Source organism: Kitasatospora sp. NPDC029367, from assembly GCF_055569135.1.
This window is the reverse complement of sequence record NZ_JBVHYH010000001.1, coordinates 1-53610: the sequence shown is the minus strand read 5'-3', so window position 1 is coordinate 53610 and position 53610 is coordinate 1. Positions and strand designations below refer to the sequence as shown.

The 53610-nt window shown below is 73.6% G+C and carries 60 protein-coding genes and 1 pseudogene (1 of these 61 only partly in view); 27 read left to right on the top strand and 34 right to left on the bottom strand.

What is annotated here, in order from left to right; translation table 11 throughout:
• Positions 1-244 carry the end of an amidohydrolase gene (locus ACZ4W5_RS00305; RefSeq protein ID WP_465651677.1) on the top strand. The gene continues 962 nt to the left of window position 1, outside the view, so 244 of the gene's 1206 nt are visible here — the last part of the coding sequence; its start codon lies off the left edge, out of view; the stop codon is at positions 242-244.
• Positions 245-359: 115 nt separating this feature from the next.
• Here the strand turns inward: ACZ4W5_RS00305 and ACZ4W5_RS00300 are convergent, their stop codons facing one another.
• From ACZ4W5_RS00300 to ACZ4W5_RS00270, 7 genes are all read right to left on the bottom strand, one after another.
• Positions 360-1118: an AMP-binding protein gene (locus tag ACZ4W5_RS00300; RefSeq protein WP_465651675.1), complete on the bottom strand. Its 759-nt coding sequence runs from the start codon at positions 1116-1118 to the stop codon at positions 360-362.
• Positions 1118-1381 carry a phosphopantetheine-binding protein gene (locus ACZ4W5_RS00295; protein WP_465651673.1) on the bottom strand — a complete coding sequence of 88 codons (264 nt, stop codon included), beginning with the start codon at positions 1379-1381 and terminating at the stop codon, positions 1118-1120. The genes ACZ4W5_RS00300 and ACZ4W5_RS00295 overlap by 1 nt, the downstream gene beginning before the upstream one ends.
• Positions 1382-1386: 5 nt before the next feature.
• Positions 1387-2037 (bottom strand): isochorismatase family protein, encoded by a 651-nt coding sequence (locus ACZ4W5_RS00290; protein WP_465651671.1) that lies wholly within the window; start codon positions 2035-2037, stop codon positions 1387-1389.
• A gap of 50 nt (positions 2038-2087) precedes the next feature.
• Entirely contained in the window at positions 2088-3758 is a 1671-nt protein-coding gene (locus ACZ4W5_RS00285) for a (2,3-dihydroxybenzoyl)adenylate synthase (protein WP_465651669.1), read from the bottom strand.
• Positions 3755-4957, bottom strand: coding sequence for an isochorismate synthase DhbC (dhbC, locus tag ACZ4W5_RS00280; RefSeq protein WP_465652181.1), 1203 nt, complete (start codon positions 4955-4957; stop codon positions 3755-3757). The genes ACZ4W5_RS00285 and dhbC overlap by 4 nt, the downstream gene beginning before the upstream one ends.
• An 85-nt stretch (positions 4958-5042) precedes the next feature.
• The gene (locus tag ACZ4W5_RS00275) at positions 5043-5822 is read right to left on the bottom strand and encodes a 2,3-dihydro-2,3-dihydroxybenzoate dehydrogenase (protein WP_465651667.1); all 780 of its coding nucleotides are present in this window, start codon (positions 5820-5822) and stop codon (positions 5043-5045) included.
• A 259-nt stretch (positions 5823-6081) separates the two neighbouring features.
• Positions 6082-7221 carry a CapA family protein gene (locus tag ACZ4W5_RS00270; protein WP_465651665.1) on the bottom strand — a complete coding sequence of 380 codons (1140 nt, stop codon included), beginning with the start codon at positions 7219-7221 and terminating at the stop codon, positions 6082-6084.
• A 281-nt stretch (positions 7222-7502) separates the two neighbouring features.
• Here ACZ4W5_RS00270 and ACZ4W5_RS00265 point away from each other — a divergent pair, with 281 nt between their 5' ends.
• The 4 genes from ACZ4W5_RS00265 to ACZ4W5_RS00250 all read left to right on the top strand — a co-directional run bounded on the left by ACZ4W5_RS00265 (position 7503) and on the right by ACZ4W5_RS00250 (position 11447).
• Positions 7503-8294 carry a universal stress protein gene (locus ACZ4W5_RS00265; RefSeq protein WP_465651663.1) on the top strand — a complete coding sequence of 264 codons (792 nt, stop codon included), beginning with the start codon at positions 7503-7505 and terminating at the stop codon, positions 8292-8294.
• Between the two features lie 96 nt (positions 8295-8390).
• Positions 8391-9692, top strand: coding sequence for a M48 family metalloprotease (locus ACZ4W5_RS00260; RefSeq protein WP_465651661.1), 1302 nt, complete (start codon positions 8391-8393; stop codon positions 9690-9692).
• 43 nt (positions 9693-9735) lie between these two features.
• Positions 9736-10158: a MarR family winged helix-turn-helix transcriptional regulator gene (locus ACZ4W5_RS00255; RefSeq protein ID WP_360240243.1), complete on the top strand. Its 423-nt coding sequence runs from the start codon at positions 9736-9738 to the stop codon at positions 10156-10158.
• Positions 10159-10349: 191 nt separating this feature from the next.
• Positions 10350-11447, top strand: a complete 1098-nt coding sequence (locus ACZ4W5_RS00250) for a PP2C family protein-serine/threonine phosphatase (protein WP_465652179.1) — start codon at positions 10350-10352, stop codon at positions 11445-11447.
• 54 nt (positions 11448-11501) lie between these two features.
• On the opposite strand, the gene ACZ4W5_RS00245 is transcribed toward ACZ4W5_RS00250, so the two are convergent.
• The 3 genes from ACZ4W5_RS00245 to ACZ4W5_RS00235 all read right to left on the bottom strand — a co-directional run bounded on the left by ACZ4W5_RS00245 (position 11502) and on the right by ACZ4W5_RS00235 (position 14303).
• Positions 11502-12278 carry a GNAT family N-acetyltransferase gene (locus tag ACZ4W5_RS00245; protein ID WP_360240237.1) on the bottom strand — a complete coding sequence of 259 codons (777 nt, stop codon included), beginning with the start codon at positions 12276-12278 and terminating at the stop codon, positions 11502-11504.
• Positions 12279-12447: 169 nt separating this feature from the next.
• Complete coding sequence (locus ACZ4W5_RS00240; RefSeq protein ID WP_360240234.1) at positions 12448-13224, bottom strand: SDR family NAD(P)-dependent oxidoreductase; 777 nt, start codon at positions 13222-13224, stop codon at positions 12448-12450.
• A gap of 152 nt (positions 13225-13376) precedes the next feature.
• Positions 13377-14303 carry an NADP-dependent oxidoreductase gene (locus ACZ4W5_RS00235; RefSeq protein WP_465651658.1) on the bottom strand — a complete coding sequence of 309 codons (927 nt, stop codon included), beginning with the start codon at positions 14301-14303 and terminating at the stop codon, positions 13377-13379.
• A gap of 217 nt (positions 14304-14520) precedes the next feature.
• On the opposite strand from ACZ4W5_RS00235, the gene ACZ4W5_RS00230 reads away from it, so the two are divergent.
• Genes ACZ4W5_RS00230 through ACZ4W5_RS00220 form a run of 3 tightly spaced genes read left to right on the top strand, consistent with a single transcriptional unit; the run spans position 14521 to position 17269 of the window.
• The gene (locus tag ACZ4W5_RS00230) at positions 14521-15885 is read left to right on the top strand and encodes a LuxR C-terminal-related transcriptional regulator (RefSeq protein ID WP_465651656.1); all 1365 of its coding nucleotides are present in this window, start codon (positions 14521-14523) and stop codon (positions 15883-15885) included.
• Positions 15886-15922: 37 nt separating this feature from the next.
• Complete coding sequence (locus ACZ4W5_RS00225; RefSeq protein WP_465651654.1) at positions 15923-16762, top strand: SDR family NAD(P)-dependent oxidoreductase; 840 nt, start codon at positions 15923-15925, stop codon at positions 16760-16762.
• Positions 16763-16804: 42 nt separating this feature from the next.
• Positions 16805-17269 (top strand): protein-tyrosine phosphatase family protein, encoded by a 465-nt coding sequence (locus tag ACZ4W5_RS00220; protein ID WP_465651652.1) that lies wholly within the window; start codon positions 16805-16807, stop codon positions 17267-17269.
• 60 nt (positions 17270-17329) lie between these two features.
• Here ACZ4W5_RS00220 and ACZ4W5_RS00215 read toward each other — a convergent pair whose 3' ends face one another.
• The 10 genes from ACZ4W5_RS00215 to ACZ4W5_RS00170 form a co-directional block, all read right to left on the bottom strand.
• A complete protein-coding gene (locus ACZ4W5_RS00215; protein WP_465651650.1) occupies positions 17330-18295 on the bottom strand; it encodes an urease accessory protein UreD in 966 nt (321 codons plus the stop codon).
• Positions 18292-18912: an urease accessory protein UreG gene (ureG, locus tag ACZ4W5_RS00210; RefSeq protein WP_360240217.1), complete on the bottom strand. Its 621-nt coding sequence runs from the start codon at positions 18910-18912 to the stop codon at positions 18292-18294. Before ureG ends, ACZ4W5_RS00215 begins: the two co-directional genes overlap by 4 nt.
• Before the next feature lie 25 nt (positions 18913-18937).
• Positions 18938-19654: an urease accessory protein UreF gene (locus ACZ4W5_RS00205; protein WP_465651647.1), complete on the bottom strand. Its 717-nt coding sequence runs from the start codon at positions 19652-19654 to the stop codon at positions 18938-18940.
• Complete coding sequence (ureC, locus tag ACZ4W5_RS00200) at positions 19651-21375, bottom strand: urease subunit alpha (RefSeq protein WP_360240211.1); 1725 nt, start codon at positions 21373-21375, stop codon at positions 19651-19653. The genes ACZ4W5_RS00205 and ureC overlap by 4 nt, the downstream gene beginning before the upstream one ends.
• Complete coding sequence (locus ACZ4W5_RS00195; RefSeq protein ID WP_465651645.1) at positions 21375-21818, bottom strand: urease subunit beta; 444 nt, start codon at positions 21816-21818, stop codon at positions 21375-21377. Before ACZ4W5_RS00195 ends, ureC begins: the two co-directional genes overlap by 1 nt.
• A gap of 23 nt (positions 21819-21841) precedes the next feature.
• Complete coding sequence (locus tag ACZ4W5_RS00190; RefSeq protein WP_360240205.1) at positions 21842-22744, bottom strand: sirohydrochlorin chelatase; 903 nt, start codon at positions 22742-22744, stop codon at positions 21842-21844.
• Between the two features lie 3 nt (positions 22745-22747).
• A complete protein-coding gene (locus ACZ4W5_RS00185) occupies positions 22748-23053 on the bottom strand; it encodes an urease subunit gamma (protein WP_188310190.1) in 306 nt (101 codons plus the stop codon).
• A gap of 98 nt (positions 23054-23151) precedes the next feature.
• A complete protein-coding gene (locus ACZ4W5_RS00180; RefSeq protein ID WP_465651642.1) occupies positions 23152-24063 on the bottom strand; it encodes an urea transporter in 912 nt (303 codons plus the stop codon).
• 462 nt (positions 24064-24525) lie between these two features.
• The gene (locus tag ACZ4W5_RS00175; RefSeq protein ID WP_465651639.1) at positions 24526-25338 is read right to left on the bottom strand and encodes a dienelactone hydrolase family protein; all 813 of its coding nucleotides are present in this window, start codon (positions 25336-25338) and stop codon (positions 24526-24528) included.
• 109 nt (positions 25339-25447) lie between these two features.
• Entirely contained in the window at positions 25448-26215 is a 768-nt protein-coding gene (locus tag ACZ4W5_RS00170; RefSeq protein ID WP_465651637.1) for an alpha/beta fold hydrolase, read from the bottom strand.
• 149 nt (positions 26216-26364) lie between these two features.
• Between ACZ4W5_RS00170 and ACZ4W5_RS00165 the strand changes: the two genes are divergently transcribed.
• Positions 26365-26898: a SigE family RNA polymerase sigma factor gene (locus ACZ4W5_RS00165; protein WP_465651635.1), complete on the top strand. Its 534-nt coding sequence runs from the start codon at positions 26365-26367 to the stop codon at positions 26896-26898.
• The gene (locus ACZ4W5_RS00160; protein WP_465651633.1) at positions 26895-27809 is read left to right on the top strand and encodes a hypothetical protein; all 915 of its coding nucleotides are present in this window, start codon (positions 26895-26897) and stop codon (positions 27807-27809) included. Before ACZ4W5_RS00165 ends, ACZ4W5_RS00160 begins: the two co-directional genes overlap by 4 nt.
• A gap of 86 nt (positions 27810-27895) precedes the next feature.
• Here ACZ4W5_RS00160 and ACZ4W5_RS00155 read toward each other — a convergent pair whose 3' ends face one another.
• The 3 genes from ACZ4W5_RS00155 to ACZ4W5_RS00145 form a co-directional block, all read right to left on the bottom strand.
• Entirely contained in the window at positions 27896-29101 is a 1206-nt protein-coding gene (locus ACZ4W5_RS00155; protein WP_465651631.1) for a glycosyltransferase, read from the bottom strand.
• A gap of 125 nt (positions 29102-29226) precedes the next feature.
• A complete protein-coding gene (locus tag ACZ4W5_RS00150) occupies positions 29227-30039 on the bottom strand; it encodes a DUF4037 domain-containing protein (protein ID WP_465651629.1) in 813 nt (270 codons plus the stop codon).
• Between the two features lie 75 nt (positions 30040-30114).
• Positions 30115-30834: an NAD(P)-dependent oxidoreductase gene (locus tag ACZ4W5_RS00145; protein WP_465651627.1), complete on the bottom strand. Its 720-nt coding sequence runs from the start codon at positions 30832-30834 to the stop codon at positions 30115-30117.
• 129 nt (positions 30835-30963) lie between these two features.
• Here ACZ4W5_RS00145 and ACZ4W5_RS00140 point away from each other — a divergent pair, with 129 nt between their 5' ends.
• Together ACZ4W5_RS00140 and ACZ4W5_RS00135 are read left to right on the top strand one after the other, a co-directional pair.
• On the top strand, positions 30964-31674 hold the full coding sequence (locus ACZ4W5_RS00140) for a TetR/AcrR family transcriptional regulator (protein WP_465651625.1): 711 nt from the start codon (positions 30964-30966) through the stop codon (positions 31672-31674).
• Positions 31675-31731: 57 nt separating this feature from the next.
• Positions 31732-31929: a hypothetical protein gene (locus ACZ4W5_RS00135; RefSeq protein WP_465651623.1), complete on the top strand. Its 198-nt coding sequence runs from the start codon at positions 31732-31734 to the stop codon at positions 31927-31929.
• 49 nt (positions 31930-31978) lie between these two features.
• Here the strand turns inward: ACZ4W5_RS00135 and ACZ4W5_RS00130 are convergent, their stop codons facing one another.
• The 5 genes and pseudogenes from ACZ4W5_RS00130 to ACZ4W5_RS00110 all read right to left on the bottom strand — a co-directional run bounded on the left by ACZ4W5_RS00130 (position 31979) and on the right by ACZ4W5_RS00110 (position 34501).
• A complete protein-coding gene (locus ACZ4W5_RS00130; RefSeq protein WP_465651621.1) occupies positions 31979-32299 on the bottom strand; it encodes a hypothetical protein in 321 nt (106 codons plus the stop codon).
• Positions 32300-32433: 134 nt separating this feature from the next.
• Positions 32434-32757, bottom strand: coding sequence for a DUF6191 domain-containing protein (locus ACZ4W5_RS00125; protein ID WP_465651619.1), 324 nt, complete (start codon positions 32755-32757; stop codon positions 32434-32436).
• A gap of 62 nt (positions 32758-32819) precedes the next feature.
• Positions 32820-33047: pseudogene (locus tag ACZ4W5_RS00120) on the bottom strand (transposase); the annotation flags it as partial.
• Positions 33048-33151: 104 nt separating this feature from the next.
• Positions 33152-33541: a cupin domain-containing protein gene (locus ACZ4W5_RS00115; protein WP_465651617.1), complete on the bottom strand. Its 390-nt coding sequence runs from the start codon at positions 33539-33541 to the stop codon at positions 33152-33154.
• A 54-nt stretch (positions 33542-33595) separates the two neighbouring features.
• Positions 33596-34501, bottom strand: a complete 906-nt coding sequence (locus ACZ4W5_RS00110) for an alpha/beta hydrolase (protein WP_465652177.1) — start codon at positions 34499-34501, stop codon at positions 33596-33598.
• A gap of 241 nt (positions 34502-34742) precedes the next feature.
• Here ACZ4W5_RS00110 and ACZ4W5_RS00105 point away from each other — a divergent pair, with 241 nt between their 5' ends.
• Positions 34743-35405: a TetR/AcrR family transcriptional regulator C-terminal domain-containing protein gene (locus ACZ4W5_RS00105; protein ID WP_465652175.1), complete on the top strand. Its 663-nt coding sequence runs from the start codon at positions 34743-34745 to the stop codon at positions 35403-35405.
• A 692-nt stretch (positions 35406-36097) separates the two neighbouring features.
• Here ACZ4W5_RS00105 and ACZ4W5_RS00100 read toward each other — a convergent pair.
• The gene (locus tag ACZ4W5_RS00100; protein WP_465651615.1) at positions 36098-37045 is read right to left on the bottom strand and encodes a LysR family transcriptional regulator; all 948 of its coding nucleotides are present in this window, start codon (positions 37043-37045) and stop codon (positions 36098-36100) included.
• A 175-nt stretch (positions 37046-37220) separates the two neighbouring features.
• Here ACZ4W5_RS00100 and ACZ4W5_RS00095 point away from each other — a divergent pair, with 175 nt between their 5' ends.
• From ACZ4W5_RS00095 to ACZ4W5_RS00085, 3 genes are all read left to right on the top strand, one after another.
• Positions 37221-38114: an NAD-dependent epimerase/dehydratase family protein gene (locus ACZ4W5_RS00095; protein ID WP_465651613.1), complete on the top strand. Its 894-nt coding sequence runs from the start codon at positions 37221-37223 to the stop codon at positions 38112-38114.
• Positions 38111-39007, top strand: a complete 897-nt coding sequence (locus tag ACZ4W5_RS00090) for an aldo/keto reductase (RefSeq protein ID WP_465651611.1) — start codon at positions 38111-38113, stop codon at positions 39005-39007. The genes ACZ4W5_RS00095 and ACZ4W5_RS00090 overlap by 4 nt, the downstream gene beginning before the upstream one ends.
• A 95-nt stretch (positions 39008-39102) precedes the next feature.
• Positions 39103-39666: a hypothetical protein gene (locus ACZ4W5_RS00085; RefSeq protein ID WP_465651609.1), complete on the top strand. Its 564-nt coding sequence runs from the start codon at positions 39103-39105 to the stop codon at positions 39664-39666.
• 44 nt (positions 39667-39710) lie between these two features.
• Here ACZ4W5_RS00085 and ACZ4W5_RS00080 read toward each other — a convergent pair whose 3' ends face one another.
• Entirely contained in the window at positions 39711-40100 is a 390-nt protein-coding gene (locus ACZ4W5_RS00080; RefSeq protein WP_465651607.1) for a VOC family protein, read from the bottom strand.
• 146 nt (positions 40101-40246) lie between these two features.
• On the opposite strand from ACZ4W5_RS00080, the gene ACZ4W5_RS00075 reads away from it, so the two are divergent.
• Positions 40247-41443 (top strand): outer membrane protein assembly factor BamB family protein, encoded by a 1197-nt coding sequence (locus ACZ4W5_RS00075; protein WP_465651605.1) that lies wholly within the window; start codon positions 40247-40249, stop codon positions 41441-41443.
• Positions 41444-41550: 107 nt separating this feature from the next.
• On the opposite strand, the gene ACZ4W5_RS00070 is transcribed toward ACZ4W5_RS00075, so the two are convergent.
• On the bottom strand, positions 41551-42726 hold the full coding sequence (locus ACZ4W5_RS00070) for a S8 family peptidase (protein ID WP_465652173.1): 1176 nt from the start codon (positions 42724-42726) through the stop codon (positions 41551-41553).
• Between the two features lie 880 nt (positions 42727-43606).
• Between ACZ4W5_RS00070 and ACZ4W5_RS00065 the strand changes: the two genes are divergently transcribed.
• The gene (locus tag ACZ4W5_RS00065) at positions 43607-43783 is read left to right on the top strand and encodes a DUF1918 domain-containing protein (RefSeq protein ID WP_465651603.1); all 177 of its coding nucleotides are present in this window, start codon (positions 43607-43609) and stop codon (positions 43781-43783) included.
• 424 nt (positions 43784-44207) lie between these two features.
• Positions 44208-44897, top strand: a complete 690-nt coding sequence (locus ACZ4W5_RS00060; RefSeq protein WP_465651601.1) for an alpha/beta fold hydrolase — start codon at positions 44208-44210, stop codon at positions 44895-44897.
• Positions 44898-44997: 100 nt separating this feature from the next.
• Here ACZ4W5_RS00060 and ACZ4W5_RS00055 read toward each other — a convergent pair whose 3' ends face one another.
• Positions 44998-45468 (bottom strand): ATP-binding protein, encoded by a 471-nt coding sequence (locus ACZ4W5_RS00055; protein ID WP_465651599.1) that lies wholly within the window; start codon positions 45466-45468, stop codon positions 44998-45000.
• A gap of 101 nt (positions 45469-45569) precedes the next feature.
• Between ACZ4W5_RS00055 and ACZ4W5_RS00050 the strand changes: the two genes are divergently transcribed.
• From ACZ4W5_RS00050 to ACZ4W5_RS00035, 4 genes are all read left to right on the top strand, one after another.
• On the top strand, positions 45570-46451 hold the full coding sequence (locus ACZ4W5_RS00050) for a helix-turn-helix domain-containing protein (RefSeq protein ID WP_360243596.1): 882 nt from the start codon (positions 45570-45572) through the stop codon (positions 46449-46451).
• The gene (locus ACZ4W5_RS00045; protein WP_465651597.1) at positions 46448-46636 is read left to right on the top strand and encodes a DUF397 domain-containing protein; all 189 of its coding nucleotides are present in this window, start codon (positions 46448-46450) and stop codon (positions 46634-46636) included. Before ACZ4W5_RS00050 ends, ACZ4W5_RS00045 begins: the two co-directional genes overlap by 4 nt.
• A gap of 63 nt (positions 46637-46699) precedes the next feature.
• Positions 46700-46900: a DUF397 domain-containing protein gene (locus ACZ4W5_RS00040; RefSeq protein WP_465651595.1), complete on the top strand. Its 201-nt coding sequence runs from the start codon at positions 46700-46702 to the stop codon at positions 46898-46900.
• A gap of 112 nt (positions 46901-47012) precedes the next feature.
• On the top strand, positions 47013-47492 hold the full coding sequence (locus tag ACZ4W5_RS00035) for an RICIN domain-containing protein (protein WP_465651593.1): 480 nt from the start codon (positions 47013-47015) through the stop codon (positions 47490-47492).
• Positions 47493-47577: 85 nt separating this feature from the next.
• On the opposite strand, the gene ACZ4W5_RS00030 is transcribed toward ACZ4W5_RS00035, so the two are convergent.
• Entirely contained in the window at positions 47578-48570 is a 993-nt protein-coding gene (locus ACZ4W5_RS00030; RefSeq protein ID WP_465651591.1) for an Lrp/AsnC family transcriptional regulator, read from the bottom strand.
• Positions 48571-48855: 285 nt separating this feature from the next.
• Between ACZ4W5_RS00030 and ACZ4W5_RS00025 the strand changes: the two genes are divergently transcribed.
• The 3 genes from ACZ4W5_RS00025 (at position 48856) to ACZ4W5_RS00015 (ending at position 52136) form a co-directional block, all read left to right on the top strand.
• Positions 48856-50427 (top strand): MFS transporter, encoded by a 1572-nt coding sequence (locus tag ACZ4W5_RS00025; RefSeq protein WP_465652171.1) that lies wholly within the window; start codon positions 48856-48858, stop codon positions 50425-50427.
• A 185-nt stretch (positions 50428-50612) separates the two neighbouring features.
• Positions 50613-51632 (top strand): hypothetical protein, encoded by a 1020-nt coding sequence (locus ACZ4W5_RS00020; protein ID WP_465651589.1) that lies wholly within the window; start codon positions 50613-50615, stop codon positions 51630-51632.
• Positions 51633-51782: 150 nt separating this feature from the next.
• Complete coding sequence (locus tag ACZ4W5_RS00015; RefSeq protein WP_465651588.1) at positions 51783-52136, top strand: hypothetical protein; 354 nt, start codon at positions 51783-51785, stop codon at positions 52134-52136.
• Here ACZ4W5_RS00015 and ACZ4W5_RS00010 read toward each other — a convergent pair.
• Positions 52064-52360 carry a DUF1330 domain-containing protein gene (locus ACZ4W5_RS00010; RefSeq protein WP_360243617.1) on the bottom strand — a complete coding sequence of 99 codons (297 nt, stop codon included), beginning with the start codon at positions 52358-52360 and terminating at the stop codon, positions 52064-52066. The two genes, ACZ4W5_RS00015 and ACZ4W5_RS00010, sit on opposite strands and share 73 nt — an antisense overlap.
• Before the next feature lie 264 nt (positions 52361-52624).
• Here ACZ4W5_RS00010 and ACZ4W5_RS00005 point away from each other — a divergent pair, with 264 nt between their 5' ends.
• Positions 52625-53359, top strand: coding sequence for a hypothetical protein (locus tag ACZ4W5_RS00005; protein ID WP_465651586.1), 735 nt, complete (start codon positions 52625-52627; stop codon positions 53357-53359).
• The last annotated feature ends 251 nt before the right edge of the window (positions 53360-53610 follow it).

Sequence of the window (53610 nt, the reverse complement as noted above, 5' to 3'; positions counted from 1 at the left end):
CGCGGCGGCGCTGGGCCGGCCGGAGCCGGTCGAGCGCGGGCCGTTCGCCTGCACGGACATGGGGAACGTCTCGCACGTGGTGCCCGCCATCCATCCGGTCCTGGACATCACCGGGGGCTCCTGCGCGCCGCACGAGGCGGCCTTCGCGGAGGCGGCGGTCGGGGCGGCGGCCGAACGGGCCCTGCTGGACGGCGCGGTGGCGATGGCGTGGACGGCGATGGACCTGGCGGGGGGCGGGGGCTGACGGAGGGCCAGCTGGCAGGTGACGGGTGGCGGCTGACAGATAACAGATGACAACTTTCAGCGAACAGATTTCAACTTTCATCATCTGTTCGCTGAAAGTTGTTCGCTGTCAGCTGTCAGCCGTCAGCCGCCGCCCCCAGCACCACCGCTGCGCCCGTCCGCAGCGGCCAGAGGAAGCCCCAGTGCGGCAGCCGCAGTTGCAGCACCCGGTCGCCCGGGCCGATCGGGTGGGCGGCCTGGAGCTCGCGGATCCGCCGGTCCGCCTCGGCGTGGGTCAGCCGGACGGCGGCCGGGCGCCCGCCCGGGCCGTACCCGACGCTGAACAGGTGCTGCGGGGTGAGCGCGCGCGGCGGGTCGGTGTCCAGCTCGCCGGTGGTGTCGAGGCAGCCCGGAGCACCCGGCGTCCCCTCCCCCAGCACGCAGACCAGCTCGTTCTCGGCGCGCAGCCAGTCCCGCCGCCCGGGCGGGTCCGCCGGGTCCAGCGACAGCCACGCCGCACCGGACTTGGCCACCGCGAGCACCGCCGTCAGCCGCTCCTCCGGACGGCCGGCGGGCGCCAGCCCGACCACCGTGCCCGGCCGGGCACCGCGCCGGGCCAGGGCCCGGGCCAGCCGGTTGGCCGAGGCGTTCAACTCCCGGTAGGTCACCACCCCGCCGTCCGCGAGCACCAGCGCCGGGGCCTGCGGAGTCCGGGCCGCCTGGGCCTCGACCGGGCCGACCACGGTGGTGGCCGGGTACTCGACCGCCGGACCGGGCCGCAGCGGTTCCGACAGGACCAGCCCCTCCGCCGCCAGCAGCCCGGCCGGGCCCTCCCCCGCGAAAGGACCGTCCGCCGAAGGACCCGCTGCGCCCGCCTCCCGTACGACCGCCTCCATCAGGCCACGCCCAGCAGTTCGGCCCAGGCCTCCACGGACGGCCGCTCCGCGAGCCGTACGAACTCCACCTCGGCACCCTCGGCCCGCCAGCGCTCGGCCAGGGTCATCAGGCGGATCGAGTCCAGCCCCCAGTCGGCCAGGTTCTCGTCCAGCGGGATGCCCGCCGGGTCCTCGCCGAGCAGGTCGGCGACCTCGGCCCGGATCCGCTCCACCGTGAAACCGGTTGCGTCGAAACCGGTCGCGTCGAAACCGGTTGCTTCCACGCCCGTCACTTCCCGTCCGTCCCTTCCAGCGCTGCGCGTACGACGTCCGCGGTGGTGACCACCCCGCACCGCCCGGCGATCCACTCCAGTGCGGCGCGGTGCTCGTCCGGTCCGAAGTCGGCGACCGCGTCGGCCACCACGAAGGCCCGGACGTCCCGCATCCAGGCGTCGCAGGCGGTGGCCTGCACGCCGATGTGGGCGTACACCCCGGTGATCACCAGCTGGTCGCGGCCCTGGTCGCGCAGCAGCTGCGCCAACCCGGTGCGCACGAAGGCGCTGTACTTCCACTTGGTGAGGACGGTGTCGCCCCCGGCCGGGGCGACGGCGTCGGCGACCGCGGTGGCACGCGGGTCGTCGGGGATGCCGGGGCCCCAGAAGTCCTGCTGGAGTCCGCGTTCGGCCGGGCTCTGCCCGCCGCGCTGCGCCGAGTAGACGACCGGCACCCCGCTCGCGCGGGCCGCGGCGGTCAACGCGGCCACGTTGTCGAGGAGTTCGGGCACGGGGGTGGCGTCGCCCGGGAACGCGTCCAGGAAGTGGTTCTGCAGGTCGTGCACCAGCAGCACGGCGCGGGCCGGGTCCACCGTCCAGGAGACCCGGTTGGCGGGCAGCTCCCCGGCGGCGGGCAGCGGATAGGAGGGAATGCGGGGCAGGCCCACGATGGTCGAACTCCTTGAATTCGCAGGGGTGATGGTGAGTACCGGGGCTGTCACAAAGCCGGGAGGGAGGCCGCGACGGCGGCCCGCAGGTCCTTCTTGCTGACCTTGCCGATCCCGGTGGCGGGGAAGGCGTCGACGAACTCCACCCGGTCCGGCACCTTGTACTCGGCCAGTCCGCGCCCGCGCACGAAGCGCTTCAACTCGACGCCCTTCGGCGGCTGTTGACGGTGCTCGGCGCGGAGCACGACGTACGCGCAGGTGCGTTCGCCGAGGTAAGGGTCGGGCATCGACACCACCGCCGCGTCGTGCACGGCCGGGTGGGCGAGCAGGTGGTTCTCGATCTCCTCGGCGGCGACCTTCTCGCCGCCCCGGTTGATCTGGTCCTTGGCCCGGCCCTCGACCACCAGGTGGCCGCCGGGGAGCCGGCGGACCAGGTCACCGGTGCGGTAGAAGCCGTCCGCGGTGAAGGAGGCGGCGTTGTGCCCGGGGGCGTTCCAGTAGCCGCGGATGGTGTACGGGCCGCGGGTGAGCAGGTGCCCGGTGGTGCCGTCGGGCAGGTCGCGGTCCTGGTCGTCGACCACCCGGACCTCGTCGTCGGCGGAGATCGGCCGGCCCTGGGTGGTGGCGATCAGCTCCTCCGGGTCGTCCAGCCGGGTGTAGTTGACCAGACCCTCGGCCATCCCGAACACCTGCTGGAGCGTGCAGCCCAGCACCGGGCGCACCCGCCGGGCCGCCTCCTCGCTGAACTTGGCACCGCCGACCAGCAGCACCTCCAGGCTCTCGTAGCCGCGGGCGCCGCGCTCGGCGGCGTCCAGCCACAGCAGCGCGAGCGGCGGGACGAGCCCGGTGACGGTCACGCCCTCGCGCCCCATCAGCGGGAAGGCCGTCTCGGGGTTGGGCTGCGGGCAGAGCACCACCCGGCCGCCCGCGTACAGCGTGCCGAGCGCACCGGGCGAGCTGAGCGGGAAGTTGTGGGCGGCGGGCAGCACGCACAGGTAGACGCTGCGCCCGTCCAGCGCGCACAGCTCGACCGAGCCGCGCAGCGAGTAGATGTAGTCGTCGTGGGTGCGCGGGATCAGCTTCGGCACCCCGGTGCTGCCGCCCGAGAGCTGGAGGAACGCGACGTCCCCGGGCTCGGGTTCGCGCGCGGGGCCGGGCCCGTCGCTGGGCACGTCCGCCAGCCGCAGGTGCTCGCCCGGGTCCTCGCCGGCCACCAGCACCAGGCGCAGGTCCGGGTTCTCCGCCCGTACCCGGGTGGCGAGTTCACGGTGGTCGAAGCCGCCCTCGACGCCCGGGACGACGTACGCCACGGCGCCCGTGAACGAGCAGAAGTGCGAGATCTCCGTGTAGCGGTGCGCGGGCAGCGCGAAGACCGGCAGCGCGCCGATCCGGAACAGGGCGAAGACCACCTCGAAGAACTCGGCGGCGTTGGGCAGTTGGACCACCACCCGGTCCCCGGGCCGGATCCCGCGGGCGAGCAGCCCGGCGGCCATCCGGTCGGCCCGGCGGTCGAGTTCGGCGTACGTCCAGCGCCGCTCGTCCGCCGACACCGAGTGGCCGCCCGGGTCGACGACGGCGATCCGGTCTCCGTGTGCGGCGGCGCGTTCGCGCAGCATCCGCCCGAAGGTCTCGCCGCGCCAGTGGCCGGCCGCCCGGTAGCGCTCGGCGAACTCGGCCGGGTACGGGGTGAATCCGCCCAGCACCTCGTCCAGGGGCGTCACAGCGCCACCCCCGTGGCCTCCAGGAAGGTGCGGAACTTGGCGCTGGTCTCGGCGAGTTCGGCCTCCGGCCGGGACTGCTCCACCACCCCGGCGCCCGCGTACACCCGCAGCGTGCGGTCCTGCGCCTGCGCGCAGCGGATGGTCACCACCCACTCGCCGTCGCCGCTGTCGTCGCCCCAGCCGACCATGCCGGCGTACAGGCCCCGCTCGAAGGGCTCGATCTCGCCGATCACCCGGCGGGCGACGTCCGTCGGTGTGCCGCAGACCGCCGGGGTCGGGTGCAGTGCGCAGGCCAGCTCCAGGGCGGAGACGGCCGGATCGGCCAGCTCACCGCTGATCGTGGTGGCCAGGTGCCACATCGCGGCCGTCCGCACCAGGGTGGGCCGCTCCGGCACGTCCAGGCTGCGGCAGTACGGCGCCAGCGCCGCGCGGATCGCGTCCACCACCACGGCGTGCTCGTGCAGGTCCTTGGGCGACTCCAGCAGCGCGGCGGCACGCCGGACGTCCTCGCCGAGGTCCTCGCTGCGCGGCACCGAGCCGGCCAGCGGGTTGGCCAGCACGGCCGTACCCCGCCGGGAGAGCAGGAGTTCGGGGCTGGCGCCGATCAGGGTGCGGCCGGGGCCGGCCGGGACGGCGAAGGTGTGGCCGCCGGGGTCGCGCCGGGCCAGGCGCTGCAGCACGGCCGGCAGGTCGAGCGGCCGGTCGCTGGTGAGCTCCAGCGTGCGGGCCAGCACCACCTTGCTCAACTCCCCGCCGCGCAGCCGCTCGACGGCCGCCGCGACGCCCGCACCGTAAGCCTCCGGCTCCGGGACGGGGCGGATCCGCCAGCCGGCCGGCGCGACCGGCGGCGCGGGCAGCGCGATCAGCGGGTCGTCCCGCAGCGCCCCGGCGGACCGGACCCGGGCGGGGACGGCGAGTTCGTCCGGGCCGTCGTGGTCGAAGGCCACCGCGCCGACCACCAGGGGACGTTCGACTCCGGCGCGGTGCGCCCCGGCCAGCGTCTCGGCGACCCGGACGGGCAGCGGACGGGCGTCCCGCGGCACCCGGGCGTGCACGCCGGCGGTGAGCAGGGTGCGGGTCGGCGAGGCGAAGAACGCCTCGTCGTCGGCGGCCCGGTACTGGCCGAGCAGGCCGCTGGCCGCGCCGATGGCGGTCCGGTCGGGGCCGCCGTCGGTGGGGGTCGGCGGGGCGTGGTGCACCGTGGTCACGGTGGTCTCTCCAGTCTCGGACGGGTCTACGGTCTACGGTCTGCGGTCGGCGGTCGGCGGTTGCCCGGGGGGTGCCTCAGGCGCGCAGGGTCGCGCCGCCGTCGACGTACAGGTCGTGCATGGTGATGTGCCGGGCCCGGTCGGAGGCCAGGAAGAGCACGGCCTCCGCGACGTCGGCGGGCGCGGCGATCCGCCCGAGCGGGATGCCGACCCGCCAGGCCGCCAAGTCGCCCTCGATCACCCGGCGTTCGGCCGCCTCGGCGTCCTCGCCCCACAGCCCGCGCTGCATCCGGGTGTCGGTCGACCCGGGCGAGACGACGTTGCAGCGCACCCCGGAGCGGGCCAGCTCCAGGCCGAGGCAGCGGGTGAACATGGTGGCCGCTGCCTTGGACGCCGCATAGGCGGCCATCCCGGCCCGCGGCACCCCGGCGGCGTTGGAGCCCACCGTGACGACGGCGCCCCGCCCCCGCTCGGCCATCCGGCGGCCGACCGCCCGACCGGTGTGGAACACCCCGGTGGTGTTGACGGCGAAGGTCTCCGCCCAGTCGGCGTCGGACAGTTCGAGGACCGGCCCGGGGCGCAGCACACCGGCGACGTTCACCAGCACGCCGATCGGGCCGAGTTGACGATCGATCACATCGACTGCGACATCGACCGCTTGGGCGTCGGAGACGTCCAGGGCGTACGGGTGCACCGCCTCGGACTCCGCCGCGATCCCGGCGAGCGGGCCGGCCTCCCGGTCCACCGCCGCGACGACGGCCCCCTCGGCGACCAGCGCCCGGGCCACGGCCGCGCCGATGCCCTGCCCGGCCCCGGTGACCATCGCGACGACACCGGCGAATTCGGACCGTTCCACAGGACTTCCCCTTCGACCAGCGATGTTAGGCAAGCCTAACCTAACACAATTGTTCGCCTACGCCGATGGTCCGTTCGACAGGTTCCGATACCTGGGCACCCGTCAATCCGCCGATCCACCCGGCCCCCAGATCCGCCCGGGCATGCGGAAGAGGCCGCCCATCCCGGCGACGGGACGAGCGGCCTCAGGGCCTCCCTCGGGGGAGATCAGGTAGGGGACGTGGACGGCGGGCCGGGTGACGACGACACGGACCGTCGTCTCAGTGGGCGGCCGGGGGCGGGGTGAGTCCGGCGCAGCCGCGCAGGCCGTCGCGGCGCTTGAGGGCGGCCTCGGCGGCGGCGCCGGTGACCGGCTGGGGGATGCCCTTGTCGTCGATGGTGGCCGGGGCGAAGGCCTCGCCCTTGACCTTGCCGTCGGCGGCGAGGGTGAGGGTGGTGACACCGGTCTCGTTGGAGAAGGCGTAGTTGGAGGTGCCGTACCAGAGGAAGTTGCCGAAGCCGTACCCGATGTAGGTGTTGCCGAGCATGCCCGAGCCGACCATGGTGTGGGCGTGGGTGCCGACCACCGCGGAGGCGCCGACGGCGGCGAGCTTCTTGGCGACGGCGGTCTGGGCGGCGGTCGGGCAGGCCTTGCCCTCCTCGCCCCAGTGCAGGTAGACGAGGACGACCGGGGCCTGCTGCTTGGCCGCCTGCACTGCCGCGACCAGGGCGGGGACGTCCAGGGCGGAGGCGATGCCGGGCTTGTTGGCCCCGGCCCGCCACTTCTGGTTGGTGATGTCCTCGACCTGGCTGGCGGCGACCACCGCGACCTTCACCCCGCGCACGGTGGTCAGGTACGGGGCGTACGCCTCCTTGGCGTTGTGCCCGACGCCGATCACCGGGATGGGCGAGGAGTCCTTGGCGGCCAGGGTGTCGGTGAGGCCGTCGGCGCCGAAGTCGACGGCGTGGTTGTTGGCCATCGAGACGACGTCCACGCCGGAGTCCTTGAGCACGGACAGCGCCTTGGGCGCGGTGCGGAAGGTGTACGTCTTCGGTTCGGGTGCGCCGCGGCCGGTGATCGCGGTCTCCAGGTTGAGCACGGAGAGGTCGGCGTCGGCGAGGGTGCGGGAGATCGGGCCGAGGGCCTGCTCGGGCGGCTGGACGGACAGCCGGGGCTGGGTGCGGCCCTCGAAGTGGACGTCCCCGGCGAAGGCGACGGTGATGGTGCCGTCCGGGCGGGGCGCGCCGCCCTTGGTGGGGGCGGCGGCGGGGGCCGTACCGGTGGCTGCGGCGGCGGGGGCCGACGGTGCCGCGGCCGGCGGGGCGGTCGACGCCGAGCCGGGCGCCGGGTCGTCCGGCCCGCAGGCGGTGGCGACGGTCAGACCGACGAGCACGGCGACGGCAGCCGCGGCACGGCGCATGAGTGGTTCCCCCCGAGGTCGATGCAAACGGTCAGCCTACGCCACCGAATCAGCACCACTTGCGCCAGCATCCGCAACATTTCGGACACAGACGGACACCAGCGGCCCCACCGGGCCCGCCCGTCCCAATCCCCCGCCCCACCCGGCCACCGTGTCCCTGGCGCCCGCGCCGCACCGCGCGCAGCGTGGAAGGGGAAGTGGAGAGGGTTGGGACGGGGAGAGGGGAAGCCGCGGGTAGGAGAGCCGCCGACCGGATGGCGGCTCGGTCGAGGAGGTCGGTGATGGCCAGCAATCGGTCGGCCCCCGCCGGGGAGCACCGGATCGTGGTCGGGATCGACGGTTCGGAGCCGTCGAAGGCGGCGCTGCGCTGGGCGGTCGGCCAGGCGGTCCTCACCGGGGCGTCCGTGCACGCCGTGGCGGCCTGGGAGTACCCGTCGCTGTACGGGTGGTTCACGCCGATGGTGGACGAGGGCTTCGAGCAGGCCGCGCGCCGCACGCTGACCGCCGAGGTCAACGAGGTGATCGGGGCGGAGCGCCCGGTGGAGATCCGGGAGAGCCTGGTGCTCGGGCACGCCGCCGAGGTGCTGCTGGAGGCGGCCGAGGGCGCGGACCTGCTGGTGCTCGGCAGCAGCGGCCGGGGCGCCTTCGCCCGTACGCTGCTCGGCTCGGTGTCCACCCGCTGCGCGGTGCACGGCGCCTGCCCGGTGGTGATCGTCCGGGCGGACGGCACGGCCTCCGCACCACGGCAGCCGGAGGCCGTCCCGGCGGCCGCAGCAGCCACCGCGGCCACGACCACGACCGACGAGCGGCCCCCGGCGGCCACCCGCACCAAGGACTGGCAGCTCAGCCTGCACGTGGTCGAGGACCGCGACACCACCCGGGTGCACGCCGTACTCGACGCCGACGGCACGGTCCTGCACAGCGACGCCCTGGCCCGCCGCAACCCCCGCGACCCACCGGCCCCGGCGATCGGCGACGAGTTCGCGGTCGGCCGCGCCCTGGTCGACCTCGGCCACCAACTGCTGCGGGCCGGCGTCCACGGCGCCACCGGCCCGGCCGAGACGGAGGAGTGAGCCGTCGCGGCAGGCGCCCGCCGCCTGCGGTAGGACATGCTGGACCCGCCCTGCCCCTATCTCTGCCGCCCTCACCCCGCCGGAGCCACCCCGCCGATGACGACGCCCGAGCCCGCCCCCGCCCCAGCCCCCAACGCCGCCCCCAACGCCCCCGCCCCCGACTTCACCCCCGCCGAGCGCGCCCGCGGCCGCGCGCTGCGCCGCGCCCAGCTGCCGTGGGCGCTCGGCGGCCGCCTGGCGGGCCTGGCGCTGACCCTGGTGCTGGGCCTGACCCCGGCCGGCGCCGCGCTGGTGACCGCCACCGGCCGTTGGTTCGGCGGCTCCCGGACGGCCGAGGTGCTGGCCGGTGCCGCCGCCCTGGTGGTGCTGGGCCAGGCACTGCAGCTTCCGTTCGGGGCGGGGGTGCGGGCCGTACGGGCCCGGTTCGGGCTGGTGACCCAGGGCTGGGCGGGCTGGGCGCTGGACGCCGTGCGCTCGCTCGGGCTGACCCTGCTGCTGGTCCTGCCGCTGGTGCTCGGGCTGTTCGCGCTGACCGGGTGGTCGCCCCGGCAGTGGTGGCTCCCGGCGGCAGGGGCGGCGGCGCTGCTGACGGCCGCGCTGTCCTTCCTCCACCCGCTGCTGATCGAGCCGGTGTTCAACCGCTTCGCCCCGATGCCGCCGGGCGAGCTGCGGACGGCGCTGCTGGCGCTGGCCGAGCGGGACGGCGTACGGGTGCGGGACGTCCTGGTGGCGGACGCCTCCCGGCGGACCACCGCGCTGAACGCGTACGTCTCCGGGTTCGGCGCGACCCGCCGGATCGTCGCGTACGACACCCTGCTGGCGGCCGCCGAGCCGCGCGAGGTGGAGCTGGTGGTGGCGCACGAGCTGGGGCACGTCAAGCACCGGGACGTGCCGGTCGGGACGGCGCTCGGGGCGGTGGGTGCCGCGTTGGCGGTGGTGCTGCTGGGCCTGCTGGCGGACTGGCACCCGCTGCTGGCGGCGGCCGGAGCCGCGGACGCGGCGGATCCCCGGGCGCTGCCGCTGCTGGCCGCGCTGGCGGCGCTGACCGGCGCGCTGTCGGGGCCGGTGCAGGGCGCGGTGAGCCGCCGGATCGAGGCCAGGGCGGACCGGCACGCCCTCGAACTGACCGGGGACGCCGAGCAGTTCGTGGCGATGCAGCGCAGACTGGCGGTGGTGAACGTCTCGGATGTCGACCCGCCGCGGCTGCTTGAGCTACTGTTCGCCACTCACCCGAGTGCGACCCGCCGGATCGCGGCAGCCCGCGCCTGGCAGGCCGGGCAGGGTCCGGCAGCCGGCCCGGCGGACCCGTCGAGCCCGGCACACCCCGCGGACCCCTCGGACCCCGCCGACCCCGCGAACGGCGGTCCGGCCGCGGAGACCCGCACGACCCCGGGGTGAATCCGTTGTATAGTGCAACAAATCCCGAGGAGGTAGGAACGCCGTGCCCGGCCGCGAGTCGTCCATCGACACCATCCAGCGCGAGCTGACCGCCTTCGCCCGCCGTGCCCGGCACAAGGCCTCCCAGCTGCACCCCGACCTCTCCCTGGTCACGTACAGCATCCTCGACCTGATCACCGAGCGCGGCGGCTGCCGGGCCGCCGACGTGGCCGCGCACTTCATGCTCGACAAGTCCACCGTCAGCCGCCAGGTCACCGCGCTGGAGAAGCTCGGCCTGCTGCGCCGCGAGACCGACCCGGACGACCAGCGCGGCCAGATCCTGCGCGCCACCGAGGGCGGGCTCACCCTGCTGCGGGACGCCAACGAGCAGCGCCGGACGGCCTTCACCGCCCGCTTCACCGAGTGGTCCGACGAGGACGTCGCCCGCTTCGCCGCGTACCTGGCCCGCTACGGCCAGGAGGACTGACCGGGCCCGCACCCGCGACCCCGGCCCTCCTCGGCACCACCTCCACCCCTGGCCCCGGCCGGCCACCCCCCGGCCCCGGGGTGCGCCCCACCGCCCCCACGGTGTACAGAGGAGAGGTGCCCCTCCGGCAGCGTCCCGATGACCCCCGTCCGCGCGCCCGCCGCCGCTCCTGGCGGCCCGACCGCCGAGTGATGACGGCGCTGCCGCTCGCACTGATCGTCGTGATCACCGTCGTCGACATCCTCTCCCCGCCGGAGATCCACCTCGGCCCGCTGCTGATCGTCGCCCCGGCCCTCACCGCCTCCATCGCCGGCCCGCGGGCCACCGCCGGGGTCGCCCTGCTGGCCCTCGCCGCGCTCACCGTCATCGGCTCCGTCCGGGACGGCCTGACCAGCGCCAACATCGAGACCCAGCTGAGCGCGCAGGTGGTCGTCTCGGCGCTGATCGTCGGCCTGCGGGTGCTGCGCGACCGGCACGAACGCGAGCTCGCCCGGGTGCGCTCGGTCTCCGAGGCCGCCCAGCGGGTACTGCTGCGCCCGCTGCCGGAGCGGATCGGACCGCTGCACCTGGCCTCCTTCTACCTGGCCGCCGAGGCCGAGGCGCAGGTCGGCGGCGACCTGTACGCGGCCGCCCGGACCACCAGCGGCACCCGGCTGCTGGTCGGCGACGTCCGCGGCAAGGGGCTGTCCTCGCTCGGCGACGCGGCCCTGCTGCTCGGCGCCTTCCGCGCCGCCGCCCACCTGCACGCCGACCTGCCGGGCCTGGCCGAGTACCTGGACGGCAGCGTCTGCTGGGACCTCGCCCAGCTCGCCGAGGCCCGGCGGGCCGAACGTTCCCGGCACCAGCAGCGCCCGGCCGAGGAGGCGCCGGACGAGGGCGGCGAGTCCTTCATCACCGCCGTGCTGATCGACATCCCCGACGACGGCTCGCCCGTCCAGCTGATCGACTGCGGCCACCCGCCCCCGCTGCTGCTGCGCCCGGACGGAGTCACCACGCTCACCAGCCGCAACCCCGCGCCGCCGCTCGGGCTCGGCGAGCTCGCCCCGGTCTCGTACGAGGTGCAGACTTTCCCGTTCCGCCCCGGCGACCGGCTGCTGATCTACACCGACGGAGTGATCGAGGCCCGGGACGCCCAGCGCCGCTTCTACCCGCTGACCGAGCGGGTCACCGCCTGGCAGGCCGATCGCCCCGGCGTCCTGCTGAGCCGCCTGCGCCGCGACCTGCTGGCGCACGTCGGCCGCCGGCTGGACGACGACGCGGCGATGGTGATGGTCGAGCGGCTCCCGTAGGCCCGGTCCGACGATCCCCGGAACCCGAGGGAGGTCACGGCCGGGCCCGAGCCGCTACGGCTGGTACACGTACGGCGTGGTGGTGCTGAGCTGGGCGAAGCCGAGCCGCTCCAGGATGGGGCGGCTCTGGTCGCTCGCGTCGACCTGGAGGTACTCGTAGCCGAGTTCGGCGGCGAGGCGGGCGCGGTGGGCGACCAGGGCGCGGTAGATGCCGCGACCGCGCCAGCCGGGGACGGTGCCGCCGCCCCACAGGCCGGCGAAGCCGGTGCCCGGGGTGAGCTCCATCCGGGCGGAACTCACCGGCTGGTCGCCGGCCATCGCGACGACCATGAGCAGCGTCTCCGAGTTGTTCCGGAGGTGGTCGAGCAGGCGCTCGCGCAGGGCCGGGAACTCCTTCTCGAAGGCCAGCTCGTGGGCGGCCACCATGAGGTCCACCCCGGCCTCGTCGGTCACCGGCTCCAGCCGGACGCCCTCGGGCAGTGCCGCGTCGGCGGGCAGGTCCGCGATCCGGGCGATCATCAGCGCCTCGTCGGGTTCGGCGGTGAACCCGGCCGCGAGCAGCCGCCGACCGAGGTCGGCGGGGCGGTCGTGGGCGTAGGTCTTCCACTCGAACTCCAGGCCCAGCCCGGTGAAGTGGGCGACCTGGGCGGCGATCGCGGCGTCCGCCCCGGCCTCGTCCAGACCGGACCAGACGATGCAGTTCCAGGCGTGCTCGCCGCCCACCACGCGCACCACGGCGCCGTCGCGCTCCACGCGGACGCCGGGGCCGTCCGGCCGCGCGTCGCGCCGGATCCGCTGGTCGAACAGGGCGAGTACGTGATCATGATCCATCCGACCACCCCAGCACGACGCAACGCGCGGGCGCCACCCCTTTTACGGTTCGCCCACGAACGCCCCCGTACGCACGGGCAGGCCGGCGGGCTCCCGCCCCTCCCCGTCCGGGTCCGGTCCGGGACGGCGGAGCGGCAGGCGGCGCCTGATCGGCCGTACGCCCCGCCCGTTACTGCGCCAGGTAGCCGCCGTCGACCGGCAGTACGGCCCCGGTGATGAAGGAGGCCTCCTCGGAGGCGAGGAAGAGGACGGCGGCGGCGACCTCGGCCGGGTCGCCGAGGCGGCCCATCGGATGCAGCTTCTCGATCGCCGCCAGGTACTCGGGCCCGCCGGGCTCGTCCCGCAGCCGGGCGACCCGTTCGGTGCCGATGGTGCCGGGGGCGACGGCGTTGACCCGGATGCCGCGGTCCGCCCATTCGACGGCGAGGTGCTTGGTCAGCCCGGAGGCGACGAACTTGGCGGGCCCGTACACCGCCTGGCCGCGCTGGCCGGCCTCGCCCGAGATGGAGGACAGGCAGACGATCGAGCCGCCGGGCCGTTCCTGGGCGAGCATCGCCTCGATCGCGTACTTGCAGGTGAGGAACATGCCGCGGCCGTCGACGGCCATCACCCGGTCCCAGTCCTCGGCGCTCGCCTCGGTGATCTCCATCAGCGGGATCACCCCGGCGTTGGCCACCAGCACGTCGATCCGCCCGTGCCGTTCGACGGCCGCCGCCACCATCCGGCGGGCGTCCCCGTCGACGGACACGTCACCGACCACCGTGCTGACGGCCTCCGGGAACCGCCCGGCCAGCCGGCCCAGCCCCTCGGCGTCCAGGTCGGTGGCCACCACCGACGCGCCCTCCCGGACGAAGCGTTCCGCCACGGCCCGGCCGATGCCGCTGGCCGCGCCGGTCACCACGCAGGAACGGCCGGCCAGCCGCCCCGCCGCGTTCAGAGTCACCATGGCGGGACTCTACCGAGCGCGGCGGCGCGGGACCGGGCTTCCGCCCGACGGGCCCCGGCGCGTCCGCCCGGGGCCGGACGGCCCGGCAAGACGCACCGGCCCTGCGAGAGAGGCCCGGCGGGAACGGCCCGGCGAGAACGACCCGGCAGCGCTCAGACCGTAAGGACGATCTTCCCCCGCACGTGCCCGCCCTCGCTGATCCGGTGCGCCTGCGCCGCCTCCGCCAGCGGGAGCACCCGGTGCAGCGGCAGCCGCAGGGTGCCCGCCCGGTGCAGGTCGAGGGCGCTCGCGTAGGCGCGCCCGTAGTACGACTCGCCGTCCTCGGCGCCGCTGGAGAAGCGGACGCCGTGCTCCTGCGAGCCCGCCATGTCGGCGATCGTCAGCACCCGCTCGGCGCTGCCCGCCAGCTCGACGGAGAGCGGCAGCACCCCCTTCCCGGCCGCGTCCAGCACCCGGTCGATCCCGCCCGGCGCCGCCGCCCGCACCCGCTCGGCCAGGCCCTCGCCGTAGGTCACCGGGACGGCGCCCAGCTCGCGCAGGTACGCGTGGTTGGCCTCGCTCGCGGTGCCGACCACGGTGATCCCGCGGGCCTGGGCGAACTGGAGCAGCAGGGTGCCGACCCCGCCCGCCGCGCCGTGCACCAGCAGCGTCTCGCCGGGCCGCACGCCCAGCACGCCGAGGGCCCGCTCGGAGGTCTCGGCGGCGACCGGGATCGCCGCGGCCTCCTCCCAGCTCAGCGTGGCGGGCTTGAGCGCCAGCTGGTCGGCGTCGAGCAGCGCGTGCTCGGCGTAGCCGCCGCCCATCAGGGCGCCGAACACCTCGTCACCGGGGGCGAAGCCGGTCACCTCCGCGCCGACCGCCTCCACCACCCCGGCGACCTCGTAGCCGGGCACGGCGGGGAAGCTGACCGGGAAGAAGCCGTCCAGCGCGCCGCTGCGCACCTTGTGGTCCAGCGGGTTGACACCCGCCGCGCGGACCGCGACCCGCACCTGGCCGGGCCCGGGGGCGGGCAGTTCGAGCTCGATGGGGCGCAGCACGTCCGTGCCGCCGTACCGGGGGAAGGCGATGGCCTTGGTCATGGAAGATCCTCGGTTCGTCCGGGCGTTGTCCGTCCGGGAGTTGTTCGTTCCGACGGATCCATCCTGCGGCGCCGACCACAGGGCTCCGGCCGGCCGTTCGGACAGTTCGACCTGGCCGAAGGGAGGGGCGGCCGAGGACGGCCCCGGAACTAGGGTGAAGGGCATGGACGCAGGCATGGACCCGCACGAAGGCGTGGACGCAGGGATGCACTCAGGGATGCACGCAGGCACGGGCACGGTGGACGGCCCCGGCCCCGCCGAGGCCTGGCGGGAGCACTGGGGCCGCCCCGAGGACGCGCTGGCGCGGGCCGTCGAGGTGCTGCGCGCGCCCCGGCCCGAGGTGGTGCCGCGGCTGTCGGAGGTGGTCCGCACGCTCGTCCCGCACACCGCGATCGCCCACCTCAGCAGCGTCTGCACCTACTCCCCCGCCAACGCCCACGGCCCGCGCGAGCTGGTCGGCAGCCTCTCCGGGCTGGAGCTGGCCCGGCTCGCCGAGCGGGCCGCCGGGAGCACCTCGGCCGGCCGCCCCTGGCAGGGCGAGGCCGAACTGGCGGGCCGGACCAGGCCGGTGGTGGTGGTCGCCGCACCGGCCGACGACAAGGAGGTGCTGCTGGTGCTGGTCCGGAGCGACGCCGCGCCGGTGCCGGCCGGCGCGCTCGCCGTCCTCCAGCAGGTGTGCGAGCTGGTGATCGCCCACTCCGAGCACCGCGCCACCGACGCCGCGCCCAGCCAGGCGGCGATCTCCCGTACCGCAGCCGCCACCCGGGCCCGGACCATCGCCGAGTTCACCGGCACCCACAGCGCCGCCCTGACCGCCGTCCTGGCGCCGCTGCGCTCGGCCGACCTGGACGATCGCGCCGCCCGCCGGGCCGCCACCGACCTGGCCGTCACCGCCCTGCTCGACCTGCGCCGGGCCGCCGACCTGGACCGCGTGCTCAGCGAGGAGCCCGCCGACGCCGCCTTCGCCCGGCTCGCCCGCGAACTGCGCCCGCTGCTGCGGCACACCGGGGTCCGGCTCGACCTCGCGCCGCCGTCCGACGCCACCCGGTCCATCCCCGCGGACACCGCCCGGGCCGCCCGGGCCGCCGTGCAGTGCGCCGTCATGCTGATGGTGGAGCAGGAGAAGCCCGGTCGGCTGCACCTGAGTTGGCAGTTCACGGCGGACGGCGCGCTGCGCGCCGTGGTGCGCGACGACGGCCTCGGGCTGCTCGCCGCCGACGCCCTCACCGTCCACCGCACCGCCGACCGGATCACCGCCCTCGGCGGCCGCTACCAGGTCGAGTCCGTCCCCAACTGGGGCACCACCGTGACGGTCGAGCTGCCGCTCGGCCTGCCCTCGCCGACCGCCGTCACCGACCCGCTGGACGGGCTCCAGCCGCGCGAACTGGAGGTGCTCGACCAGCTCGCCCAGGGCCGCCGCAACCGGGACATCGCCGCGGAGCTGCACATCAGCGAGTCCACGGTGAAGTTCCACGTCGCCAACATCCTGGCCAAGTTGGGCGTCGGCTCGCGCGGCGAGGCGGCCGCCCTCGCCCACCGCGCCGGGATGCCCGGCGGCGCACGGCTGCACGTGGCATCCTGAACCGGATCCGCCGCCACACCCGTTGACAGGAGTCCCGATGACCACGCCCACCCCGCCGCGGACCGTCCTCATCACCGGCTCCACCGACGGGCTGGGCCGCGCCCTCGCCCACCGCCTGGCCGCCGAGGGCGCCACCCTCCTGCTGCACGGCCGCGACCGGGACCGGCTCGACCGCACCGCCCGGGAGGTGGCCGAGGCCCACGGGACCGCCCGCCCGGCCACCCTGCTGGCCGACCTCGCCGAGCTGGACCAGGTCCGCGCCCTCGCGGCCGAGGTCCGTGCCACCACCGACCGGCTGCACGTCCTCGTCAACAACGCGGGCATCGGCGCCGGCGAACCCGACGGCCGCACCCGCCGCACCAGCGCCGACGGCCACGAACTGCGCTTCGCCGTGAACCACTTGGCCGGCTTCCTGCTCAGCCTCGAACTGCTGCCGCTGCTGCGCGCCAGTGCCCCCGCCCGGATCGTCAACGTCGCCTCCGCCGGACAGCAGGAGATCGACTTCGACGACCTCATGCTGGAGCGCGGCTACAACGGCACCAGCGCGTACTGCCGCAGCAAGCTCGCCCAGATCGCCTGCGGCATGGAGCTCGCCGCCCGGGTGCCGGCCGCCGAGGTGACCGTCAACAGCCTCCACCCGTCGACGTACATGCCCACCAAGATGGTGCTCCGGGAGATCGGCCACAGCATTGACAGCCTGGAGGACGGCGTGACCGCCACCCACCGGCTGGTCACCGACCCGGCCCTGGCCGGCGTCACCGGCCGCTACTACGACCGGCTGCGCGAGGCCCGCGCCAACCGCCAGGCGTACGACCTGCGGGCCCGGGCCGAGCTGTGGGAGCGCTGCCTGGAGCTCGTCGGGCACGCCGACGTCTGAAAGGCCATCGCGAGGCCCCGGTTGAAAGGCGACACCAGCGACATGACCGAGCACCCACACATGAGTTGGGCCCACGACGCCCCGGGCGTGCTGCGCCTGCCCTCCGGGCGGCTGCTGCGCGGGCGCGGCGTCCGCAACCCGCTGCCGCCGGGCCCGCGCCCCGACTTCGGGATCTACCTCCTCGGGCGCGAACCGAAGCCGCTCCCCTGGGAGAGTCGCTGGGTGCGCTGGCCCGACTTCCGGCTGCCCGCCGACCGCGCGGACGCCGCCGACGCCGCCGACGCCTTCCGGGAGGCCTGGGAGCGCTGCACCGGCGAGCGGGTCGAACTCGCCTGCGCGGGCGGCCGCGGGCGCACCGGCACGGCCCTGGCCTGCATCGCCGTCCTGGACGGCGTGCCGGCGGCGGAGGCGGTCGGGTACGTGCGGGAGCACTACAGCCGGCACGCCGTGGAGACGCCCTGGCAGCGGAAGTTCGTGGAGCGCTGGGCCCGGCCCTCGACCGACTGAGCGGCCCTCAGGTGCGCGGGCCCCGCCAGGACCCCGGCCCCGCCAGGACTCCCGACCCCGTCAGGTCTTCCGCAGCTCCGGTGCCGGCACCCCGATCAGCAGTTGCCGGACGGCGTCCCAAGCGGCCCGCAGGGCGGCGGCGCAGGCGCGGGTGTCGGAGTCGAGCAGCCGCAGCCAGGCCCCGCTGTCCTGCGGCAGCACGCTGACCCCGTACAGCAGGCCGCGGTCGGCCAGGGCCTCGTGCAGCGCGTCGGCGATCCGGGCGGCGGGCGCGAGCGGGCTGAGCACGTAGAGGCTGGACATCACGTCGTGGCCGCCGAGTACGGCGGGGCCGGTGACACTGGCCCCGGCGGGCTCCAGCCGGACGGTGTCCAGGGCCACCAACTCGCCGTCGGGGCGCCGCACTTCGAGGTCGGAGGCGAAGACCTGGTAGGCGTTGCGCTCGCCCCGGGCGAGGCGGCCGGCGAGGACGGTCTCCCCGGCCAGGACGGTCGCCCCCGGGTCCACGGTGAGCACCGTGCGCTGGTAGAGGCGCGAGTCGACGAAGGGGATCACCGGCTCGGGCAGGTACTCCACGTAGGCGCCGGGCCCGGCCTCCAGATTGACCAGCTGCGTCGCGTAGTCGTACTCCATCCGGTAGACCTTGGTGGCCGCCTGGGTGGTCAGGTGGACCGCCGTGTCGGCACCGCAGCGGATGTCGGTGCGCAGCCGGTCGGCCTGGAGGATGCCGCCGCCGGTGGACATCAGCAGGGTGACGGCGAGGTCGGGGCGGGCCGGGTCGAAGTACAGCGGGCGCATGATCTGCAGCGGCGACTTCTGGTAATGGCCGGTGAGTTCGGTGCGCCCGCCGATCCACTCGAAGGCCAGCTCCAGCAGCCCGACCTTGCCGGGGCGCCCGACCGCGAGGGTGTCGGGCGTCCCGGCGTACCGCCGGACCAGGTGCGGGACCCGGGCCGGCTCGTAGTGCCGGGGGTCGAGCCGGGGCACCGGCCGTTCCCCCTCGGGGGCGCGCGCAGCCACCGTCATGCCGGGACCTTGCGGAAGGTCTCCAGGAAGGTCGCGATCTCCTCCAGCCCCTCCCCCGTCAGGCAGTTGGTGAGCACCACCGGCCCGCCCTCGCGGACCCGCCGGGCGTCGGACTCCATGACGCCGAGGTCGGCGCGCACGTACTGGGCGATGTCGATCTTGTTGATGACCAGCAGCTCCGACTCGGTGATGCCCGGGCCGCGCTTGCGGGGCATCTTCTCGCCCTCGGCGGTGTCGAGGACGAACAGGAAGAGGTCGACCAGCACCGGGCTGAACGTCAGGGTCAGGTTGTCGCCGCCGGACTCGTACAGCAGGGTGTCGACGTCGGGGAAGCGCTCCAGCATCTCGGCCCCGGCGGCCAGGTTCATGGTCGGGTCGTCGCGCACGGCGGTGTGCGGGCAGGCGCCGGTCTCGACGCCGACCACCCGTTCCGGGTCGAGCACTCCGGCGAGGGTGCGGCGGACGTGCTGGGCGTCCTCCTGGGTGTAGATGTCGTTGGTGATGACCGCCGGGCGGTGGCCGCGCTCGATCAGCACCGGCACCAGCGCCTCGATGAGCGCCGTCTTGCCGGAGCCGACCGGGCCGCCGATGCCCACCCGGAGCACGTTCTCGGTCATGGTGTCTCTCCCTTCCTAGGTGTGTTCAGCTCGCGAAGAGCCGGGCCTCGGCCCGTTCGTGCCGTCCGGACATCGCGTCCGCGACCGGCACGCAGCCGCCGAGGTCCGCCAACTCCCGTACCAGCGCGTCCGCGACCACCTCGCGGATGACCGGGGCGGCGGCCCGCAGCACCACCTGCGCCTTGCGGTGGTCGGTCAGCCGCAGCCGCAGCGCGGCGCCGACGAAGCTGGTGCAGAAGGCGAACAGGTCGCTGGCGACGGCCTGGTGGACCGGGACGGCGGCCGAGGCGTGGGCGACCCCGGCGGCCACCGCCTGGCAGCCGGGGGCACGCTTGTCGGCCACCAGGGCGGCATACCGCTCCAGCGGCTCGCCGCCCACCGACTCCCATGCGATCTCCAGGAGTTGGCGCCCGGTGCGGGTCGCGGCCAGCCGCAGCTCGCGGTTGAGCTTGGTGGCGTGCAGCCGCCGGTCGATCTCGGCGAGCAGCTCCCAGTCCCCGGCGGTGGCGGCCCGGTGGGCCAGGGCGAGCGCCGTGGCGTCGGCCGGTCCGACGCTGTGCCGCAGCAGGTCGGTGAGCAGCCCGGGCATGGTGTCGGCGGTGACGGCCTTGGCCTGGGCGTAGCCCTCCAGTCCGTGCGAGAGGGTGTAGAAGCCGCTGGGGAAGGCGGAGTCGGTCAGCTGGAGGCTGACCAGCAGGGCGTCCAGCCCCTGGTCGGCAGGCCCCGGATCGGTGCCGCTCACGCGAGGTAGAACAGGTGGTTGAGCGGCAGTTCGCGGGCCGGCTCGATGGTCGCGGGCTCGCCGTCCAGGGTGACCTTGTACGTCTCCGGGTCGACCGCGATCTTCGGCAGCGCGTCGTTGCGCACCATGTGCTGCTTGCCGACCGAGCGGCAGTGCCGCACCGGCAGCACCCGGCTGTCCAGCCCCAGCCGGGCCGGCACCCCGAGGTCGACGGCGGCCTGGGACATGAAGGTGATCCGGGTGGCCTGCTTGGCCCGCCCGAACGCCCCGTACATGGGCCGGTAGTAGACCGGCTGCGGGGTGGGCAGCGAGGCGTTGGGGTCGCCCATCAGCGCCCAGTTGATGAGGCCGCCCTTGATGACCAGCTTGGGCTTGGCACCGAAGGAGTTGATCGGCCACAGCACGATGTCGGCGAGCTTGCCGGGCTCCAGCGAACCGATGTGCTCGGCGGTGCCGGAGGCGATGGCCGGGTTGATGGTGAGCTTGGCGAGGTAGCGCAGCACCCGGAAGTTGTCGTTGCGCTCGCTGTCGCCGGCCAGCTTGCCGCGCTGCGCCTTGCAGTGGTGGGCGGTCTGGAAGGCGCGGGTGAAGGACTCCCCGATCCGGCCCATGGCCTGCGAGTCGGAGGAGAAGATCGAGATGACGCCCTCGTCGTGCAGCACGGTCTCGGCGGCGATGGTCTCGGCGCGCACCCGGGAGTCGGCGAAGGAGACGTCCTCGGGGATGTCGTGGCTGAGGTGGTGGCAGACCATCACCATGTCGAGCAGCTCGTCCACCGAGTTGACGGTGTAGGGCAGGGTCGGGTTGGTGGAGGACGGCAGCACGTTGGGCTCGCCGGCGATCCGCATGATGTCGGGGGCGTGGCCGCCGCCCGCGCCCTCGGTGTGGAAGGTGTGGATGGTGCGGCCGTCGATCGCGGACAGGGTGTCCTCGAAGAAGCCGGACTCGTTGAGGGTGTCGGTGTGGATGGCCACCTGCACGTCGTACTCGTCGGCGACGCGCAGCGCGCTGTCGATGGCCGCCGGGGTGCTGCCCCAGTCCTCGTGCACCTTGAGCCCGCACACCCCGGCCTCGACCTGCTCGCGCAGCGCGCCCGGCAGCGAGCCGTTGCCCTTGCCGAGCAGGCCGACGTTGACCGGGAGGTCCTCGACCGCCTGGTACATCCGCCCGATGTTCCACGGGCCGGGGGTACAGGTGGTGCCGTTGGTGCCGTCGGAGGGGCCGGTGCCGCCGCCGATCAGGGTGGTGATGCCGTTGCTCAGCGCCTCCTGGGCCTGCTGCGGGGCGATGAAGTGGATGTGGGTGTCGACGCCGCCGGCGGTGGCGATCAGGTGCTCGCCGGAGATCACCTCGGTGCCGGGGCCGATCACCAGCTTGGGGTGCACCCCGCTCTGGGTGTGCGGGTTGCCGGCCTTGCCGACGGCGGTGATGAAGCCGTCCTTGACGCCGATGTCGCCCTTGACCACGCCGAGCACCGGGTCCAGCACGACGACGTTGGTGATCACCAGGTCGAGCGCGCCCTGCACCGAGGTGGCGGCCGGGTCCTGGGCCATGCCGTCGCGGATGCCCTTGCCGCCGCCGTAGACGGCCTCGTCGCCGTAGTGGCCCTGGTTGAAGTCCTGTTCGACCTCGACCACGAGGTTGGTGTCGGCCAGGTGGAAGCGGTCACCGACGGTGGGGCCGAAGAGGTCGGTGTACTGCTTGCGGGACAGCATGGCCATCAGCGGTCGCCCTCCGAGTGGGTCCGGGTGTGGAAGTCCCTGCCGTGCAGGTCGTCGTCCTTGAGGTCGAGGGTGGTGCCCTTGAAGCCGCGGGCGATGGCCCGGTCGATGGCCCGGGCACGGGTGTCGCGCGCGGTGGTGCCGCCGTCCACCAGGTTGCTGAAACCGACCAGGCGGCGGTGCCCGCCGAACTCGGCCAGGGTGACGTCCTTGGTGTCGCCCGGCTCGAAGCGGACGGCGGTGCCGGACGGGATGTCGAGGTGCTTGCCGAAGGCGGCGTTGCGGTCGAAGTCGAGGGCGCGGTTGGCCTCGAAGAAGTGGTAGTGGGAACCGACCTGGATCGCGCGGTCGCCCGTGTTGCTGACCGTGATCGTGGCCTTGGCTCGGCCGGCGTTGATCTCCACCGGGTCGTCGCCGTACAGGTATGTGGCGCCACCGGACATGGCTGGCCTTCCTCTCTGCCCGTTCAGTGGGGGGTGTGTGCAGGTGCAGATGCTGGTGCGTGGGGGTGGGGGTGGTGCCCGTGGTCGTGGTGCCCGTGGTCGTGGTGCGGGCCGCCCGGGCCGTGGCTGTGGGCGTAGCCGTGTCCGTGCTCGGCGTCGAGGCCGGCCAGGATGCCGTCCTCGCCGTGGCCCAGCAGGTGCAGCGCCGCCGCCGTGCGGGCCGCGACCACGCCGGCGATCGCGGACGGGCGCAGCAGCGGGCCGCCGTCCCGGACGTCCTCCCCGGTCAGGGCGGGGATCGGGCCGACGGGCAGGGCCGGTCCGAAGGAGGCCGGGACGGCCGTGACCCGCGCGGCGCCGAGCAGCCGGCAGCGTTCGACGCCCTCGGCCGGGTCGGGGTCGCCGCCCGTGAAGGCGACCTCGACCCGGTGGTGGCGCCCGTACTGGCGGACCAGCCGGGCGATCCGGAACAGTTCGGCGTCCTCGAAGGGCCCGGCCGCCGGGGCGGTGACCAGGACGGCGTCCCCGTCGTCGGCCGCGCCCGCGGCGGCGCGCAGCCAGCCGATCAGGTGCTCGGCGGCGCCGAAGGGTGGGGTGAGCGCGAGCCGTCCGCGGCCCTCGCCGGCGGCGAGCCAGCGCAGGGCGCGGGCGGTGTCGGCGATCAGCTTCGGGTCGCGGCCGAGGGTCATCGGGACGACGCACACCGGCCCGTCCCCGGCCGCCAGGGCGGACCGGACGGCTTCGGCGAGTGGACGCCCGGCGGCGGCCGCCGCGTGCACGGCGTACCCGTGTACGGCGTACCCGTGCGCGGGGTGGCCCTGCCCGCTATGGCCCTGCCCGTGCCCGACCAGGGCGGCCAGGTCGCGGCCGCCGTCGCTCTCGTGCCCGCCCGCGAGGACGACCGTGGCGGGCTGTGGTGCGGTCATGGGTCAGGCACCGACCGGGTCGTGACAGGAGACCAGCTTGGTGCCGTCCAGGAAGGCGGCCTCGACCTGGAGCAGCGGCAGCATCTCGCGGACGCCGGGCATGACCTCGGCGTTGCTGACGACCTGCTTGCCGATCTCCATGCACTCGGCGACGGTACGGCCGTCCCGGGCCCCCTCCATGATGGCCTCGCTGATCAGCGCGCAGGCCTCGCTGTAGTTGAGCTTGACGCCGCGGTCGCGGCGTTTGCGGGCCAGATCGGCCACGACGTAGATGTAGAGCTTGTCCATCTCACGCGGGGAGAGGTTCATCGGAACCACTTCTCCTTTCCGAGAATCCGACGAAATGCAAGTCATGGGAATTGCAGGGGAGTTGGCCGACGGAATATCAGGTTACGGCGACTACGGGTTCAGATCCGACGTAGCCGGGGAATCGCCGGCACCGCCGCCAGGAACAGCAAGGTGGTCAGGACGAACGGCCACGTTAAGGCGTGGCCGCCGAACGGCGCGGTGACCGCGTCGAGCGCCGGGGTCAGGACGGTGGCGGCCGCCGCGCCGAGCGCGGCGTAGGCCGCGCTCCAGCCGTCCGGGGCGACGAACACCCCGCACAGCGCCAGTGCCACCAGCACGCCGCTGTAGCCGAGCAGCCCCTGCCCGACGGCCCCGGCCGGCGCCCCTGACGCCCAGGCGGTGAGCAGTCCGGTGGCGCTGCCGACGCAGGCCATCAGCCCGGCGAGCCGGCCGGCCGCGAACAGCCCGGCCAGGAACAGCAGGCCGACGTACCACTGGGGCATGAGGAAGACCTGGCCGATGTTGGCGAAGAACCCCTGCCAGAGCTGTTCCCAGCTCGGACCGGTGCCGTCGGTGGCCGGTACGGGCGGCGCGGCCGGGCCGCCGCCCTCCGGCCGCAGCCGCCGGAACCTGGGCGCGGCCACCGTGACGGCGGTCGCGACCAGGCAGAACGGCGCGGTCAGCGCGGGCAGTCCACGCCCCTCCAGCAGCGCCCCGAGCCCGGCGGTCACCACCACGGCGACCACCGCACCGAGCACCGCGACCACGACCGTGGCCGGGTGGCCCGGGTCGAGGAACACCGCGCAGGCGAGCGCCACCAGGCACCCGTTGTACCCGGCCAGTCCCGCCTCGACGGTGTCCCGCCGCAGCCGGAGGCCGTACCCGGCGGCGGTGGAGACGGCGCTGCCCAGCAGGCCGTAGAGGCCGTACTGCCGGCCCGCGGCGAACAGTGCGACGACGAAGAGGAGTCCGCACACGGCGGACGGCATGAAATTGACCTGGGCGACACCGCGCAGGACTTCGACGACCAACTTGACGGATATCGGACGGACAGCCGGCCGAGCCCCTTCCGGGACTCCTTCCCCACCCTTCTGCAGACCCATACGGCGCACCAATTCCCCGGTACGGCCGAGGGGGCTCGGGAGATTGCTCGGGAGCCCGTTCGGCGATTCGTTGGGGAACCGTACTCCTGCGGATTGCGGAGCGGGATGGGCGCAATGGGTCACGCCAAGTCGACGGTGGGTGACGACAGGGCCGCTGAGCTGCAACATTCTGTTGAAATCAACGCCCGGCGGAGCGGTCGGGGAGCGCAATTCTTTGCGAAGTTTTACTCGCCCTCGACAAACACCAGAATATGACCATGCCAAGTAGTTCTTGACAAATTCCACTGATCCCGGCAATACGGACAGCGAAAACTGTGAGAATGCTGTGAAACACCGGGCGGATGTGACGGAAGTGTGGTCGGATCGGGGCGTCGGCGCACACGGTTCCGATCAGGTCGTCGCCGGTGCCCCGCCCCCGAGGTGGCGCAGCAGGAAGCCCTCCGAGGCCGCCGCCTCGAACCCGGGCACCGCCAGATGGCCCCCGGGATTGGCGTACAGCGTCTTCTCCCGCGAACCCAGCGCGCCGTACAACGCCAACGCGCCCTCGCGCGGCTGGAGTTCGTCGTCCCACTGGAGGACGAACTCCACCGGCACGGTCACCCGCCCGGCCGCCTCCGCCAATGCGGCGTTCCCCGCCAGGCCGAACACCGCGGCCACGATGCGGGGTTCGGCCGCCGCGAGCGGGACACCGATCACCGTGCCGAGCGACAACCCCCAGTAGCCGACCGGCCCCAGGCCCTCCCCCGTCGCGCCCGCCAGGGCGTCCAGCACCGCCCGCCACTCCGGCACGGCCCGCTCGGCGAGCGCCGCCGTGTGCCGCGCCACCCACGCGCTGACCGGGCGCCCGGCCGCCAGCAACTGCCCGATCTCGGTGGCGAACCGCTCGTCCTGCGCGGTGCGCGCCCGCTCGCCGTGCCCGGGCGCGTCGATCGCCACCGACGCCCAGCCGTACCGCCGCGCGCAGCGCAGCGCCCGCTCCCGCGGCCCCCACCGGTCCTGCCCGCCCCCGTGCCCGAGCAGTACCAGCGGCCGCCCGCCGGGACCGGGCGGGCCGTCGTGGCCGGGTAGGCCGGGCGTGCCGTCGGGGCCGGGCGGGCCGTCGGGATCGGAGCCGTCCGGTTGCCAGAGCACGCCGGGCACGCCGTCGAGGACGAAACGGCGTTCCAGGACGCCGTCCGAGCTGGTCTCCGAGGTGAAGTGCACCTGTCCATGATGGCCCCCGACACCCGTTCGAGTCCGGCCTTTCCGCCCCCTGGCCGATACTCACCGGAGCCGCCCCGGCCCTCACCGCCGCACACGCACCACCGCGCCGCTACCGGCCCGCCGAGGACTCCCGCAGGAAGTCCGTCAGCAGTGCCGTCACCTCCGCCGGGCGCTCCAGGCTCGGCAGGTGGCCGGCCCAGGGCAGTTCGAGGTGGCGGACGTGCCGGGAGTTCGGCAGCAGGCCGGGCAGCTCGGCGGCTATCGCGCGGTAGTCCGGCAGGTCGTGGGCGCCCGCGACGGCCAGGGTCGGGGCGGTGATCCGGGCGAGGTCGGTCTCCTCCTGCTCCGGCCCGCCCGTCGCCTCCCACTGCACCTCGAAGTTGTGGCGCTGCATCCGGCGGACGAACGCGCGGGTCTCCTCGTCGGCCTCCGGGCCCAGCCAGGTACGGACGTTGAGCTCGACGGCGCCGTCGATGTCGTCCGCCTCCACCAGCGCCTCCTCCTCGGCCCCGAAGGCCCGCAGGGCCTCGGAGGGCTGGTGGCCCGGCCGGCCCGCGCCGAGCAGGGCCAGGGCCGTGACCGCCTGCGGGCGCAGCGCCGCCACCGTCAGGGCCGTCCGCCCGCCGTACGAGGCGCCGACCACCGCGGTGGACTCGATGCCCAGGTGGTCGAGCAGGGCGAGCACGTCGGCGGCGGCGGCGTACGGCCCGTCGGCGAGCGGGGTGTCGCCGAAGCCGCGGAAGTCGCAGCGGACGACACGGTGGCCGGCGTCGAGCAGGGCCTGCCACTGCCCGTCCCACATCCGCCGGTCGCACACCGCGGAGTGCAGCAGCAGAACGGCCGGTCCGGCACCTGAATCGTCGTGAGAGAGGATCATGCGGCGGATGGTAGCCGTGGGAAGGGTGGGCCGCGAACCGTTTCTCCGGGGAAACGTTTCTCCGGGGAACCGTTTCTCCGGGGAACCGTTTCTCCGGGGAGTAAGCGCTTCCGCCCCCGCGTGGGCTCTTGGTGGGTGAGGAGGTGCTCATGGGAGAACCGAAGAGCGCACGGGACGAGGAGTTCCAGACGTTCGTCGTCGCGGCCTGGCCACGGCTGGTGCGGACGGCGTTCCTGCTGGCCGGCGAGCAGTACGCGGCCGAGGACCTGGTGCAGTCGGCGGCGGAACAGGCCTGCGCGGCCTGGTCGAAGGTGCGCCGGGCCGACGATCCGTACGCCTACGTGCGGCGGATCCTGGTGAACCAGCACGCCCGTCGCTGGCGCCGCCGGACGCCGGAGCTGCTGGTCGACGCGGTGCCGGACGCGGCGGGACGGGAGGACGGCTTCGCCCGCTCCGACCAGCGCGGCGCGCTGCTGGCCGCGCTCGCCACCCTGCCGCCGCGCCAGCGCGAGGCGGTGGTGCTGCGCTACTGGGAGGACCTGAGCGACAGCCAGACGGCACTGGCGATGGGCTGCTCGGTGGGCGCGGTGCGCAGCCACGCGGCGAAGGGCATCGGGAAGCTGCGGCAGGTCCCGGCGCTGGTGGAGCCGATGGACAGGACTGAGATCGGAGGGGCGGTATGACCATGGAGAACCCGGGAGCGGGCAAGGACGCCGATCTGTGGGTCGGGCTGGGCCTGGCCGAGGCGGCGTCGACCGCGCGGATCGGACCGGTGCCGGTGGCGGACATCGTGGCGGGCGGTCGGCGGATCCGGCGCCGTCGCCGGACGGCGGTCGGCGCCGTGGCACTGGCCTCGGCGGTGCTGCTGGCGGGCGGGGCGATCAGCCAGCTGCGGCCGGCCCCGGCCGCCTCCCAGCCCCTGGTCGCCGCGGGCAGCGGCCACGGCACCGGCACCGGCGGCCCGCCGACCCCCACGGCGGGCACGCCCACCACCCCGGCTGCGCGGGACCCGTTCACCCCGCTCCGGGTGGTGATCGGGCAGGGCACCACGGCGGACGGCAAGGAGTGGAAGCTGTGGCGGGCGGTGTGGCCGACGGCGCCCAAGGACCGGGCGTACGAGCAGGCCCTCGCCGTGTGGCAGGAGCGCAGCCCGTACGACACGGCGGTGAGCAAGCCCACCCCGGAGTACGTCGACCGGTACTACAACGCCGACTCCGACGTCATCAACACCTACTTCACGGTCGACGGGGTCCGGCAGAGCCACGACTCCGAGGGCATCACCCCCGCCCCCGGCAAGCTCGACCCCCGCGACGGCAGGTACATCGGCGGCGGCCTGCAGGGCGCCCGCGGCAAGGGCGACACCGTGGCGCCGGGCGACATCGTCGCGCTGGGCCTCGGCCCGGACATCGCCCGGGTGAAGGTCACCTGGAAGGACGGGAGCGTCACCGAGCCGACCATCGTCACCGTGGGCGACCTGCCGCTGCGCGAGGTCGTGGTGGCCCGGCCGGCGGGCAAGACGGCCAAGCTGTGGGAGTTCTTCGACCGGAACGGCGCCAAGGTCCCGGACTCGGGGTCGCAGTTCCTGACCTCCTGAGTCCCGGCGTCCTGCCGTCCCGGCGTCCTGCCGTCCCGGCGTCCTGAACTCCCGGCGTCCTGAACTCCTGGTGCCGCCCGGCGTCGTCAGGCCAGCAGCAGCTTCGCCGCCACCTCGGCCCCGTCCGTGCGGACCTCGCGTGCGAGCGCCGTCGCCCGTGCGGCGACCTCCGGGGCCAGCGCCGCCCGGAGCGCGTCGGTCAGCGAATCGACGGTGGGGACGGCCCCCTCGTGGGCCACGCCGATCCCCAACTCGGCGACGCGGCCCGCCCAGTAGGGCTGGTCGACCATCTGCGGCACCACCACCTGCGGGGCCCCGGCCAGGGCGGCCGCGGTGGTGGTGCCCGCGCCACCGTGGTGGACGGCGGCGGCGATCCGGGGGAACAGCGCCTGCTGGTTGACCTCGCCGACGGCGAAGCAGTCGTCCCCGCCGTCGACGAGGGCCAGCTCCGCCCAGCCCCGGGCGAGCACCACCCGCCGCCCCAGCGCCCGCGCGGCCGTCACCGCGTCGCGTGCCGCGTCGGGAGCGCCGCCCATCGGCATGCTGCCGAAGCCCACGTACACCGGGGCCTCGCCGGCGTCCAGGAAGGCGGACAGCCCGGCGGGCAGCGGGCGGTGGTCGGGCAGCAGCCAGGCGCCTGTTGGGACGACGGCGCTTCCGGCGAAGTCCAGCCAGGGGCCCAGGAGTTGGTCGGTGGCCAGCCAGGGGCTGTCGGTGAGGACGTGGTCACGCACATTGTCCACGGCGGGCAGGCCCACCGAGGCACGATGGGCGTTGACCGGCTCACGGAACAGCGCGTTCATGGTGCGGATGTTGTCCTGCCACAGCTCCCGGTTGTCCGTCACCCCCGGCAGGTACGGGTGGCCCGGGTACTCGAACGGCGGGTGGTACGGGGAGGGCAGCATGGTCGGCTGGAGGGCGACGTAGCGGAAGCGGGCGCCGACCGTCTCGGCCGCCGCCTGGGCGCCGGCCACCGCCGGGAAGAGCCCGGTGGCCACCACCGTGTCCCCCGGCCCGGCGGTCGCCGCGACGGCCTCGTGGAACTGCCCGACCATCGTGGCCACCCGCCGGGGGAAGTCCCCGGGCGCGGGCGGCTCCCCCTTCACGGCCGGCCGCACGGCCGGCCCGACCGGCACCAGCTCGACCCCGTCGACGGCCAGCCGCCGGGCGAACTCCTCGTCCGGCGGCGCGCACACCCGCACCGGCACGCCGAGTTCCCGCAGCTTCACCGCGAGTCCCGCCAGCGGCTGGACGTCACCGCGCGAACCATAGGTGGACAGCACGACGCGCATCCTGACATTCCTCCCGTTCTCCCCAGGGGCCCCGCCCTGGAGTTGGAGATTCTGCGGCACGACCAGGGCCTTGCGGCAAGGCCCCCCGTGCGCTATACGTTGAGAGTGGCGGGGGGCGCGTGCGGTCATCCGCGCAGGACCGCCACCACCTCCCCGACCAACTGCCGCGCCCGCTCCACCGTCGCGGTCAGCGCCGCGGGGGTCTCCCCGGCGGAGCCGAGCAGTTGACGCACCCGTGCGTCGAAGTCCGCTGACACACCGTCGAGTTGACCGGCGACGGCCAGCGCGCCCTTCTCGTTGAGGCACCAGCGGCGGTCCCGCGCGTACAGCGCCTGCAGCAGCACGCCGACCGCCCGGGAGAGGCAGAGCGAGACGTACAGCACGTCGCCCCGCTCCGCCCCCTTCGCCGCCGCGCCGACCAGGAACTCCGCCTCCCAGGCCCCGGCCGTCAGGGCCGCGCGCAGCGGCTCGGGATAGTCCGCGGTCTGGGCCCGGAGAGCGGCCAACTCCCCTGTCGGGTCGGCGAGTACGCGACCGAGCGCAAGCTCCCCGACGTAGCAGGGCGACCAGAACCCGAGCGGGTGCCCGGCCTGTACGCCGACTTCGTAGCGGCCCTCGCGGCAGTCGGCCCACACCCGCTCGACCCGGTCGAGGTCCCGCAGGATCCAGTCCACGGCGACCCCGTCGACCCGCAGCCACGCCCCGCCGTTCACCCACGGCCCCCAGCCGCCGGGCCCGGCGACCTCGACCCCTGGGCCCGCCAGCTCCCCCAGGGCCGCGAGGTCGAGGTCGCCGCGGTAGTAGACGCCGAGGTCCCAGTCGGACTCCGGGCGGTGCTCCCCGCGCGCCCGGCTTCCGCCGAGCATCACCCCCACTACGCCCGGGACTTCGGCCAGTCGGACCGCCATGTGCGCGATGTGCTCGGTGATCGGCTGCATGACGGGATTCTCGCGCATCCACGGCGGCCGGGCGGGCGCATTTCGGGCCCGGCGCGGCCTCTCCCTGGGACCCCCTCAGTACCCGACGGTGAACCGCCGCTGGACGAAGCGCGGCAGTTCCGCCTCGTCCACCAGCGCGACGGCGGCGTCCTCCGCCGAGATCCGGCTCACCCCGTCCGCGTCCAGCACCGGCTGGTCGCCGCCGATCCGGAACCGGCCGGTGCGCTCACCGGGGCCGATCTGCTCGGCGGGGCTGAAATACGTCCAGAGCCGGTTCGATGCGCGCAGGACGTCCAGCGCCTCGCGGTGGCCGCGCACGGCTGCCGCGTACTCGCGCGGAAGGCCGAGTTCGTCGAGGGAGGCGTGGACGAGCTCGTCGCGGTCGGCGCGGACGACGCCCGGTTCGAGCTCCAGGCTGCCGGCGCCGCCGATGACGATGAGCCGGGTGCGCGGGTGGCTCTCCAGGGCCTTGAGCAGGGCCCTGGCGGCAGCGGCGTAGACGGTCGGGTCGGCGATGGAGCGCCGGACGGTGTCCGCGAAGTCCTTCGAGGCGTTGCCCGGCTGGTAGCCGCTGATCAGGACGTCCATGCCGGGCAGGACGGCGGCGATGCCCGCCGGGTCGAGGACGTCGAGGCTCGACCAGGTCAGGTGCTCGCGCCGGTCGGTGATCGCCGCCGCATCGCGACTGAATGCCGTGACGTGGTGTCCGCGCCCGAGGGCCTCGGTGACGACCCGACTGCCGATGGTCCCGGTGGCTCCGATGACGCCGATGTGCATGGCTCTCCCCTGGTTCATGCGTGGTCATGGTGGCTGGACAGCGCGGAACCCCAACGATCCTCACGCCGTGCGAAAACTATACGGCGTGAAGTTTCTGAACGGCAATCAGGAAGGTGACGGCGTAGAGCTGCACGGTAGAGTGAGCCCGTGGCAGCCACCCGAAGCACCGGACGACGCGAGCGACTGCGGGCCGAGACGACCGCCGAGATCAAGCTCACCGCCCTGGACCTGATGCGCTCCGGCGGCCCGGACGCGATCACCCTGCGGGCCATCGCCCGCGAGATGGGCATGACCGCCAACGCCATCTACGGCTACTTCGCCACCCGCGACGACCTGGTCACCGCCCTCATCGCGGACGTCTACACCGCGCTCGCCGACGCCGTCGACACCGCCTGGGCCGACTCGGCCCGCCGGGCCCCGGCCGAACGCATCACGGCCTGGGCGCACGCCTTCCGCGACTGGGCGCTCACCAACCCCGAGGGCTTCCGACTCATCTACGGCGACCCCGTCCCCGGCTACCAGGCCCCGGCAGGCGGCCCCGCACCGGACGCCGCCCGACGGGTCTGCGTCGGCATCGCCGCGCTCGCGGACGCGGCCCGGGCCGGCACCGAACCGGCCCCCGACGATTCCGGGTTCACCTGGGACGACTTCGACCCGGGCCTGCTCCACAAGGTCCGCCCGGCCTTCCCCGACCTGCCCCCCGCCGGAGTCGCCCTGGCCCTGCGGATCTGGGCCCACCTGCACGGCCTGATCACCCTGGAGGTCTACGGCCACCTGCGCGCCCAGACCTTCGCGCCGGACAAGCTGTTCCGCTCCGAACTCGACCAGCTGGTAAGGACCTTGAACCTCGGCGGCTGACGGCGTGGCTCAGTGACGCCAGCCCCGGCAGGTGGCTCGCGCGTATGCTCCCGTGGCATGAAGCGCGTGTTGGTGACCGGCATGTCCGGGGTCGGCAAGTCCGCGTTGCTGGACGAGTTGGCATCGCGGGGCCACGTGACGGTGGACACCGACCACGGTGACTTCCACGAGCTGGTCGACGGGGAGCGGTTGTGGCGGCGCGACCGGATCGGACAGCGTCTTCCAGCACTCTCAACCTCACGACCTCTGCGTTGATCAACGTCGACTTCAGCGAGAAGACGTGATCACGTAGGGGCAGGAATGACTATCCAGGCCGGCGGGCAGCTGGCCCCAGATCGCGGCCGTCGAGGACCTCGATGTCCGTGACACCCGTCATGGACGGGTCCAGGCTCAACCAGATCACGTCTTCGCCGTCGCGCTGCAGCTGAGCCATCCGGGATCCTGACGAACCGAGCGGCGCGGTCAACAGGTTGGTGCAGCTGGGCGTGCACGTACACGGGCCGAAGTACAGCAAGTCATCGATGACCTCGGCCAGGGGATCAGCCTCGGCACGCAGCAGCAGAACAATCTCAGCGGTGAGTTCCGGGAAGACATCCGCCAACCGTGGGTACTGAACTGCGGTCATGGCACTGAACCGTACACACGCCTACTACCTCGCGAGCCAGCCGTACCACTCCGGGTCAGAGGTTGAAGAACAAGCCTGGGGTCTGTTTCAGAAGTGGATCTTGCAGTGAGTGGATCGCGCATGGTGCGGCACGGCTAGTTCTGCTGTTGAACGACTGCGGTGCCGCCGTCCAAGTCGATACCGATGCGAGGCGGGGCGCCATCGTGGTCGTCATCCCGCAGAACCAGTTGAGTCCGCCGCTGCTCGATTTGCACGCGCTTGTTGGCATTGAAGAAGGCGTGCAACTCCTCGGTCGCGGTGGCACCGAGGCCGAGCCCGCTGCTTCGCGATCGAGTGGTCAGACGACGGCACAACCATCCCGGACGGCCGGATCGCACCATGAGATGCCGGATCGAGGCCAGGGTGAAGGGCACGATCACCAGCACTGCCATGAAGAGCAGACCCGCCATCATCACCATGCCGACCCAACGCGCGAAGGTGGTACCTCCGTTCCTGGCCGTTGCCGCCGTTGCCGCCGTTCACGGCGGCGCAGGTAGGCGCGGTTTGCGCGGGAACCGTACGCCTTGTCCGCGCGGACCTTGTCGGGCCGGGTGCGTGGCCGTCCCGCTCCGAGCCGGGGTACCCGAATGCGGCCCAGGACGACCTGGAACTGCGGGGAGTCCCCGCGCTGGCCGGCCGTGATCACGAGCGACATCGGCTTCTGTGCCCGCTCGACCACAAGATGGATCTTGGTGGTCAGTCCGCCGCGTTAGCGTCCGAGCCCGTGGTCGTCGGGCTCGGTGAAGACGCCGCCGGGGCGGAATCCGGACGGTGCGTCACGTCATCACAACGCAAGGCCTTGCTGATACGGCGCTAGGCGTGGGCCCGCTCCTCGAGACGGCTGCCTTGCGGCAGGGTGACGCTCAGGATGTCGCCCGGGGCGTCCAGTTCGATGCGGTGCCAGCGCCCGCGTGGCACGATGACCGCTTTTCCGGCCGCCAGTTCGACTTCCTCCTGCTCCCCGCCCGCCTGCAGGGGCCGGAAGCAGAGGTGTATGCGGCCGGTGAGGCAGGAGACGACCTCGTCCGCGTGGGGATGGATTTCCCAGTGGTCGGCGTGGAGGTCGGCGTCGGTGGCGACGTGGAACGCCATCACCTGCCACCCATCCCGCTCGGGGTCGAAGGTCGGCTGCTCGGCGCGCACCTGGCCGTCGGGGCGAAGGTGCAGAAAGGACTCGAAGAGATCGATCGTGGTGATGGTCATGTCGGTATTCCCTTCGCTCGGTTGACGTTCGTTCCGGGTCTGTGGCCGTCTCATTCAGGCCAGGGCGCGGCGCAGGACTGCGGCGAGTTCGTCGATCTGCCGCCGGGACACTTCGGCGGATACCGCCGCCTGTGACCCGTGGAAGGTGCCGGCCCACTGGTGCAGGTCGACGGGTACGCCGGCCTGCAGGAGCCGCAGCGCGTAGGCGATGGCCTCGTCGCGGTTCGGGTCGAACTGCGCGGTGGCGATGTGGGCGGCCGGCAGACCGGACAGGTCGGTGGCCCGTGCCGGGGCGGCGTACGGTGAGACGGACGCCGCGTCCTGACTCGGGCCCAGGTAGTGCCGCCACGACGCGGAGACCTTCTCCCGTGTCATGAACGGAGTTGCGGTGAAGTGCCTTGCCGACCACATCTGCTGACGGTCGTCGAGCGCGGGCTGGTTGAGTAGCTGGAAGCGGATCGAGGGCCCCTGCCGGTCGCGTGCCCGTAGTGCGGCGGCGGCCGCGAGGGTCGCGCCGGCGCCGTGGCCGCCGATGGCGATCCGCGCCGGGTCGACGCCGAGTTCGTAGGCGTGGCCTGCCGCCCAGGCCAGCGCGGCGTAGGTGTCGTCGAGGGCGGCCGGATAGGGGTGCTCGGGGGCTCGGCGGTAGCCCACCGAGATCACCACGGCGCCGGATCCGTGGGCGACCCGGACGGCCCAGGGGTGCTCGGTGTCCAGATCTCCCATGACGAATCCGCCGCCGTGCAGCCACAGGATCGCGCCGTGGGCCTCTTGCGGGCGGTAGATCCGCACCGGCACCTGCGGGTCGGCGTCCACCGTGCGCTCTTCGATCTCCAAGCCGGTGGTGTCGGGGGCGGGCGCGGCGGCGGCCAGCTGGGCGAGGCTGTTGCGCGCGGCAACGGGATCGCTCAGATCGGCCCGGGGGAACGCCGGGACGGCGGTTTTCAACTCGGGATCCAGGCCGGTCAGCGGCGGACTCGCCATTTCGGCGAGACCGTTGGTCAATCGGGTGCGGCTGTCGGGCGGATTGCTCATGACGACCTTCCCTGAAGGAGCTGAACCAAGGGGAAGTGAACAGCGTTAACAGTGAACGACGTTCACGGTGAACGCTGTTCACGCTAGGGATAGAGTGGACCCCTGTCAAGCCGAGGGCGGGCCACCGGGCATCGGCGGCCGCCCATGAGAAGAAGGGAGCGTGCGCATGCTGCTGCGCCGGCCCAACGTCGTGACCGGGGCCCTCGACCTCCTCGATGCCGAGGGACTCGACGGCCTGACCATGCGCAGGCTCGGCGTCGCGCTCAACGTCCAAGCCGGTGCGCTCTACCGCCACTTCCCCAACAAGGACGCACTGCTGGACGCGATGGCCGACCAACTGCTGGAAGGGGTCGGCGCGCCGCTGCCATCCGACCTGTCCTGGCCCGATCAGCTGGAGCTTCTGGGTGAACGTCTGCACACGGCGCTGCTGAGCCGCCGCGACGGCGCCCGGGTGGTCTCCGGAACCTTCGCCCCCGGACCGCACACGATGGCCGCGAGCCGCCGTGCGGCGCAGGTGCTCGCCGAGGCCGGATTCCCGCCGAATCGCGCCTGGGAGCACACCTTCGCGGTGTTCTACTTCATCCTCGGCCACACCATCGAGGAACAGGCCCAGTCCCGCATGCCGACCGGCGACAACTGGACGGCACGTCTGGCGGTCGCCGGGCTGGACACCGACGACCCGCTCGCAATGGGACTGAAGACACTGGCCGCCACCAACCCCAGCGAGCGGTTCTCCAACGGCCTGCGCGTCTTCCTCGCAGGGATCCGGCAGCACGCACCCGAGGCCGTGGTCGGCCCGAACGAGGCAGAGACCACCCGCGATTCCTGATCTCCTTCTCAACAGGGCAAAGGTTCTCTGATGCGGCACCAGCAGAACTGTGTGACACCCATGTCTGTTCGTCCGTCTGTTCGTCCGTCTGTTCGTCCGTCTGGTCGCCGAGTAGGTCGTGGGGAGGAGACCGCCGTGGTTGGTGTCGGACGACTTGTGGGCGCCGGATCGAGCTGCTACTGCCGGCGCGGCAGCAGCGGCTTCACAAGCTCGGCCGCCCGCCGCTGAACGACCGGGGCTGTGTGCAGGGGGATCCTGTTCGTGCCGCACACCGGGGTCCAGTGGGAGTGGCTGCCGAAGGAGCTCGGAAAGGCCGGTCGGCCACGTCATCGGCCGTGGCAGCTGTTCGCCATCCACGAGGCCCTCCTCAAACTGGCCTGCTGCGCGATCACCTACCGACGCGTCCGAGCCTTGTGTCAGCTCCTCCGAGCGGCGGTCGGTCTGCCCGGCACCCCATCTGGCGGGGCGTCAGCTCGCCCGCCGCGATCCCGCCCGGCTGGTGGTGCAGCGGACCGACAGCGCTCCGCCAGGGCCTCGTCCGGTTCGGTGACGCCGAGTTCGGCCAACGCCTCCCGGAACGACTCCATCAGGTCGACGAACCGCTCGCCCCGCCCCGGCCTCCGACTGTCCGGCCGTCAGGCCCAGACGGTCGGGCCCGGCCGTGAACACGGCGGCGGGGAAGGCCCGTCGCGTCAGGAGTCGGCCGATGTGCGAGCGGCGGACGCTCCCGCCCCGCCACCGGCCAGGCGGGCGGCCAGGTCCTCGGCCAGGCGGGCGGGGTGGCCCCGGCGGCGGCGGGAGAGGGCGAGGCCGAGGTGGCGGCGGGGGCCGGGTTCGGCGAGGGGGAGGGCGACCAGGTCGGGGTGCGGGGCGAGGCCGATCTCGGGGATGAGGGCGATGCCGATCCCGCCGCGGACGAGGGACTGGGCGAACTCGTAGTCGGTGGCGGTGCAGGAGATCCGCAGCTCGACGCCGGCCAGGGCGGCGTGGTGGGCGAGCTGGCCGGCGGACTTGCGGCAGCCCAGGATCCAGCGCTGGTCGGCGAGTTCGGCCAGGTGCGGCGGTTCGGGCCGGTCCCGGTAGCGGATCGCGGCCGGGTGCCGGACGGGCAGGACGACCCGGAGCGGGTCCGCGCCGAGCGGGGTCCAGTCCAGGCCGGAGCGGTCGCCGGGGCGGCTGGGCGGCGGCCCGTCGAGGTGGTACGCGAGGGCGAGGTCGGCCCGGCCTTCGCGGACGGCGGGCAGGCTCTCCTCCGGTTCGGCCTCCAGGACGGTGAGTTCCACCTCGGGGTGGTCGGCGGCGAAGGCGGCGAGTGCCGCGGGCAGCAGGCGGCGGCCGCCGCTGGCGAAGGTGGCGATGGTCAGGGCGGTCCGTTCGGCGGTCAGCCGGTCGATCCGCTGCCGGGTGTCGGCGAGTTCGGCGGCGATCGCGTCGGCGGCCTCGACCAGCAGGCGGCCCGCGTCGGTGAGGGTGACCCCCCGGGTGGAGCGCTCCACGACGGGCGCCCCGAGGCCGCGCTCCAGTGCGGCGACCTGCTGGGAGACGGCCGAGGGCGTGCAGTGCAGGGTCTGCGCCGCCTGGTTGAAGCTGCCGCGGCGGGCGACCTCGCGCAGGACGGCCAGCCGCTGGACGTCGATCAACAGTTCTCCTTATGACGGGGGCTCCAGCTCGACACTACTGCTGTCGTCCGGCTCACGGCAGGCTGACCACCGGAGCCGGCCCGCGAAGGTGCGGGGCGGCACGGAACAGCGACGGCACAGCGGCGGCACGGGGACGGCACGGTACGAACCGGGCCCGGCAGAGGGGATCGAGACGGTGGACGTGTGCGTGATCGGCGGGAGCCGGTACTTCGGGAGGCAGTTGATCGAGGAGCTCCGCGACGCGGGCGCAGCGGTGACGGTGGTCAACCGCGGCTCGGCCCCCGCCCCGCACGGCGTGACCCACCTGCGCGCCGACCGCGACGACGAGGCCGCGCTGAACGCCGCGCTCGGCGACCGGCGCTTCGACGCCGTCGTGGACCAGGTCTGCTACACGCCCGTCCAGGCGGCCGCCGCCGCGCGGGTGTTCGCCGACCGCACCCCGCGCTACCTGCTCACCTCCACCGTCGAGGTCTACGCCCACCTCGGCCGCCCCGGCGGCGCACCGCTGCCGGAGCCCGCGCTCGACCTGTCGGCCGAGCGGGTGGACCTGCAACTTCCCTGGTCCGAGCCGGGGTTCCTGGCGGCCCACTACGCCGAGGGCAAGCGCCAGGCGGAGGCCCTGCTCACCCGGCTGGCACCCTTCGAGCTGGTCACCGTCCGCACCGCGCACGTCCTCGGCGGCGCCGACTTCACCGGGCGGCTGGCGCACTACGTGGAGCGGATCGGACGCGGCCTGCCGGTGGCCGTGCACCCGTCGCCGCAGCGCGCGTCCTTCGTCCACGCGCCGGAGATCGCCCGGTTCCTGGCCTGGGCCGCGCGGGCGGACTTCACCGGTCCGGTCAACGCGGCCTCCCCGGAGGCCCTGGACGTACGGGAGTTGTGCGAGGTCGTCGGCCAGGTGGTCGGCCTGGAGCCGGAGTTGACCGTCGCCGACGCGGGCGGGCACCACTCTCCGTTCTCCTTCGACCGGTGCTACGCCATGGACACCGGCCGGTCGGCCCACCAGGGCTTCCGCTTCTCCCCCGTCACCGACTGGCTGCCCCAGGCCGTCAAGGAGGCCCACGCATGACCACGATCCCCGCAACTCCCGCCGTCCGCCGGATCGGTGGCATCAGCCTCGGCGCGATCGGCCTCGGCGCGATGCCACTGTCGGTCGAGGGGCGCCCGGCCGACGAGCAGGCCGTCGCCACCGTGCACGCCGCCCTGGACGCGGGCGTGACGCTGATCGACACCGCCGACTCCTACCACTGGCACGCGGACGAGGTCGGCCACAACGAGCGCCTGGTCGCCCGCGCCCTCGCCGCGTACGGCGGCGGCACGGACGACGTCCTGGTGGCGACCAAGGGCGGGCGGGGGCGCCCCGGCGACGGCAGTTGGACGGTCGACGGCGACCCGCGCCACCTGCGCCGGGCCGCCCGGGCCTCGGCCGCGCGACTGGGCATCGAGGCCATCGGCCTCTACCAGCTGCACAAGCCCGACCCCGCGGTGCCCTTCGCCGAGTCGGTCGGCGCGCTGCGCGAGCTGGTGGACGCGGGGACGGTACGGCTGGTCGGCGTCTCCAACGTGGACTGCGCGCAGATCCGCACCGCCCGGGAGATCCTCGGCCCGCACCTGGTCTCCGTGCAGAACCGTTTCTCCCCGGCGTACACCGCCACCCGCGACACCCTCGACCTGTGCACCGAACTCGGCCTGGCCTTCCTCCCTTGGAGCCCCCTCGGCGGCATCTCCGCCAGCGCCGTCGACGATCCAGGGGCCGCCGCACCGGCGACCGACACCCCGTTCCACACCCTCGCCCGCGCCCGGGGCGTCAGCCCCCAGCAGGTCTGCCTGGCCTGGCACCTCGCCCAGTCCCCCGCCGTCCTGCCGATCCCCGGCGCCCGCCGCCCCGCCTCCATCCGCGACTCCGCCGCCGCGGCCGGGCTCGTGCTGACGGCCGAGGAACTGGCGACACTGCACCTGTAGTCGCACACACTGCAGCCGTAGTGCCGGACGGGAGGTCGTCCGGGCGCGAAATATCCGCTGGTGATCCACGATCGCGCCCGGTAGGACTGGGCGGCATGTCGCACAACCTCGTCTTCCCGCTGCTCCGGACCCCCGACCTCGACGCCGTCTTCGACCTCGCCGACCGGCTCCTCGCACTCGGCGCCGTCGCCGAATCCGAGCGGATCGACGGAACCGAGCTCTGGGCCAGGGTCCCGACCAGGATGGCACTCAAGCAACTGCTGGAAGCCGTCCCGGAGGCCCGCGTCCACGAGGGGATCCGGAAGGCCGCGGAGACGCCGGAGGACGCCCCCGTACCGCCCGAGGACGACTACGGCGCCTATCTCGAACTCCCCACCCCCCAGCACGCCCGCGCTGCCACCCACGCGGCACTGCGCGTCCACGACCGCCTCCAGGTCCACTGGAACGACCTCTGCTGGCCGGCCGTGCCCGCACTCGGGCTGTCGTGGACCCGGAGACACGCCCACCTCCAGGTCAACACCCATCACGAGGCCGAGGGCCTCGACCACCCGTGGACGCCGCACCACATGCTCTACCTCCACGCGGGCGACGACCTCCACGCCGAGTGGCTGGCAGCCCAGGTCGGCGCGACCCTCATCGGCGAGCCGTACATCTACTGACCCCGACCAGCAACGGGCCCCGGCTGCCCCGGCGGGTCAGGCGCTCAGGCCTCCGCCTCCATGGCGGCCCGCTCGGCCGCGCTGCGGAGCACGCAGAACTCGTTGCCCTCGGGGTCGGCGAGCACGGCCCACCCGGCACCGTCCGGCTCGCGGCGGTCGGCGACGAGGGTGGCGCCGAGTGCCAGCAGCCGTGCCACCTCCTGGTCGCGCGGGCCCTCCGGGCGCAGGCACAGGTGGAGGCGGTTCTTGACCGTCTTGGGCTCGGGCACCTGGCTGAAATACAGCACCGGCCCCTCCGTGAGCATCACCGCCACCTCTTCGTCCCCGGGCTCGTCGCCCGGGCCGAGCGGTCGGCCCGTCACCTCGCTCCAGAAGCGGGCCAGCTCATAGGCGTTGGCGCAGTCGATCGCCACGTTCTGCAGTACCGAGACCATGCGCCCGAGCCTCCCCGATTCCCCCACCGACCGCCACCGGGTTCCCGCGATGCTCCGCACACCCGGCGACGGCCCCCGGGGCGCACCCGGGGCGGCCACGGGGCGGCCACGGGAACCATCCGGCCGGGTACCAGGTCCTGTACGGAGTGACTCCAGAAGCAGCAGCCCAGAACCCGCCGGCCCGCCCCCACGCCAACCACGTCAACCACGCCAACCAGGCCAACCAGATCAACCGCAGGCGGCTGCTGTTGAGCGCCGCGGGCGGCATCGGCGCGCTGGCCGTCGCGGGCGGGGCCCGCTGGTGGGCGGGCCGGGACGCCGAGCACGGCCCCCGGCTCTGGAGCACGACCGCCGCGACCGGGCGGGTCCTGCTGGCCGACGGCCCGCGGCAGGGCCTCTACGTCTCCGGGTACGACGGCACCCTGCACGCACTCGACCCGCGCACCGGCGCCGTCCGCTGGAGCCGGGTGGTCGACTCGCCCACCCCGGACACCGACGGCATGGGCGGCCGTCCGTCGGCGACGGGCGACGGCGCGGTGTACACGGCCGCCTCGACCGGACTGCGGGCGCTGGACGCCGCCACCGGTGAGGTCCGCTGGCAGGTGCCGGTGCCGGAGTGGGCCGAGCTGCCCGTCGGGCAGGAGCCGCTCGCCGCCGGTGGCGGCGGCGTGTTCGCGGTCCACGGGGGTGCGCTCCACGCCTACGACCCGGCCACCGGCACGGAGCGCTGGAGCACGACGTCGGGCGCCGGGGGCTTCCTGGCCGCGGACGGCGACGCCGTGTACACCGGCGGGGCAGCGGCCCGCGCCTTCGACGCGCGCACCGGCGAGCAGCGTTGGGTGCAGGAGACCGTCCCCGGCGTCAACAGCACCCCCGTCGTCCACCGGGGCGCCGTTCTGCTCACGTACCCCGGCGGGACCGCGACCACCACGTGGGTCTGCTCCCTGGAGGCGGCCACCGGCCGGGTGCGCTGGCAGCGCATGCAGCGCGGCGCGAGCGACCGCCCGCTGTCGGCCGCGGACGGAACGGTCTGCTTCCTCAGCGGGACGCAGCTGGTCGGGATGGACACAGAGAGCGGCGAGCCGCGCTGGACGGCCACCGTGACGTTGGGCCTGGGCCGCGGGCAGAGCTCGATGCTCGCCGCGAACGGCACCGCGTACGTCGGCACCAACGACGACCGGCTGTTCGCCTTCGACCTCGCCACCGGCAGCCCGCGCTGGCAGGACGCCCCGGACAACCTCCGCTCCGACACCGGGTACACCCGTGTCTCGCTGGCCGCCGCCGGTTCCACCGTCTACCGCAGCAGCCGCACCGGCCTCCACGCCCTGGGCACCCTGACCTGAGGCGCCCCCGGCACGTCGTGGCGATCGACCTCCATGACGCCTCGTCACATCGACCGCGCACCGGACGCGCCCCCAAGGGGTGTCTGGAACCGGGTGTAGTGGTCTGGTCAGAGGCCGTTGGTGAACAGCAGTTTGTTCGGGCTGTTGCTGCTCAGGTTCCGGACGATGTCCTTGGTGGACACGTCGTCCAGGAAGTCGGTGACCTCGGCCGGGAGCGCGTCGGGGTGCTTGGACTTGTAAAGGGCGGCGACTCCGGCGACGTGCGCTGCGGCCATCGAGGTGCCGTCGAGTGCGATGCTGCCGCCGCCGAGCTTCGCGGAGACGATGTCCTTCCCGGGGGCGTAGAGGTCGAGGCAGTCGCCCCAGTTGGAGAAGTCGGTCTCCTCGTCGAAGCGGTTGGTGGCGCCGACCGTGAACACCCGGGCGGCGGAGGCGGGTGAGACGCCGCAGGCGTCCCTGTTGTCGTTGCCGGCCTCGACGATCGGCAGGACGCCCCGGTCGGACACGGCCGTGGCGGCGGCATTGAGCGACTCCAGTCGGTCGCCGCTGAGGGAAGCGTTCAGGACAGCCGGCTGTTTGGCGTTGCGGGCCACCCAGTCGAAGCCCGCGATGACGCCCGACCAGGCGCCGCGTGAGTCGCAGTCCAGGACCCGAACGCTGACCAGGTTCACCTTCCGTGCGACGCCAGAGGCTGTACCGCCGACCGTACCGGCGACGTGTGTGCCGTGGCCGTTGCAGTCCGCGCCGTTGCGGCCGTCACCGATCGCGTCGAAACCCGCCCGCGCGCGGCCTCCGAAATCGGGGTGCTTGAAGTCGATGCCGGTGTCGACGATGTAGGCGGTCACGCCCTGAGCGCTGGCGCGCGCGGAGAAGTCGTTGTCGAGCGGCAGGAAGCGTTGGTCGATCCGGTCCAGTCCCCAGGACTGGGCCGGTGACCTCTGCAGGCTCCCGGGCGAGGAGACGGACCTGCCGGTCGCCCAGCCGTCTTCCTGCACCGATTCCACTCCGGGGGCCTTCCGGACGGCTTCGAGCTGCGTCGGGGTAAGGGCCGCGGCGAACCCGTTGACCGCGGAGGTGTAGGTGAACGTCGGCCTCAGCCCCATGAGCCCGGTGAGCTTCTTCGAATCGAGGGACTTGCCGAGAGTGACGATGTACCGGCCGGGAATGGCGTCCGCGGACCTCAGCAGCGGGGCCTGGGACGGTGCAGGTGCTGATGCCGCTGCGGAGCCTGCTGCCACGGGCATCAGGGCGAGAGCGGCGGCAGCAGTCAACTGCGCGGCCATGACGAACAGACGCAAGGAGATCTCCCTGGGTTCGGACGGAGGGACGGGCTGAGCAGCGACCGGAACCGGTGGCCCCGGGCCACGGCCCTTGCACTGCATCGGGCCGGCCACCGAAACGACTTGAGCCACCTGCCGCCTCGTGGCCCAGGTCATGCATCAGGACCACTCCCGCTGCGGAAACGATCACTCCCACCGGCACCATGCGCCGCCCCCCAGGACGGCCGCCACCGTACGCCTGACTCCCACGGCACTCTGCTGCCCCGGCCCGCACTCGAACAGGTCGGGAGACGGGCGCCTCCCGGCGTCAGGTTCTGGCTCAACTTCCGTGAGATGGCGCCGCACACGGCTGCGGCAGGCCCGGGAGCAGGCCGCTGACCTGCTGGTCGGCTGGTGCTGGCGAGACTGGCCGCTGGACCACCACGGAAGTTGGGCATGCCGACCGTTGACCCGTCCCCGGACGCCGACCCGACTACTTGCTGAGCGGGCCCGCCGGCCAGGAGTGTGCGCGGTGGCCTGTGAGGATGGAGCGCGGAGCCGCCGCGGGGGGGTAAGGACGAAGGCGCAGTTTGGGTGTCGCAGCAGGGACCGCGGGGCCTGGTCGAGCGGATGGAACACCACCAGGACGCGATCTACCTGGCGGCGATGGCCGCCGGCGGGCTGCGCACGATCTGACGCGGATGTTCCTCATCCCCTCGATCGTGGACCTGGGTCAGGACGAGGAGACAGACGGCACGGCGTAAGCAGCCGACGGGACTTCTTGTTGGAGCTTCCGGCCGATGTCACCCGCCCGGGTGAACGATGTGGATCTTGCTTCGTCTCGTCGGGGTCGGGCGGGCAGGGTGGGGGGCACGTAGTCCAGGACAAAGAGGAAGGACATCGAATGAAGGCCAACGTCGGCGACACAATCCTGCTCCCGAGCAAGGTCGCGGGCCAGACCGAGAGCGCCGAGATCATCGAGGTGCGCGGCGCGGACGGCGCACCTCCCTACCTGGTCCGCTACCCCGAGGGGCACACCGCGTTGGTCATGCCGGGGCCGGACGCCGTGATCGCCAGCTGACCAGCCTCCCCGCCCCTTGAGGTCCTCGACCGGCAGGATCGCGTGGTGAAGTTCCGGGCGACCAAGCACCCGGATGAGAACGGGCGCCGGAACGCGATGGCTGTCACCAACGTCGCGGGGCTGTCGGAGGACGACCCGCACCGAGCCCGGTCGGGCCTCGAGGGCGGTCGAGGCCCGCGGCCGTGCGGGGCCGACAGCATGCCCGGGACTGTGGCCGTCGGCCGGTCTTACGGTGGCAGTAGCCCTCCGGCCGCCCTCCCCGCCCCCGCAGCAGTTATCGCGTTCCGGCACAGTCCGGGTGCTCCGCCGGGCGGCCCTTGACGGTTGCGACGCGCGTCGGCGCGGGCCGGTCCTCGGAGCGCCGGAGTAGGTTCCGCCGGAGGCGGGCGATGTCCGGAGCGACGAACGACGGAGGTTGGGCACGGTGGCGACGTACGTACTGATCCACGGCGCGGCGGCGGACTCCTGGTACTGGGGGCCGCTGGCCGCCGAGTTGCGCGACCGGGGCCACGAGGTGATCGCGCCGGACCTGCCGTGCGAGGACGAGTCCGCCGGGCTCGCCGAGTACGCGGACGCGGTGGTCGGGGCGATCGGCAACCGGACCGAACTCGTCGTCGTGGCGCACTCGTTCGGCGGTTTCACCGGGCCGCTGGTGTGCGCACGGGTCCCGGTGGATCTGCTGGTCATGCTCCAGGCCCAGATCCCGGCCCCCGGTGAGACGCCCGGCGCGTGGTGGGACAACACCGGGTACGGAGCGGCCCGACAGGAGGCCGACCGGCGACGGGGTGTTCCCGAGGGCACCGAGGAGGACCCGGTCACCCTCTACCTGCACGACACCCCGGCACCCCTCGCGGCCGAGCTGATGGCGGATCATCAGCGCACCCAGGCCGCCGCACCGTTGGGCGAACCGTGGCCGCTGGACGCCTGGCCGCAGGTGCCGACCAAGGCCCTGCTGTCCGCCGGTGACCGCTTCTTCCCGGTGGAGTTCATGCGGCGGGTGACGGTCGAGCGGCTCGGCATCGAGCCGGACGAGCTGCCCGGCGACCACATGCCGATGCTCGGCCACCCGAAGGAACTGGCCGAGCGCTTGGAGGCGTACCGCGCCGCGCGGTAGCAGCCCTGGCGCGCGGGAGGAGTGGGAAGTCGGTGGGGCCGACTTCCCACTCCTCGTGGTTCACGGGCGCGAGGTGCCGGAGGTCCGGCTATGGCGGGGTTCAGTTGGCATCGGGGGCGGCATCGGCATCGGTGAGGTCGAGTTCGGCCCAGACGGTCTTGGCGTTGGGGTGACGGGGGATGGTGCCCCAGCGGTCGCTGAGGGCGTTGATGAGGAGCAGGCCCCGGCCGGACTGGGCGTGCGGCGTGGGGATGACGGGGAGGACGGGGGGCCTGTCGCCCCTGGGGTCGCTGATCTCGATGCGAAGGGTGGTGCCCCGGCGCGCGGTGGTGGTGAGGGAGAGGTGCAACTCGAACCCGCGCCCCGGAACGCGTCCGTGCAGGACGGCGTTGGTGGCCAGCTCCGCGACGATCAGCAGCGCGGAGTGGAAGGGGTCGGTGTGCGTCGAGTTCAGCCCCCAGCAGGTGAGTTGACGCCTCGCGATGCGGCGACACAGGGCGGCACCCTTGGGCGTGGCGGCGTGGAGGGTGGTGTGGCGGCGGGGTCTGTCGAGGGGGATTTGGGTCGTCATGGGAGAAAGCGTGGCGGGGCGGACGTACGCTGACCATGGATCCGGCGAGCACAGAGAGTGCTTGTACAGGTGCGGACAGCTTTTGTTTGGGGGTGGTCGCGGTGAGTGCGGCGCGCAACGATGGCGTGGGCGACGAGATTCGGCCGGAGCTTCCGGAGGATCTCGCCGAAGCCTCGGACTTCTTCCGAGCGATCGGCAAGCAGATCAAGCTCCTGCGGGAACGAGCCGGGATGACTCAGAAGGAGCTGGCTCACAGCGTGGGCTACGGAGAGCAGTTGATCCGATCGGTCGAACGGGGGGTGCGCACGCCACAGCCCGAGTTGCTGATCGCCGTTGACAGGGTCCTCAATGCTGGCGGCTTGCTGGCCGTTGCCGGGGACGACGTGGTGAAGGCCCGAGCCAAGGCGCGAGTGAAGCACCCCGCCTGGTTCCGAGGCTACGCAGTCTTGGAGGTCGACTCGATCGAGATGCACGACCTCGCCACCCTGGACATCCCCGGCTTGCTCCAGACCGAGGACCACGCACGAGCCGTGTACGCCATGAGGCAGCCGCCGTTGTCCGAAGAAGTGATCGAGATGCGGGTCGCAGCTCGAATGGCACGCCAGGAGGTACTGACCCGCTGGCCTCGGGGGATGTTCAGCTGGGTCATCGACGAGAGCGTGCTACGACGGCCCCTTGGCGGATGGGACGTGCACGCGGCTCAACTCCGTCGCCTCCTGGAGGTCGGACGGACGAGAGGGATGGTTATTCAGGTTCTCCCGCTGAACAGAACTGAACACGCCGGCATGGGCGGACCCTTCATTTTGATCACGCCGAAGGGACGGCCTCAGCACGCGTACATCGAGGTACAGACGAGCAGTAGGCTGATCAGCGATCCGGACGAGGTCCGAATCATGAACGCCCGCTACAACATCCTCAGGGCGCAGGCTCTTGACCCCGAGGAGACCCTGGCCTTGATCGAGAAGATCCTGGGAGAACGATGAGCACCGAGCTGGAATGGTTCAAGAGCAGCTACAGCGGCAATGAGGGTGGCGCCTGCATCGAGGTCGCCGAAACCCCTTACACCGTCCATGTCCGGGACTCCAAGGACAAGAGCGGCCCCCAGCTGGCCTTCGAGCCAGCTGCCTGGCAGGCCTTCGTGACGTTCGCCGCCACCACCGAGGTCTGACCGATCCCCCTCAACGGCCCACCACCTTCCCGGCGGCGGGCCGTTGGCGTACCGTCAGATGCCATGGAACTGGTCTGGTTCAAGAGCAGCTACAGCGGCAACGAGGGTGGCGAGTGCATCGAGGTCGCCGAAACCCCCGCCGCCGTCCACGTCCGGGACTCCAAGGACAGGAGCGGCCCCTGCCTCAGCTTCACCCCCGCCGCCTGGCAGGCCTTCCTCACCCTCGCGACCGCCACTGCTGCGCCGTCCCAGCTAAACGCCTGAACCACTTGGCCTACCCCCATCGAGTCGTCCACAAACGACCACCCTCCCACCCCTAGCTTCTCGGCCGGGCGGGCCCAGCCGGGCCCGCCGACCCCTTGAGCTAGGAGAAGCAGTGCGCATCACCCAGAAGGCCGTCGCCACCCTCGCGGCGGCCGCCTCCCTCACCGGTGTCGCCGTCCTGAACTGCGACACGGCCACCGCTGCCGTCCCGGTCACCGCTTCCCTCCAGGTCCAGAGCGACTACAACAACCTGGACGAGTACCTCGGAAGCGACGTCTGGACCCGCGACCCCGGCCTCACCTACCAGGCCTGGGTCCTCACCCCGCTCGGCAACGGCACCTTCACCATCAAGGGCACCCACTACGGCAAGTGCCTCGCGGCCGTCGGGCCCGGCAAGGCCGTCACCCAGCAGGCCTGCGATGCGAGCGACCTCGCCCAGCGGTGGATGGTCGAGCCCAGCGTGGACGCCACCGCCATCGCCAGCGTGAAGTACCTGGACTACGTCCTCCAGGCCAACGGGCAGGACCAGCGCGTCACCACCGAGCTGTCGATCGGCTCCCCGAACCAGCAGTGGACCGCCTACGTGAAGTAGTGGCACCCGGCCCCGGCCCGCCGCGCCCACCGGCAGGCCGGCGCCGCAGCACCGGTCACCCCAGCGCCGGCCACCCGAGCACCGGTCACCCCAGCGCCGGATGGATCAGCCGGCCGTGGTGGATCAGCGAGGCGGCCTGCTTGAGGCGGCGCACGCGGACGCTGATCTCGTAGCCGCGGATGCCGTCGATCCGGGCGAGGCGGTTGCTCAGGTAGCGGTAGAAGTCCGGGGTGTCCTTGCAGAACACGACGGCCATGATGTTGTGCCGGCCGCTGACGGCCGCGGCGAAGGCGACCTCGTCGTGTCGGCTGATCTCCTCGCCGATCCGGTGCAGCCCGGACAGGTCGACCTGGAGCCAGAGGGTGGCGTTGAGTTCGTAGCCGAGCCGCTCCGGCAGGGTGTCGATGTCGAACACCAGGGAACCGGAGGACTCAAGGGCCTCCAGGCGGCGGGCGACCCGCGCCTTGGACCAGCCGGTGACCTCGGCGAGGCGGGTGTGGGAGGCCCGGCCGTCCTCGGCCAGGGCGGCCAGCAGGGGAAGGTCCTCGTCGGTCGGGGTGAGCGGGGGGCCGACGGGCTCGGGACGCTCCCCGGCGAGCCGACGGACCTGATCCTCGGTGAGGGAGCCCTCGCCACCGGTCCAGCCGGCCGCGCGCTCGGGGCCGAAGGGGTGGATGAGCAGGTCGACGCTCATGTCGAGGACGGAGGCCGCCTTGGGGAGCTGCCGCAGCAGGACGTCGTCGCGGCCGGTACCGGCCGGTGAGCGGATGATGCAGTTGATCTCCGACCCGCCGGAGGCGATGCCCACGTAGGCGACGTCGGGCCTGCGGGCGAGGGACTCGGCGAGCGGCCCCACGGCGTCGGGGCGGCAGCGCAGGCGCGCGATCCACTCGGCCCGACCGTGGGCGGCCGGGCTGCTCAGGCCGACGACGCGCAGGACCCCGCTGCGGCGCAGCGCGGTGTAGCGGCGGGCCACGGTCTGCTCGGACACCCCGATGACCTCGGCGAGGCGGCGGAAGGGGACCCGCGGACCGTAGTGGAGTCCGTGGATGATCTTGCGGTCCAGGGCGTCTGGCATGGCGGAATCATCACACGGGCACCACCCGAATGGATGTTTCGCAACGTCCTCCGAGATCGTTCGGAGATCCTCGGCCCGCCGGGGTGAAGCTGGTCGGCGGCTCCGCGGTCGAGCGGCGGCCGGTGCGGGCCGCGCGGCCCGGCCGGTGCGCCCGGCCGTGAGCGGGCGCGCGCCGGACACGGCGGCGCTCTCACCGCCGCAGGCGCCCCGTACGGGCACCTAGCGCACCCGGTGCCCGTACGGCACCCTCCGCAGCCGAAGGAAGACTCCGTGAACTCTGCAACGATGCCAGGCGGCCCCAGGACCGGACGGGGCGTCACCCTCGTCATGGCCTGCCTGGGCGTCTTCGTCGCCTACCTGCCCGTGACCACCGTGTCGGTCAGCCTGCCCGCGATCCAGCAGGCGCTCGGCGCCACCACCGCCCAACTGTCCTGGGTGTCGGACGCGTTCGTGCTGCCGATGGCCGCGCTGATCCTGACCACCGGCGTGGTCGGCGACGTCCACGGCCGCAAGCGGGTGTTCCAGGTGGGCATGGCGCTGTGCGCGGTGGGCGCGGCGGTCTCGCTGGGCTCCGACTCCGTCCAGGTCCTCTGGGCCGGGCAGGCCGCCTCCGGCCTCGGCGCGGCCGCGCTGCTGCCCACCACGCTGGCGCTGATCAGCCACGCCGTGCCCGACCACCGGGAGCGCGGGAAGTTCATCGGGCTGTGGGCGATGTCCCTGCTGGCCTCGCTGGCCGTGGGCCCGCTGATCGCGGGCGTACTGCTGGAGCACGTCGCCTGGCGCTGGATCTTCCTGCTGCCCGTCCCGGTGTCGCTGGTCGTGCTGGTCGTCGCCGCGCTCCTGCTGCCCGACTCGCGCGCCCCGCACGGCCGTCGGCTCGACTGGCCGGGCCAGATCAGCGCGGCCGTGGCCGTCACCGCCGTGGTCTACGGCGTCATCGAGGGTGGCGCGAACGGCTTCGGCGAGCCCGCCGCGGTGGCCGCCCTGGTGCTCGGCGCGCTCGCCGCGGTCGTCTTCGTCGTCGTGGAGCGGCGCAGCCCCAGCCCCATGATCGACCCCGCCCTGTTCCGCAGCCCGGCCTTCACCGCCACCTCGCTGGTCGCCATGATCAGCTTCCTGGGGCTGATCGGCTTCTTCTTCGTCCTCAGCCTGTACTTCGGCCTGGTGCAGCACCTGACCACCCTCCAGGCCGCCCTGCGGATGGTCATGGTGACCGGGGCGTCGCTGGCCGCCAGCCTGCCCGTCGGGCGCCTGATGCACCGGGTGTCCGCCCGGGTCCTGATCACTACCGGCCTGGTCGTCACGGCGGGGTCGCTGCTGTCGCTGACCAACCTCGACGCCCACACCTCCTTCGGCTCGATCGCCTGGCGGCTGCTGCTGCTCGGGCTCGGCCTGGGCGCCGTGCTCACCCCGATGACCGCCACCGCCGTCTCCGCCGTCCCGCACCACCTGGCGGGCATGGCCGCGGCCGGCAACAACGCCTTCCGCCAGGTCGGCGGCGCCCTCGGCCCGGCCGTGCTCGGCGCCCTGCTGACCACCCGGGCCGTGGACGCGCTGCCCGGCCGGCTCGCGGACGCCGGGGTGCCGGCCACGACCGCCGGGCACGTCGTCGACGTCGCCCGCCAGCAGGGCCTCGGCGCCGTCGCCGGACTGGACCTCGGTCCGGCCACCGGCCAGGCCCTGACGGCGCTCAGCGGCTCCTTCCTGGACGGCCTGCGGCTCTGCCTGGTCGTCGCGGCCTCGCTCGCCCTGCTGGCCGCCCTCGCCTGCGCCGTGCTGCTGCGCCCGGCTCCGCCCCGGAGCCCGGCGGCGCGCACCGCCCCGGCCGCCGAGCGGGAGCCGGTTTCCGCTCCCTGACGCCCCTGACGCCCCGTGACGCTCTGTGGCGGGCCCCCGCCACCGGCGTCGCCATCGCCATCGCCACCGTCACCGCCACCGCCACCGCCACCGCCACCGCCACCGCCACCGGCAGCCCCTCGGGTTGTCGGTGGCACGTGTTAGGAAGGGTGTGCACCAACGGACGTGATGGACGGGGAACTGCTGTGGGGTGGATCGAGACCGACGCTTCGACACCAGCTCCGAAGCGCTGGGAGGGCTGGGAAGGCTGGGAGGGCTGGGCGGGCACGCTGCCCGAGCGCGAGGACGTGCGCCCGGTCGTGGCCGCGATACCGCGGATCGTCAAGGACGACCTGCGTTACGACGCGGTGCCCTGGGCCCGGTTCGACCACGCCTACGGCTCCGCCCAGGACGTCCCCGGCCTGCTGGAGACCGTCCGCCTCGGTGACGCGAACGGCTCCGAGGGGGCCCTGACCACGCTGTGGAACAGCCTTGCCCACCAGGGCGGTACCTCCACGGCCGGCGCCCTGGCCGTCCCCTTCCTGCTGCGCATCGCCTTCGCCCACCCCCGGCACCGTGCTTCGCTGGTGCGGCTGACGGCAGCGGTGGCGCACCGGATGCCCTGGGGCGACGGGACGCGTGGCGGCCTGCTGCGCGTCGGCCTCCCGGCGGACCGGCCGCGGTACGAGCCGGCCGGCAGCCTGGCCAACTGGTCGATCGAGGGGGCCCGTTCGGCCGTGGCCGCGGACGCGGCCCTGCTGCTCCACCTGCTGGACGACCCCGACCCGGAGGTCCGCCACGCCGTCGCCCACGCCGCAGCGGTCGTCCCGCCCCCGGCGCCCGTGGTCGCGGCCGTGCTGCACGGGCGCCTCGCCGTCGAGGACGACCCGGCGGTGCGGGCCTCCCTCGTCCTGGCCATCGGCCAACTCGCCTGGGAGACACGCGAACCAGAGACCACCGCGACCATGCACGCCTGGTGGCGGGACGAGGCCCGCCCGCCGGAGGTCCGGGTCAGCGCCGCCCTCGCCTGGCTCTGCCTGACCGACGACCCGATACCCGCCGACCTCGACGCCTTCCTCGACGCCACCGTCACCGACGACCTGGTCGAACTCCTCGCCGCCGTCCCCTGGCTGGACGCCGTCGAGGACCTCGACAAGCGCAACGGGCTGTCGGTCTGCCTGCACCAGATGCACCATCCCGAGGACTTCGCCTGGTTCGCCGACTGACCCGAGCGGCCGGGACCACCACCGGGGAGGAACGACGGCATATACGAATCCGAGCAGGCCTGGCGTGAGGTCGACGCCTACTTCGTCGACACCCTCGTCCCCGAGCACGACGCGCTGGTGCGGGCCCGGCGGTCCGGCGCGGCGACGACGATGCCGCAGGCCGAGGTCACCGCGAACCAGGGGAAGCTGCTGGCCCTGCTGTGCGGGATGAGCGGCGCCCGGCGGGTGCTGGAGTTCGGCACGCTGGCCGGTACAGCACCATCTGGCTGGCCCGCGCTGTCGGCGCGGACGACCGCCTGGAGGCCACGGCGCTCCAGACGGTCGGCTCCAAGGGCTGGGACGGTTTCACCGTCGTCCGCCGGGTGCGGTAGCCCCGGCGCGGTAGCCCGGACGGAAAGGGCCCGGACGGAGAGAGCCCGGATCGTAAGGGCTCAGAGGGCGGGCACGATCATCGCCGTGAACGGGACGGTGGCCGCCAGGCGCTCCTCCAGCAGCTCCCGGTAGGCGTCCGACTCGTAGGCGGCGTGGGCCTGTTCGGCGTCGGCGAAGCGCAGCACCACGGTGTGGCTGCCGCCGGGCGGGCGACCGCCCTCGCCCAGGTGGACCGTCCGGTCGGTGCTGGCGACCAGCTCCGCGGGGCCCAGCAGGACGGCGGCGGCGCCCTGGCGGTAGGCCTCCAGGCGCTCGGGGTCGGTGACGTCGTAGTTCAGGATGAGCAGGGCGGACACGTCGGCTCCTCGTCAACCGTTCGAAGGGGCCGGCCCGGTGGACGGCCCGTACCCCAGTGTCCGCCGTGACCGACGGCGTTCTGCGGGCGGGGTCCACCGGAGGGCAGGGGCCAGGGCGGGGCCCGGCCTGATCCACAAGACCCGTCCTGGGTACGGAACTTCCGGGCAGTGGCCTCGTTCGGCTCTTCCTTGTCGATCGGACGGCCGTGGCTCATCGCTTGGTGCGTGGACCAGTCCCCTCTCTTCCATCATCAGCGTGCCGCGATGCAAGAACAAGACTGCGATTTTCAGGCCGAGACCGGGACCATGGCTCGCATGGCCTCCCCTTTCCCGCACACCGGGACGCGTAGAGAAGTGGCTGCCCGGCTGACACACGTGCGCTGGATCGCCGGCGGCACGGGCGCCGGCAAGAGCACGCTGGCCCGGATCCTGGCCGACCGACACGACCTCGCGGTGTACGACGGCGACCGTGCGGAACACGGCTGGCTGGCGCGGTGCACGCCGCAGCGCCACCCGCGCCTGTCGGCCCTGCGCGAAGCGCCCCCGGGCGACATGTGGCGGGGCCGCACCCCCCGTCAGGTGTTCCAGGCGATGCCGGGCCTGCACGGAGAGACCGCCGGCTTCCTTGTCGACGACCTGCTCGCGATGCCCCGCGACCGCGTCATCCTGGTCGACTACTTCGGGATCCTGCCCGTTCACCTCGGACCGCTGCTGGGGCAGCCCGACCAAGCCGTCTTCCTCCTGCCCACACCCCGGTTCCGACGGAACGCACTCGCCGCGCGCTACGCGGATCCGGCCCGTGCGCGCGCCAACTGGGGTAGCAATGACCTCGAAACCACGCTCGCCACACGCCTCGGACGCGACGCCCTCTGGGATGAGGAGGTCCGCAGGCAAGCGGACAGGTACGGGCTCGACACCATCACGATCGACGGCGGAGTTCCCGTCACCGACCTGGCCGGTCAGGTGGCAACACGGTTCGGGCTGCTTTCCGGGGCATAAGGCCGAGTCCCCGCACACGCACCGCAGCGCGGCCCCCGGCCCCGGCCCCCGGCCCCGGAGCCCGGGCCGGCCCAACGCGTTCCCAGGTCGCCCGGGCTGCCCGATCGGCCCCGGAACGCGACGGGGGGGGGGGGGGGGGGGGGGGGGGGGGGGGAGGGGTCGGGGCCCGGGGGGGGGGGGGGGGGCGCCGAGAAGGGGAGAGGAGGGGGGAGGGGGTGTACCGCTCTCCCCCCACCAATCGCTCCCGCGGG

Excerpts from the sequence above, each read along its gene's own strand:
- ACZ4W5_RS00165 (WP_465651635.1), top strand. The coding sequence starts at position 26,365 with ATGGGAGAACCGAAGAGCGCACGGGACGAGGAGTTCCAGACGTTCGTC.
- ACZ4W5_RS00090 (WP_465651611.1), top strand. The coding sequence starts at position 38,111 with ATGACCACGATCCCCGCAACTCCCGCCGTCCGCCGGATCGGTGGCATC.
- ACZ4W5_RS00115 (WP_465651617.1), bottom strand. The coding sequence starts at position 33,541 with ATGACCATCACCACGATCGATCTCTTCGAGTCCTTTCTGCACCTTCGC.
- ACZ4W5_RS00270 (WP_465651665.1), bottom strand. The coding sequence starts at position 7,221 with ATGCGCCGTGCCGCGGCTGCCGTCGCCGTGCTCGTCGGTCTGACCGTC.
- ACZ4W5_RS00145 (WP_465651627.1), bottom strand. The coding sequence starts at position 30,834 with ATGAACCAGGGGAGAGCCATGCACATCGGCGTCATCGGAGCCACCGGG.
- ACZ4W5_RS00250 (WP_465652179.1), top strand. The coding sequence starts at position 10,350 with ATGACGGCGCTGCCGCTCGCACTGATCGTCGTGATCACCGTCGTCGAC.
- ACZ4W5_RS00005 (WP_465651586.1), top strand. The coding sequence starts at position 52,625 with ATGCAAGAACAAGACTGCGATTTTCAGGCCGAGACCGGGACCATGGCT.
- ACZ4W5_RS00025 (WP_465652171.1), top strand. The coding sequence starts at position 48,856 with ATGCCAGGCGGCCCCAGGACCGGACGGGGCGTCACCCTCGTCATGGCC.
- ACZ4W5_RS00015 (WP_465651588.1), top strand. The coding sequence starts at position 51,783 with ATGCCGCAGGCCGAGGTCACCGCGAACCAGGGGAAGCTGCTGGCCCTG.
- ACZ4W5_RS00130 (WP_465651621.1), bottom strand. The coding sequence starts at position 32,299 with ATGACCGCAGTTCAGTACCCACGGTTGGCGGATGTCTTCCCGGAACTC.
- ACZ4W5_RS00070 (WP_465652173.1), bottom strand. The coding sequence starts at position 42,726 with ATGGCCGCGCAGTTGACTGCTGCCGCCGCTCTCGCCCTGATGCCCGTG.
- ACZ4W5_RS00215 (WP_465651650.1), bottom strand. The coding sequence starts at position 18,295 with ATGACGGTGGCTGCGCGCGCCCCCGAGGGGGAACGGCCGGTGCCCCGG.
- ACZ4W5_RS00220 (WP_465651652.1), top strand. The coding sequence starts at position 16,805 with ATGACCGAGCACCCACACATGAGTTGGGCCCACGACGCCCCGGGCGTG.
- ACZ4W5_RS00045 (WP_465651597.1), top strand. The coding sequence starts at position 46,448 with ATGAGCACCGAGCTGGAATGGTTCAAGAGCAGCTACAGCGGCAATGAG.
- ACZ4W5_RS00300 (WP_465651675.1), bottom strand. The coding sequence starts at position 1,118 with ATGGAGGCGGTCGTACGGGAGGCGGGCGCAGCGGGTCCTTCGGCGGAC.
- ACZ4W5_RS00085 (WP_465651609.1), top strand. The coding sequence starts at position 39,103 with ATGTCGCACAACCTCGTCTTCCCGCTGCTCCGGACCCCCGACCTCGAC.
- ACZ4W5_RS00190 (WP_360240205.1), bottom strand. The coding sequence starts at position 22,744 with ATGACCGCACCACAGCCCGCCACGGTCGTCCTCGCGGGCGGGCACGAG.
- ACZ4W5_RS00065 (WP_465651603.1), top strand. The coding sequence starts at position 43,607 with ATGAAGGCCAACGTCGGCGACACAATCCTGCTCCCGAGCAAGGTCGCG.
- ureG (WP_360240217.1), bottom strand. The coding sequence starts at position 18,912 with ATGACCGAGAACGTGCTCCGGGTGGGCATCGGCGGCCCGGTCGGCTCC.
- ACZ4W5_RS00260 (WP_465651661.1), top strand. The coding sequence starts at position 8,391 with ATGACGACGCCCGAGCCCGCCCCCGCCCCAGCCCCCAACGCCGCCCCC.
- ACZ4W5_RS00240 (WP_360240234.1), bottom strand. The coding sequence starts at position 13,224 with ATGGTGACTCTGAACGCGGCGGGGCGGCTGGCCGGCCGTTCCTGCGTG.
- ACZ4W5_RS00185 (WP_188310190.1), bottom strand. The coding sequence starts at position 23,053 with ATGAACCTCTCCCCGCGTGAGATGGACAAGCTCTACATCTACGTCGTG.
- ACZ4W5_RS00230 (WP_465651656.1), top strand. The coding sequence starts at position 14,521 with ATGCACGCAGGCACGGGCACGGTGGACGGCCCCGGCCCCGCCGAGGCC.
- ACZ4W5_RS00040 (WP_465651595.1), top strand. The coding sequence starts at position 46,700 with ATGGAACTGGTCTGGTTCAAGAGCAGCTACAGCGGCAACGAGGGTGGC.
- ureC (WP_360240211.1), bottom strand. The coding sequence starts at position 21,375 with ATGGCCATGCTGTCCCGCAAGCAGTACACCGACCTCTTCGGCCCCACC.
- ACZ4W5_RS00125 (WP_465651619.1), bottom strand. The coding sequence starts at position 32,757 with ATGGTGATGATGGCGGGTCTGCTCTTCATGGCAGTGCTGGTGATCGTG.
- ACZ4W5_RS00030 (WP_465651591.1), bottom strand. The coding sequence starts at position 48,570 with ATGCCAGACGCCCTGGACCGCAAGATCATCCACGGACTCCACTACGGT.
- ACZ4W5_RS00150 (WP_465651629.1), bottom strand. The coding sequence starts at position 30,039 with ATGCAGCCGATCACCGAGCACATCGCGCACATGGCGGTCCGACTGGCC.
- ACZ4W5_RS00245 (WP_360240237.1), bottom strand. The coding sequence starts at position 12,278 with ATGGATCATGATCACGTACTCGCCCTGTTCGACCAGCGGATCCGGCGC.
- ACZ4W5_RS00195 (WP_465651645.1), bottom strand. The coding sequence starts at position 21,818 with ATGTCCGGTGGCGCCACATACCTGTACGGCGACGACCCGGTGGAGATC.
- ACZ4W5_RS00105 (WP_465652175.1), top strand. The coding sequence starts at position 34,743 with ATGCTGCTGCGCCGGCCCAACGTCGTGACCGGGGCCCTCGACCTCCTC.
- ACZ4W5_RS00135 (WP_465651623.1), top strand. The coding sequence starts at position 31,732 with ATGAAGCGCGTGTTGGTGACCGGCATGTCCGGGGTCGGCAAGTCCGCG.
- ACZ4W5_RS00170 (WP_465651637.1), bottom strand. The coding sequence starts at position 26,215 with ATGATCCTCTCTCACGACGATTCAGGTGCCGGACCGGCCGTTCTGCTG.
- ACZ4W5_RS00225 (WP_465651654.1), top strand. The coding sequence starts at position 15,923 with ATGACCACGCCCACCCCGCCGCGGACCGTCCTCATCACCGGCTCCACC.
- ACZ4W5_RS00265 (WP_465651663.1), top strand. The coding sequence starts at position 7,503 with ATGGCCAGCAATCGGTCGGCCCCCGCCGGGGAGCACCGGATCGTGGTC.
- ACZ4W5_RS00055 (WP_465651599.1), bottom strand. The coding sequence starts at position 45,468 with ATGACGACCCAAATCCCCCTCGACAGACCCCGCCGCCACACCACCCTC.
- ACZ4W5_RS00080 (WP_465651607.1), bottom strand. The coding sequence starts at position 40,100 with ATGGTCTCGGTACTGCAGAACGTGGCGATCGACTGCGCCAACGCCTAT.
- ACZ4W5_RS00155 (WP_465651631.1), bottom strand. The coding sequence starts at position 29,101 with ATGCGCGTCGTGCTGTCCACCTATGGTTCGCGCGGTGACGTCCAGCCG.
- ACZ4W5_RS00160 (WP_465651633.1), top strand. The coding sequence starts at position 26,895 with ATGACCATGGAGAACCCGGGAGCGGGCAAGGACGCCGATCTGTGGGTC.
- ACZ4W5_RS00235 (WP_465651658.1), bottom strand. The coding sequence starts at position 14,303 with ATGACCAAGGCCATCGCCTTCCCCCGGTACGGCGGCACGGACGTGCTG.